Here is a 56,955-nt window from a genome sequence, read left to right as displayed (position 1 = left end):
GCCGCCGAGCACTTCACCAGTGCCGGGGCCATCTTCGTGGGAGATCAGACACCGGTCAGCCTCGGCGACTACATGGCCGGCAGCAACCATGTGCTCCCGACCGGCGGACAGGCGCGCTATGCGGCGGGCCTCGGTGCGTACACCTTCCTGCGCGCGCAGCAGATCATCGAGTACGACCACGCCGCGCTCGAACGGGTGCGAGCGGGAGTGATCGCACTGGCGAATGCCGAGGTGCTGCCGGCGCACGGCGATGCGGTCGAGGCGCGCTTCGTCGAGGCTCCCAGGTCACTCTGAACCGAGCGGGTACGCTGAGGGATCATGCATTGCCCTTTCTGCCGGCATCCGGACTCCCGCGTCATCGACTCGCGCACCAGCGACGACGGTCTGTCGATCCGTCGCAGACGGCAGTGTCCGGAGTGCGGCGGGCGCTTCTCGACCACCGAGACGGCAAGCCTGATGGTCATCAAGCGATCGGGCGTGCTCGAGTCGTTCAGCCGCGAGAAGGTCATCTCGGGCGTGCGCAAGGCATGCCAGGGCCGGCCCGTGACCGAGGCTGACCTCGCCGTGCTCGCACAGAAGGTCGAAGAGGTGATTCGCCAGACCGGCGTCTCGCAGCTCGACACGAACGAGATCGGGCTCGCGATTCTCGGACCGCTGCGCGAACTGGATGAAGTGGCCTTCCTGCGATTCGCCAGCGTCTACCAGGAGTTCGATTCCCTCGAGGACTTCGAGCGCGCCATCGGAGACCTGCGCGCCGATCACACCGCATCGGCGGAGAATCACCCGGACGCGGTCAAGGCGGATTCAGCCGACGGGTAATCTGACAGTGATGTATTCACTGCTCTTTCGCCACGTCCTCACGCGCTTCGATCCCGAATTCGCGCACCACGCCGCTATGGCGGTCATTCGCGTGCTCGGTCTGCGGCCGTTCTCATGGGCGACACGCGCCCTCACCGCCCCAGATGCCACACAGCAGGTGCACGCGCTGGGGCTGACCTTCCCGTCGGCGTTCGGCGTCGCCGCGGGCTTCGACAAGAACGCGATCGGCGTGCGCGGGCTCGACGCGCTCGGCTTCGGCCACGTCGAGATCGGCACGGTCACCGCGATCGCGCAGGACGGCAATGCGAAGCCGAGGCTGTTCCGTCTGGTGCCCGACCGTGCGGTCATCAACCGGATGGGCTTCAACAACGAAGGCGCACAGGCGGCAGCACGGCGGCTCAGGGCGCTGCGCCGCCGTGCACCGCGAGCGGTCATCGGCGTCAACATCGGCAAGAGTCGCGTGGTCGCAGTCGAAGATGCGAACGCCGACTATGTGGCATCCGCCACCGTGCTCGCGCCGCTCGCGGACTATCTCGCCGTGAATGTCTCGTCGCCCAACACACCCGGTCTGCGCGGCCTCCAGGCGGTGGAGACGCTGGCTCCGCTGCTGCGCGAGGTGAAAGACGCCGCTGGCGCTACGCCTCTGCTGGTGAAGATCGCCCCCGACCTGCCCGACGACGAGATCGCCGGCATCGCTCGCCTCGCGGTCGAGGAGGGTCTCGCAGGCATCATCGCGCACAACACGACGATCTCGCGGGACGGGCTGCAGACGGACTCTTCGGTGGTCGAATCTGCGGGTGCGGGCGGGCTTTCCGGCGCACCGCTCAAAGAGCGCTCGCTGGAGGTTCTGGCGGTTGTGAAAGCATCCGTCCCCGCTGACTTCTGCGTCATCGCTGTCGGCGGCGTCGAGACCGCAGAGGATGTGCAGAAACGACTGGATGCCGGTGCCACGCTCGTGCAGGGGTACACCGGATTCCTCTACCGCGGTCCGCTCTGGGCGCGGCAGATCAACCGCGGCCTGCGTCGGCGCTGATTCCGGCGCAGCACGGAAAGCTGGTAGGTGGCCGGCCTGAAGAGGGGCCACGCGCCGCCGAGGCTCAGGGCGGCGCGAAGCGACGGTCTGAGTGCGGCGGCGGGATCAGTCGGGGTACTGTCCGCGCTTGGCCTGCGGCTTCGGCAGACGCATGAACCGCATCTGCAGCGCGCGCATGGCCGCGTACCAGCCGAGGCCCTTCTCGCGACGGTCGGCACCGAACTTCGCGGCGGCCTTCTTCTTCACGCGGATGCTGAGGATCACCATGTCGGTGATCGCGATCAGCATGAACCCCCAGAGTGCAGCCATCGCCCAGAGCTGGATGTTCTGGATCGGCACGAGGTTCAACAGGATGACCAGCAGCATCGCGGCCATCAGCCACTCCGCGACGTGCCACCCCGCGTCGACGTAGTCGCGCACCCACCGGCGCTGAGGGCCCTTGTCGCGGGCGGGAAGGTACTTGTCCTCGCCCTTCTCCATGCCCACCCGCGCTCGCTCGCGGCGCACCTGCAGGTCGGCCTTCGCCGCCGCGCGGGCCTCCTTGGTGTTGGCGACCAGCGGGCGGCGATTCGCGGCTTCGCGCTCGGCGCGCGTCGGTGTCGCGCGTCCCTTGCCCACGGCGGGCGTCTCAGGGGCGTCGTCGTTGGCGGCAGGGGTGGGATTGGGCACGTTCAACCTCAGTTCACATTCGGATTCACCTTAAGATTACTCGCATGACTACAACAGCATCGCCGGATCCCTCCCCGTTCGAGCCCGCAGTCCTCGAAGCCGTTGCTCTCGGCATCCCTGCCGCCGTGTCTGACATCGGCACGCTGGTGCGCATCCCCGGCATCGCCTGGCCGGCTTTTGACCAGACGCAGTTGGAGCGCAGCGCGGATGCTGTCGCAGACCTGGCTCGTGGAACGGGAGTCTTCGACGAGGTGCGGGTGCTGCGCGCACACATCGACGACACCGAGGAACTCGGCCAGCCCGCAGTGCTCGCCACTCGTGCGGCACGCAACGGTCGGCCCACGATCCTGTTGTACGCGCACCACGACGTGCAGCCTCCAGGAGATGACGAGCTGTGGGAATCACCGCCGTTCGAGCCGACCGTGCGCGGCGGGCGGCTCTACGGCCGTGGCGCCGCCGACGACAAGGCGGGCATCATGGCGCACATCGCTGCGCTGCGCGCCGTCGGCGAGACGCTCGGCGACGAGTTCGACCTGGGTGTTTCACTGTTCATCGAGGGGGAGGAGGAGTACGGCTCCCGCTCTTTCGCGCGATTCCTCCGTGACAACGCTGACGCACTGCGAGCGGATGCCATCGTCGTCGCCGACTCCGGCAACCTCGATTCGCGCACGCCCGGACTGACTGTCTCACTGCGCGGCAACGCGCGCTTCACGCTGAAGGTGCGCACTCTCGCGCACGCATCGCACTCGGGAATGTTCGGCGGTGCAGTGCCGGACGCCATGATGGCGGCCGTCACCCTGCTGTCGACGCTGTGGGACGGGGATGGCGCCGTCGCCGTCGAGGGCATGAGCAGTCGCTCCGGCAGCGGGACGCCGGAGTACAGCGAGGCGACGCTGCGCGATGAGACCGGCCTGCTGGAGACGACGTCGCCGATCGGACGCGATGACATCCTCGGCCGCATCTGGAACAAGCCGTCGATCACGATCACGGGGATCGACGCGACCAGTGTCGCCGAAGCCTCCAACACGCTGCTTCCCGAGGTGAGCGTGGTCATCAGCGCCCGCGTCGCGCCCGGCCAGGATGCTCGCGAGGCGTATGAGGCCATCGAATCCCACCTGCGCGCGCACGCGCCCTTCGGTGCCGAGCTGACGTTCTCCGACGTCGACCTGGGCAACGGCTTCCTCGTCGATACGGCCGGATGGGCCGTGCAGCTGACGCGCAATGCGATGGCAGACGGGTACGGCGTGCCGTCTGTCGACCTCGGTGTCGGCGGTTCCATTCCGTTCATCGCGGATCTCGTGCGCGAGTTCCCCGCCGCCGAGATCCTGGTCACCGGGGTCGAGGACCCGCACTCGCGAGCGCACAGCCCGAATGAGTCGCTGCACTTGGAGACGTTCCGCAACGCGGTGCGCACAGAGGCACTGATGCTCGTCCGGATGAACGCCCGCGACACAGCATCCTGACAACCCGGGCGTCTCTGCGGAAACCAACCCGATAACCGCGAGCCGGGATAGAATCGACCGTGAGCAGCAGCCCGTGCTGCATGTTGCAAGGAGTGACAAATGAGCGACAACACCCTGACCGAAGAGGTCACCGTCCCGCACAACATCTCGCTGACGGACACAGCCGCCCAGAAGGTGAAGAGCCTTCTGGAGCAGGAAGGTCGCGATGATCTGCGACTTCGCGTCGCCGTTCAGCCCGGCGGATGCTCTGGGCTGATCTACCAGCTCTATTTCGATGAGCGATTCCTCGAAGGCGACGAGACCGTCGAGTTCGGCGGCGTCGAGGTCATTGTCGACAACATGAGCATTCCGTACCTCGACGGTGCGTCCATCGACTTCAAGGACACGATCTCGGAGCAGGGCTTCACGATTGACAATCCCAACGCCGGCGGCAGCTGCGCGTGCGGAGACAGTTTCCACTGAGACAGCGCCAACCTGCGTGGTTGGCATGAATCGGGTGTGAGGTTGCCCTAGACTTGAGTTTGCTCCTGTCCGAGATCTGAAAGGTGCATCGTGCCCTCGAAACACCGCCTTCGTTGGGCCGCTCTTCCCCTGGGAATCGCGGCAGCTGTGGTCCTGGCAGGATGTTCTCCCGCCGAACTTCACGGCTTCCTACCCGGCTTCGTGGAGGACGGCCCCGCAGCGACCAACCAGACCGACCGAGTTGCCGGTCTGTGGGTGACCTCGTGGGTGGTGCTGCTGCTCGTGGGACTCATCACCTGGGGTCTGATGGGCTGGGCACTGGTGGCCTACCGTCGCCGCAAGGGACAGACCGGACTCCCGGTGCAGCTCCGGTACAACATGCCGATCGAGATCCTCTACACGGTGATCCCGCTGATCCTCGTTCTCGGAATGTTCTTCTTCACCGCCCGTGACCAGGCGGAGATCGAGACGCAGTGGGAAGACCCCGACGTCTCCATCACCGCGATCGCCAAGCAGTGGGCCTGGGACTTCCAGTACGACGGTGAGAAGGAAGACAACTCCGACGCCGTCTGGACGATGGGCGTGCAGGCGCAGGCCGACGAGGAAGGCAACATCGTCGACCGCGAGACACTTCCGACGCTGCTGCTTCCCGTCGACAAGGAAGTCACCATCCACCTGCAATCGCGCGATGTCATCCACTCGTTCTGGATCATCGACTTCCTGTACAAGAAGGACATGTACATCGGCCGGGACAACACCTGGTCGTTCATCCCGACGCGAGTCGGCGAATACGACGGCAAGTGCGCGGAGCTCTGCGGCGAGTACCACTCGATGATGCTGTTCAACGTCAAGGTCGTCGAACAGGACGAGTACGACGCGTACCTCGACACCCTCCGCGAAGAAGGAAACACGGGCGACATCAATGACGCCTACGATCGACTCAGCAATCTCCCTGGCACCGGCGCGAGCACGGGTGCAGAGGAAGAGGAGTAAGCCATGACGACCACAGCTGAACCTCAGACGACGCCAGGCGCTGGCCGCAACACCATGCCGCCGCGTCAGGCAGCGCTGCTCACCTCCACCCGCGTGGAGCAGAAGGGCAACATCGTCGTCAAGTGGCTCACGTCCACTGACCACAAGACCATCGGATACATGTATCTGATCGCGTCGGTGATGTTCTTCCTCCTCGGCGGCGTGATGGCTCTCGTCATCCGTGCGGAACTGTTCGCACCCGGCATGCAGATCGTCCCGACCAAAGAGCAGTACAACCAGCTGTTCACGATGCACGGCACGATCATGCTGCTCATATTCGCGACGCCGCTGTTCGCCGGCTTCGCCAACGCGATCCTCCCGCTGCAGCTCGGTGCTCCCGATGTGGCCTTCCCACGTCTGAACGCCTTCGCCTTCTGGCTGTTCACGTTCGGCTCGATCATGGCCGTCGCAGGCTTCCTCACCCCGCAGGGTGCCGCCGCGTTCGGATGGTTCGCTTATCAGCCACTGGCCAACGCGACGTTCTCGCCCGGTGCGGGTGGAAACCTCTGGATGCTCGGTCTCGGCATGTCGGGCTTCGGTACGATCCTCGGTGCGGTGAACTTCATCACCACGGTCATCACGATGCGTGCCCCAGGCATGACGATGTGGCGCATGCCGATCTTCTCGTGGAACACGCTGATCACCAGCCTGCTGATCCTGATGGCGTTCCCCGTGCTCGCCGCCGCGATCCTGGCTGCCGCAGCCGACCGTGTTCTCGGAGCTCACGTATACGACGTGGCCAATGGTGGTGTGCTCCTCTGGCAGCACTTGTTCTGGTTCTTCGGCCACCCCGAGGTGTACATCATCGCGCTGCCGTTCTTCGGCATCGTGTCCGAGATCTTCCCGGTCTTCAGCCGCAAGCCGATCTTCGGATACAAGACGCTGGTCTATGCGACGATCGCGATCGCCTCGCTGTCGGTGGCCGTGTGGGCGCACCACATGTACGTCACCGGTGGTGTGCTGCTTCCGTTCTTCGCGCTGATGACCATGCTGATCGCCGTGCCCACGGGCGTGAAGATCTTCAACTGGATCGGCACGATGTGGCGAGGATCGATCACTTTCGAGACACCGATGGTGTTCTCGCTGGGCTTCCTCCTCTCCTTCGTGTTCGGTGGCCTCACCGGCGTGATCCTGGCATCGCCGCCGCTGGACTTCCACCTCAGTGACACGTACTTCCTCGTTGCGCACTTCCACTACGTGGTGTTCGGCACGGTCGTGTTCGCCATGTTCGCCGGCTTCTACTTCTGGTGGCCGAAGTGGACGGGACGGATGCTGAACGAGCGTCTTGGCTACATCCACTTCTGGATGCTGTTCATCGGCTTCCACATGACCTTCCTCGTGCAGCACTGGCTGGGTGTTGAGGGCATGCCGCGTCGTTACGCCGACTACTCGACGTACGACAACTGGGAGTGGGGCAACCAGGTCTCCACGATCGGTGCCATGCTGCTCGGCGCGTCGATGCTGCCGTTCTTCCTGAACGTGTGGATCACCGCTCGCAAGGCTCCGAAGGTGACCGTCAACGACCCGTGGGGCTACGGCGCATCGCTCGAGTGGGCGACCTCGTGCCCGCCGCCGCGTCACAACTTCACCTCGATCCCGCGGATCCGCAGTGAGCGCCCCGCTTTCGACATGAACCACCCCGAGGCAGCGGAGCAGCCTGTAGCGGCTCCCGCCGGCGCCGTAGACGGAGAGGCCAAGTAAGCCATGCGCAGTAACATCGTTGTGTGGTGGATCATCACCGCCTTCTTCACCACCGCTTCGGCTATCTACACCGTCTGGAGTCTGCTCGACCCCAACCACCTGGCTGTCGAGTGGGTCGGCACCATCGCGCTGCTCTTCGTCGGCTTCATGGGGGCGATGATCGCCATCTACCTGCGCCGGACCTATCAGGCGCAGGGCGGCGAGCTCCCCGAAGACGTCCTCACCGCTGACACCGACGACGGTGACCCTGAACTCGGCGAGTTCGCACCGTGGTCGTGGTGGCCGGTCGTGCTCGCTGGCTCCGCAGCAGTCTTCCTGCTCGGATTGGCTGTCGGACACTTCCTGCTCCCGATCGGTATCGCGATCTTCGTGGTCGCGATCGTCGGCTGGGTGTACGAGTTCTACCGCGGTCACTTCGCCCGCTGAATCCACTTGCTGTCAGAACGCCCCGGAGGTCATCCTCCGGGGCGTTCTGCGTGTCGTGGACGGCTTCGGCGGTATGAGCTTGCTGCCGCGTCCCAAACACCGGTAGTGCGTCGCACGAAGACTGATCTGCAGTCTTGTCCAGAGTCACAGCCGAGCAGGGGAGCGCAGTGGGCGCCCGTGAGATCCCGTGGCGTCTGGCAAAAGGTGGGCATGCTCAGCGCCTGACGTGAGCGGCTATTGGGATGGCTTCCACGGCACGACTGAGCCTTGCGATCCCGCGAGCCTGTACTCGCAACGTGATCCACCAGCGGCTCCCCGAACTACGCTGTCACTCACGTCGTTCTGGGCGCGCTCCCGGTGGGCTCGACATGTCGCACCGGGATCGAGGTGCGGGCATTGGCGGCGGCCTGCAACGCGGTCCTGTTGCTGCCTACTGCCGCTTTTCTCTTGCATCCTGGGTGGGTTGGTCGCCGCTTCTGTGTTGCTTGACGATTGAGCTCATCTCCCGCCGCAATGCGTCTGCCAGAACGAACCGAACCGGCCGACGCCGCACAGAGCGCGCAGGCGACACACAGCGCGCCGGACGATCACCTGGTCGGTCACGGGGTGAGGCGTCCGCCGACCACAGGTCGCTGGCGGAAGACAGTGCTGGCGGAAGCAGTGCTGGCGATCAAACCAGTGATGGCCCTGTCCGCAGGGGACAGGGCCATCAGTGCGAAGAGCGCGAATCTACTCGCTGTCTTCCGACTTCTTCTTGTTCGGCTTCTTGGCCGGATCCTTCGCGATGACCGAGCTCGGTGTGTTCGGCGTCTCGCCCACACTCGGATCCACCGGCGCGATGTCATCCTCGGAGGTCACGCCGGCGCGGGCGTGGGCCTCGATGATCTCTTGCGACTCGATCGCGGCATCCTGTGCGAGTGCGTGCTGCTGGTGAGCATCCGCCTCTTCGATCTGAGCCTGCGTCAGCGGCTGCAGACGGTCCTCGAAGAACCAGCGCGAGATCGACGAACGCAGGTTCTCGTGCCATGGGATGCGACCCTTCTCGTTCGGGCGCACGACGAGCGGCTCGTAGGTGGAGTAGTCGATGAGCTTCCAGCGGTCGTACGTGTCGACCGGCTGGTGCACCTCGACGAACTCGCCACCGGGAAGACACACAATGCGGCCGGACTCGTAACCGTGCAGCACGATCTCACGGTCCTTCTTCTGCAACGCGAGGCAGATGCGCTTCGTAATGAAGTAACCGAGCACCGGTCCGACGATCAGCAGCGCCTGAAGCGTGTGGATGACGCCTTCCATGGTCAGCATGAAGTGCGTGGCCATCAAGTCGGACGACGCCGCCGCCCACATCACGGCGTAGAAGATCACGCCTGCGGCACCGATCGCCGTGCGCGTGGCTGCGTTGCGCGGACGCTCGGCGATGTGGTGCTCGCGCTTGTCGCCCGTGATCCACGCCTCGATGAAGGGGTAGAGCGCGACGAGCACGATGAACAGACCCAGAACGGCGACCGGGATGAGGATCCCGAGTGACAGCGTGTGGTTGAACATCACGATGTCGAGGTGCGGCGGCGCCAGGCGCAGGGCACCGTCGGCGAAGCCGATGTACCAGTCAGGCTGCGTTCCCGCGGACACGGGGGAGGGGTCGTACGGTCCGTAGTTCCACACCGGGTTGATCTGGAAGAACGTGGCGATCAGCACGATCGTGCCGAACACGATGAACAGGAAGCCGCCCATCTTCGACATGTAGACCGGCATCATCGGGTATCCGACGACGTTGCTGTTGGTGCGTGCCGGACCGGCGAACTGCGTGTGCTTGTTGATGATCATCAGCATGAGGTGCAGGCCGACGAAAGCGATCACCAGCAGCGGGAGCAGCAGGATGTGTGCGGTGTAGAGGCGACCGACGATGTCGCTGCCGGGGAACTCGCCGCCGAAGAGCAGGAACGAGGTCCAGGTGCCGATCAGCGGAAGACCCTTGATCATGCCGTCGATGATGCGCAGACCGTTGCCCGAGAGCAGATCGTCCGGCAGCGAGTAGCCGGTGAAGCCCTCGGCCATCGCCAGGATGAACAGCACGAAGCCGATCACCCAGTTGAGCTCGCGCGGCTTGCGGAACGCACCTGTGAAGAAAACGCGGAGCATGTGGATGCCGATTCCGGCCACGAAGACGAGAGCCGCCCAGTGGTGGATCTGGCGGACCAGCAGGCCGCCGCGCAGATCGAAGGAGATCCGCAGGGTCGACTCGAGAGCCGCCGACATCTCGATGCCGCGCATCGGCTCGTATGCGCCGGTGTAGTGCGTCGGAACCATCGTCGCCTGGAAGAAGAACGTCAGGAACGTTCCCGAGACGAAGACGACGACGAAGCTCCACAGCGCGATCTCGCCGAGCATGAAGGACCAGTGGTCCGGGAAGATCTTGCGTCCCAGCTCCTTGACGAAGCCGGACAGGCTGGTGCGCTCGTCGATGTAATTCGCCGTGGCGCCGATGAAGCGTCCGCCGAGAGGCTTCTGCTTGGTGTCCTCGTTACGAGTTGCGGTACTCAATGGCGCTCCCAGAAGCTCGGGCCGACGGGTTCCTTGAAGTCGCTCTGCGCGATCAGGTAGCCCTCATCGTCGATGGCGATCGGCAGCTGCGGCAGTGGGCGCGCAGCCGGGCCGAAGATGACCTTGGCGTGTTCAGTCACATCGAACTGCGACTGGTGGCAGGGGCAGAGCAGGTGGTGCGTCTGCTGCTCGTAAAGGGCGACGGGGCAGCCGACGTGGGTGCAGACCTTCGAGTACGCGACGATGCCGTCGTAGGACCAGTCCTTGCGGTCGTCGGCTTCGACGAGCTGTTCCGGACGCAGACGCATCAGCAGAACGATCGCCTTCGCCTTCTCCTCGAGCAGGCCGCCAGCGTGACCGAGTTCGTTGAGGCCCTCGGGGATCACGTGCACGGCCGAGCCGAGTGTGACATCGGCGGCGCGGATGGGCGTGCCATCCGGGTCGCGGACGAGTCGTGTGCCGGTGTCCCACATCGTGTGCTGCAGCAGAGCGACCGGGTCGCCGGCGATCGGGTTGTCCGGAGTGGCGAACGGGGCGAGTCCGCGGAACAGCGTGACGCCGGGGACGATCGAGGCGACCACGGCGGCGATCAGCGAGTTGCGGATCATCGTGCGGCGGCCGAAACCGGATTCCTCGTTCGCTTCCGCGAACACCTCGACTGCGGCCTCGCGCGTCGCATCGCGACCGCGCGTCGGGTGCCGCTCCTCGATGAACTCCTTGTCGGACATCAAGGCCTTCGACCAGTGGATCGCGCCGAGTCCGAGCGCAAGCAGCGCCAAACCGATGCCGAGACCGATGAAGAGGTTGTTGTAGCGCACGTCGATGAGTGCGCCGCTCTCGATCGGGAACAGCATGTATGCCGCTACTGCCCAGATACTGCCTGCCAGTGACAGGTAGAACAGGGTGTAGACCGTGCGGACTGCTGCCTTCTCCGCCCGCGGATCCTTATCGGTCATCCGCTGGCGGTGCGGCGGCAGTCCCGGATTCTGCGCGGGATCGCTGACTGCGACGCCCAGCCCGGGGGAGGGCTGGTAGGCCCTGTCAAGAGCCTGCGTGTCGTCGTCGTTTGCCATGGTGCTCCTCGTACGTAACTCTTCGATGAAAGTGCGTCAGTTGGACTTCGCCGTGATCCACACGGTGAGGGCGACGAGCGCGCCGATTCCGAAGATCCAGATGAACAGGCCCTCAGACACCGGACCCAAAGATCCCAGTGTGAAGCCGCCGACCTGAACCTCCTGCTGCTGGAAGATGAGCGCGGCGATGATGTCGCGCTTGTCTTCGGTGCTGAGGTTCATGTCGCCGAAGACCGGCATGTTCTGCGGGCCGGTGACCATGGCTGCATAGATGTGCAGGGCACTGGTGGACGTCAGCGCGGGGGCGTACTTGCCCTCGGTGAGCGCACCACCGGCGGCTGCGACGTTGTGGCACATCGCGCAGTTGATGCGGAAGAGCTCCGCACCGTGCGAGATGCTGACCTCATCGGAGGCGTCTTCGGGGTTGGCTTCGCCGGCGGTGACCCAGTCCTGCGGGTACTCGGGTCCAGGAGCGACCGAGTGCACATACGCAGCCATCGCGTGGATCTGCTCCTCGGTGAACTGCGGCGACTTCTGCGGAGCCTGCGGACCCTGCATCTGCAGAGGCATGCGCCCGGTGGCGAGCTGGAACTCGACCGACAGTTCACCGACGCCGATAAGACTCGGCCCTTCCGGTGTGCCTTGCATGTCGAGGCCGTGGCAGGTGGCGCAGTTCGCGGTGAACAGCTTCTGTCCGTCGTCGACCGTCAGCTCGGCCTGAGCGCTCGTCTGCGTGTCACTGGTCGATGCGATCGCCGCTGTTGCTCCGGCGTACGCACCGCCGGTAAGCAGCAGGCCGGCGCCGATCAAGGCGGCAGCGGCGAGGGGGCTACGGCGTCCGCGTGAGCGGTGCTTCTTCTCTCGTGCCATTTCGAAAAATCGCTCCGCTCTTATTTCAGGAAGTAGATGACGAAGAACAGGGCCACCCAGACGACATCGACGAAGTGCCAGTAATACGACACGACGATCGAGGAGGTCGCCTCCTTGTGGCCGAAGTTCTTGACCGCGTATGCGCGGCCGATAACAAGGACGAAAGCGATGAGCCCGCCGGTGACGTGCAGTGCGTGGAAGCCCGTCGTGAGGTAGAAGGCCGATGCGTAGGAGTCAGCCGTGATGGGCAGGCCCTCGGTGACGAGCTGTGCGTACTCCCACACCTGGCCGCTCACGAAGATCGCGCCGAGGATGAAGGTGAGCCAGAACCACTCGACCATGCCCCAGCCGAACAGACGGCGGCGGCCCGCGGCATTAACCTGGCCGCGAGGGATGTGGTAAGGCTGCAGATCTTCTGCGGCGAAGACACCCATCTGGCAGGTGAACGAAGACGCGACGAGGATCGCGGTGTTCACTCCGGCGTAGACGACATTGAGCATGTCGGTGCGGTCGGCCCACAGGTCGGGGGATGTGCTGCGGAGGGTGAAGTAGATCGCGAAAAGTCCCGCGAAGAACATAACCTCGCTGCCGAGCCACACGATGGTGCCGACAGCGACCGGATTAGGGCGCTTGATGGTTCTTGCCGCCGGGGCATACGTCGCTGAGGTGGTCACCACACCATTATGGCCGATTCTGCGCGATGATTCTTGCACCTCGATGGCCCGTTTCGCTGTTCCAAGACTTAGGGCAACCTAAGAACTGCCTGCGAATCTGCCTCCATTTGCTGAGAATCTCGCAGGTGGGGGCTGAACTTCAGATACCTCGAGCTCTCGCAACCGCATGCTGATCCGTCATCTCGAATCGGCATCATTGTGCGCGCGATTAGGATCGGCATCATGTCTGACTCCCTCACGTGGACCACTTTGCTCACCGGCCTGTTGGATCGGCGCGACCTCAGCGTGTGGGAGTCCACCTGGGCGATGCGTCAGGTCATGCAGGGCAGGGTGACCGACGCTCAGCTGGCTGGCTTCCTGGTAGCGCTGCGGGCCAAGGGGGAGACGATCGATGAAGTGGTCGGATTCCGAGACGCCATCCTCGAGGCGGCTGTGCCGCTGCCGGTGTCGTCCGACGTGCTGGACATCGTCGGAACGGGCGGAGACCTCGTCGGCACGGTGAACATCTCCACGACCGCAGCGATCATCATCGGGGCCACCGGCATCCCCGTCGTCAAGCACGGCAACCGTGCCGCTAGCTCCTCTTCTGGCTCGTCGGACGTGCTCGCAGCGCTCGGCCTGGACATCTCGCTGGACCCGAATCGCGTGGCATCCGTTCTCGAGCAGACCGGCATCACCTTCGCATGGGCAGCCGCTTTTCACCCCGGTTTCCGGCACGCGGGTACAGCGCGCTCAGAACTCGCCGTGCCCACCGTGTTCAACGTGCTCGGGCCGCTGTGCAATCCCGCACGCGCCGAAGCCAACGCCGTCGGTGTCGCTCGTCTCGATCGCGTGCCGCTGATCACGGGCGTCTTCCGCACTCGCGGTGCGACCGCGCTGGTCTTCCGCGGCGACGATGGTCTCGACGAACTCACCACGACGGGGCACAGTCGCATCTGGGAAGTGGCACGAGGGGACATCCACGAGCACGACATCGACCCGCGCGACATCGGCATCCCCACCGCAGACATCTCCGACCTGCTCGGCGGTGCGCCCGAGCACAATGCCCGCATCCTTCGACGCACGCTCGCCGGCGACAAGGGGGCCGTGCGCGACATCGTGCTTCTGAACGCTGCCGCCGGCATCGTCGCCTACGAGCTGTCGCACGACGCGGCACTGACACAGGTATCGATCCTCGAGCGTCTGCGCGACGCCTACGAGCGCGCGGGCGCCGCAGTCGATGATGGCCGCGCCGAGAAGAAGCTCGACGACTGGATCCGCGCGACGCAGGAGCCGGTCGCGAGCTGACAGCGCGACGCGACAGAGCGGGTGATCATGGACGCCTCCGAAGCACTCCTCGAGATCGCGTCGCTGCTTGAGCGCGAACGCGCCTCTCGGTACCGAGCGAAGGCGTTTCGCCGGGCGGCCGCCATTCTCGCCGAACTGCCCGAGGAGGTGCGTCGGGACTCTGCTCGACTGCGCGAGCAGAAGGGGATCGGCGCCTCGACCTTCGAGGTGATCCAGCAGGCGCAGCACGGGCAGGTTCCGGACTACCTGACCGAGTTGCGCGCCGCGGTGACGCCGCAGCGGCAGTCGGCGCTGCGAGCGCGACTGCGTGGCGATCTGCACAGTCATACCGACTGGTCCGATGGGACGACGCCGATCGAGGCGATGGCGTCAGCAGCTCGGGCGCTCGGCCACAACTACCTCGCGATCACCGACCACTCCCCGCGGCTGCGCGTGGCACGCGGTTTGTCGGCAGAGCGTCTGCGGGAGCAGATTCCGCTGGTGCGCGCGCAGTCGGACGACACCCTGGCTGTGCTCGCCGGCATCGAGGTCGACATTCTGGAAGACGGACGCCTGGATCAGACCGAGGAGCTGCTGGCCGAGCTCGACATCGTCGTGGCATCCGTCCACTCGCTCCTGAAGATGGATGCGGCGCCGATGACCCGGCGGATGATCTCGGCGGTCTCGCATCCGCAGGTGAATGTGCTCGGACACTGCACCGGGCGACTCGTCCAGGGGGAGCGCGGCACCCGGCCGCCGTCGCAGTTCGACGCGCAGGCGGTGTTCGCCGCCTGCGCAGAATTCGGTGTGGCCGTCGAGATCAACTCCCGTCCCGAACGCCAGGACCCGCCGGATGCTCTGATCTCGCTCGCGCTGGCAGAGGGTTGTCTCTTCGCGATCGACTCTGATGCGCATGCGCCGGGGCAGCTGTCTCTGCTCGATTACGGCGCTGAGCGCGCAGAAGCCGTGGGCGTGCCCGCGGAGCGGATCGTCACGACCTGGGGCCTTGACCGGCTGAGGTCGTGGGCGAGCAGCTGACGCAGTGAGGAGAGTCAGCCCCGGGATGCGAGCGCAGCCACGGCGCGCGTCATCGCCGTGCCGAGGTTCCATTGCTCGGCGAGGTGGTCGGCAGCATCCGCCTCTACGGGGTCGAGGGCGCGCAGCGCCGTGCCGGGAGCTGCGACATCGAGCTGCGTCGCCACGCGCACCACGGTCTGTGCGACGTCGAGGTAGTCGGCGGCATCGGCGAAGCGGGCGGATGCTGTCGCGCTGAGCTGACCGGACGCTGCGGCTGACCGCACGCCCTCGAGGTCGCCGTGCGCCTGCAGCAGCGTCGCAGCGGTCTTCTCGCCGATGCCCTTCACGCCGGGCAGGCCGTCGGAGGCATCGCCGCGCAACGTCGCGAAATCGGCGTACTGCGAGGGGAGGATGCCGTATTTCGCGACGACCGTCGCTTCGGTCCAAACCTCGAGGTTGCTCATGCCTCGTGCCGTGTAGACCACACGCACGTCGCGCGGGTCGTCGATGAGCTGGAACAGGTCGCGGTCGCCGGTGACGATATCGACCGGCATGTCGGCATCCGTCGCGAGCGTGCCGATCACGTCATCCGCTTCATGCTCGGCCGCTCCGATGATCGGGATGCCGAGCGCTCCCAGTGCCTCGCGGATGAGCGGGATCTGCTGCTGCAGGGGATCCGGAACCTCTTCGACATCCGGCGCGGACTGCACGACTTCGAGGACGCGATGCGCCTTGTAACTCGGGATCAGGTCCACGCGCCACTGCGGCCGCCAGTCATCGTCCCAGCAGGCGATGACATGCGTCGGCTGGTACATCGTGATCAGCTTCGCGACGATGTCGAGCAGACCGCGAACCGCATTGACGGACGAGCCGTCCGGTGCCTTCACGCGATCGGGCACACCGAAGAAAGCGCGAAAATAGAGGCTGGCGGTATCGAGCAGCATCAGACGATCGGTCATCCGTTCAGCATAGAGAGCCGCTCGCGCAGAACGAGCGCACAGCCGGGCTCGAATCTGATAATCTGGAGTGTCACTCGTGGCGAGCATCTGCCTGCCCTCGTGTCATCGCAATCTCAAATCCAACTGCTTCGAGCCCTCCGGCGCGCCGGAACTCGTCGCCTGATTCTCCATTCACAAGGACAACCCACTACATGACTAGCGCAACGACCGCCCCGGCCACCAAGCAGGTCGCAATCAACGACATCGGCTCTGCTGAGGACTTCTTGGCCGCGGTCGAACTGACCATCAAATCCTTCAGCGATGGTGACCTCATCGAGGGCACGATCGTGAAGGTCGACCGCGACGAGGTCCTCCTCGACGTCGGCTTCAAGACCGAGGGCGTCATCCCCTCGCGTGAGCTCTCCATCAAGCACGATGTCGACCCGAACGAGGTCGTCGCCGTCGGTGATGTGGTTGAGGCACTCGTTCTCCAGAAGGAGGACAAGGAAGGCCGCCTGATCCTCTCCAAGAAGCGTGCGCAGTACGAGCGCGCCTGGGGAGACGTCGAGAAGATCAAGGAAGAGGATGGCGTCGTCACCGGCACCGTCATCGAGGTCGTCAAGGGCGGTCTCATCGTCGACATCGGCCTGCGCGGCTTCCTGCCCGCATCGCTCATCGAGCTGCGCCGCGTCCGCGACCTCACCCCGTACCTCGGTCAGGAGATCGAGGCCAAGATCCTCGAGCTCGACAAGAACCGCAACAACGTGGTGCTCAGCCGCCGCGCGCTGCTCGAGCAGACGCAGTCGGAGTCGCGCACCACGTTCCTGAACAACCTTCACAAGGGTCAGGTCCGCAAGGGTGTCGTGTCGTCGATCGTCAACTTCGGTGCGTTCGTCGACCTGGGTGGCGTGGACGGCCTCGTGCACGTCTCCGAGCTGTCCTGGAAGCACATCGAGCACGCCTCTGAGGTCGTCGAGGTCGGCCAGGAGGTCACCGTCGAGATCCTTGAGGTGGACCTGGACCGCGAGCGCGTCTCCCTGTCGCTCAAGGCGACCCAGGAAGACCCGTGGCAGGTCTTCGCCCGCACCCACGCGATCGGCCAGATCGCACCGGGCAAGGTCACCAAGCTCGTTCCGTTCGGTGCGTTCGTCCGCGTTGCGGATGGCATCGAGGGCCTCGTGCACATCTCCGAGCTCTCCAGCAAGCACGTCGAGCTGGCTGAGCAGGTCGTGTCGGTCGGCGAAGAGGTCTTCGTCAAGGTCATCGACATCGACCTGGAGCGTCGTCGCATCTCGCTGTCGCTCAAGCAGGCCAACGAGTCGGTCGACCCGCACGGCACCGAGTTCGACCCGGCCCTGTACGGCATGCTCGCCGAGTACGACGAGAACGGCGAGTACAAGTACCCGGAGGGCTTCGACGCCGAGACCGGTGCTTGGAAGGACGGCTTCGACACTCAGCGCGAGGCTTGGGAGCAGGAGTACGCCGCTGCCCAGGCTCGCTGGGAGGCTCACAAGGCTCAGGTCGTCAAGGCGGCCGAGGCTGAGGCAGCTGCTGGCGAGGACTTCGGTGGCGGACAGGCGTTCGCGACCGACGTCACCGGCGCCGGCACCCTTGCTGACGACGAGGCACTCGCGGCTCTGCGCGAGAAGCTCTCCGGCGGCAACGCGTAAGCACACGCATCACAGCACGGGCCGTCACCTTCGGGTGGCGGCCCGTTCTGTGTGCCTGGGGGATTTTTCCCGCATGCCAGGATGGGAGGATGCCACTCATCGCGCTCACCGGCGGCATCGCGTCGGGTAAATCCACGATCGCACGCCGCCTGTCGGAGCTCGGGGCGACGATCGTGGATGCCGATCAGATCGTCCGCGATGTGCAGGGAGCGGGGTCTGCGGTGCTCGCGCAGATCGCTGCGGCCTTCGGCGACGAGATGATCCGACCGGATGGTGTGCTCGACCGCGCAGCGCTCGGGGAGAAGGTGTTCGGCGACGAGGAGGCGCTCACCCGGCTCAACACCATCGTGCATCCCGCTGTCCGCGATGAATCGGCCCGACGGTTCGCCGCGGCATTCGAAGCCGACCCGGATGCTGTCGTCGTGTACGACGTCCCACTGCTCGTCGAGGCTCGAGTGGATGACCCGTGGGATCTGATCGTCGTCGCTGACGCCCCGGCGGAGGTGCGTGAGCAGCGCATGGTCGAATTGCGGGGGATGGATGCTGCGGCCGCCCGCGCCCGCATCGCGTCGCAGGTTCCGGATGCTGAGCGACGGGAGATCGCCGACATCATCATCGACACTTCCGGTGACCTCGCTCGCACCGTTGCGCAGGTCGACCGGCTGTGGGAGCGAATCCGCAGCGCGTGAGGCGGTAGCTCAGCCGGCTGCGGCGACCCGCTTGCGTGCGCTTCGCCGGCGTACCAGCACGATCGCGGTGACGATCAAGCCGATCAGGAGTGCGAGCGCAATCAGCGGGACGAGGATCGCGGCTGCGGCGAGAGCGAATGATGCGCCATCCTCCGCTGTGCTGAGCACGGGGGCCGCCAGACCTCCGGTCACCGCATTGGCCGCCACGCGGCCCGTCGCCTTCACGACGTGAACGACGAGCGCGATCACAATCCCGGTGACGATCGGAACCCAGGCGTTATCGGTGAAGAACGAGGCAGGATCGGTGACGGCAACCGTCTGGGCACTGGAACCAGCTCCGAAGGCGATTCCTCCGGCAGCGGGGCGGAGGATGCTCTGCACGATGTCGTTGATCGAATCGAGCGCGGGGATCTTGTCCGCCACGATCTCCAGGACCAGCAGTCCGCCCAGCACCCAGAGCGAGATGTCACCCGACAGCCAGGACCAGCCGGAGGGCAGCTCCATCGCCGGGATGAGCCGATCTGCGAGCCCGAGCAGGAACAGCGGCATCCATGCGTTCAAGCCGGCGGATGCCGCGAGACTGCTGCCGATGATGAACTCGATCACGGCTCCACTCTAGAGCGATGATGGCGCACGCGCCGCGATGTCGGTGGCCCGGCATACCCTGGAAGGATGCAACCCACGCGCAGCGTCCGACCCTTCGAGGTCGTCAGCGAGTACATGCCAGCCGGAGACCAGCCGCAGGCGATCGCCGAGCTCGCCGCACGCATCAATGCCGGCGAGACTGATGTCGTCCTTCTCGGTGCCACTGGCACAGGCAAGTCGGCGACCACCGCGTGGCTCGTCGAGCAGGTGCAGCGACCGACTCTGGTGCTCGCGCACAACAAGACGCTGGCCGCACAGCTCGCCAACGAGTTCCGCGAGCTGATGCCGAACAACGCCGTGGAGTACTTCGTCTCCTACTACGACTACTACCAGCCCGAGGCATATGTGCCCCAGACGGATACGTTCATCGAGAAGGACTCGTCGATCAACGCAGAGGTCGAGCGGCTGCGGCACTCCACCACCAACTCGCTGCTGAGCCGCCGCGATGTCATCGTGGTATCCACGGTCTCGTGCATCTACGGCCTCGGTGCCCCCGAAGAGTACCTGCGGGCGATGGTCGCCCTGCAGGTCGGCGAACGGTATGACCGCGACGCGCTGATCCGACAGTTCATCGCCATGCAGTACAACCGCAATGACGTCGACTTCTCCCGCGGCAACTTCCGGGTCCGCGGCGACACGATCGAGATCATCCCGGTATACGAAGAGCATGCCATTCGCATCGAGCTGTTCGGCGATGAGATCGAAGCGCTGTACTCGCTGCATCCGCTCACCGGCGAGGTCATCGAGAAGCTCGATGCAGTACCGATCTTCCCTGCCTCCCACTACGTCGCCGGTACCGATGTCATCCAGCGCTCCATCGGCACGATCGAGAAGGAGCTCGAAGAGCGTCTGGCGGAGTTCGAACGCCAGGGGAAGCTGCTCGAGGCGCAGCGACTGCGGATGCGCACGACGTTCGATCTCGAGATGCTGCAGCAACTCGGATTCTGCTCGGGCATCGAGAACTACTCCCGCCACATGGACGGCCGTGCTCCGGGCGAGCCGCCGCACACGCTGCTCGACTTCTTCCCCGATGACTTCCTGCTCGTGATCGACGAATCGCACGTGACCGTGCCGCAGATCGGGGCGATGTACGAGGGAGACGCCTCGCGCAAGCGCACGCTCGTCGAGCATGGCTTCCGGCTGCCGAGCGCGATGGACAACCGTCCGCTGCGCTGGGACGAGTTCAAGAACCGCATCGGACAGACCGTGTATCTCTCCGCCACGCCGGGCAAATACGAGATGGGCATCGCCGATGGTGTGGTCGAGCAGATCATCCGCCCCACCGGGCTGGTCGACCCGCAGATCATCGTCAAGCCGTCGAAGGGGCAGATCGACGACCTGCTCGAGCAGATTCGGGTGCGCGTCGCTCGCGATGAGCGCATTCTTGTGACGACGCTGACGAAGAAGATGGCAGAGGAGCTCACGGATTTCCTCGGCGAGCACGGGGTTCGAGTGCGCTACCTGCACTCCGACGTCGACACGCTGCGCCGAGTGGAACTGCTCAGCGAGCTGCGCGCCGGCGTGTACGACGTGCTCGTCGGGATCAACCTTCTCCGCGAGGGCCTCGACTTGCCCGAGGTGTCGCTGGTGGCGATCCTCGACGCTGACAAGGAAGGGTTCCTGCGATCAGGCACGTCTTTGATTCAGACGATCGGACGTGCAGCGCGGAACGTCTCCGGAGAAGTGCACATGTACGCGGACCGGATGACAGATTCGATGGCACGCGCGATCGACGAGACCGATCGACGGCGCGAGAAGCAGATCGCCTACAACACCGAGAACGGCATCGATCCGCAGCCGTTGCGCAAGCGCATCGCAGACATCACCGAGGTGCTCGCTCGTGAAGCGGCTGACACCGCCGACATGCGCGCCGGGCGCAACAAGTCCGGCCGAGGCAAGGCGCCGACGCCGAATCTGCGGCGCACGGGCATTGCGGCTGAGGGCGCCATCCAGCTCGAAGAGACCATCTCGGACCTCTCCGACCAGATGCTCGCCGCCGCGGCAGAGCTGAAATTCGAGCTGGCGGGAAGGCTGCGTGACGAGGTGCAGGATCTGAAGAAGGAGCTGCGGGCGATGGAGCGCGCCGGGCACGCCTGAGCCGGTGCGCTCTGGGCGGACGATGACGATGTCGGGCTGACCGCACAGTTATCCACATGCGCTCCTATCACCAGCGGAGACCCGCATAGGCTGAAGGCATGACGATGCGTGCTGACCACGAGGGTCGAGAAGCAGCATCCGTTCCCCGCGTTCAGCGGTATCTGCTCATCGCCGCGGTTCTCGTTCTCTTCGTCGTCGCGATGCTCGCGGCGTCTCTCGCCGGGCACCCCACCTTCACCCCGCCGGTCGCCGAGCGCGCCCCGGGTCCCGCACCGACACCGGTGGAGATCACCCCCGGCCCGGAATCGACGATGCCGCCGCCGCAGGATGGCATCCGCGGGTTCGTGGTGCTGATGCTCTTGCTGCTGCTCGTGCTGCTGGTCGTCTTGGTCGTCCTCTTCTTCATCGTGCGGGCGCTGATCGGGTACTGGAAGAACCGGCCGCTTCGGCAGCGTGAGGGCGTCGATACTGATGAGGGGGTGTCGATGGAGATCTTCACCGACTCGGCACCCGATGCCCCGACAATGCGACGCGGCATCGCCGCTGCGCGAACGCTCATCGACACGCAGGCAGACCCGGGTGACGCGATCGTGGCGGCGTGGGTCGGCCTCGAAGAGACCGCCGCTGATTCCGGCACCGCGCGCGGAAGGAGCGAGACCCCGGCGGAGTTCACGCTGCGCATTCTGCTGCGCAGGCCCGGGCTCGACGAACCGGCGCATCGCCTGCTGCGGCTGTACGAGGGAGTGCGATTCGGCGGACATTCTGCCGATGAAGCCGATCGCTCCGCCGCCGTCCGCGCACTCGTGGAGATCGAGGAGGGCTGGCGGTGAAGCGCAGGATCCTGTTCGCGCTCGGCGTCGGTCTGCTGACAGGCCTCGTGCTCGCGATGATCGGCGTGCAGATCGAATTCGCCTGTGGCTGGGGAGTGCTCGCTGTCGGGGCCGCGATCATCGCTCGATTGCCGGCATTCGACGACCCGCGCGCAGATGCGCCGGGAAGGCCCGAAGAGCAGACCTATGTCGGATCCGATGTGTCTCGGCTCGCCTGGGCGATCAACATGCATACCGACACGGTGAGCGAGGCAGTGACCCGACGTGTGCGCGCCACGCTGCGGCGGCGGCTTGCCAGACACGGTCTCGACCCTGACGTCGTTGCCGATGGCACGGCCATCGAAGAGCGATTGGGTGCGGGGCTCTGGGCGCGCCTGAATGGTCACCGCACGACGACGACAGATATCCGCGATGCGCTGGCGGCAGCCGAACGACTCGCACCCACTCTCAAGGAGGACGCAACATGAACTTCGAGGACATCGCTGACGCCGGCCGGCAGATTCGGGCGGCTGTTGCCACTGTCGTCGTCGGGATGGACGATCCGCTGGAGATCGCCTTGGCCACCATCCTCGCTGGCGGGCACGTGTTGTTCGAAGACGTGCCCGGGCTGGGCAAGACCCTGGCCGCGCGGAGCCTTGCCGCCGCCCTCGGACTGTCTTTCCGCCGCCTGCAGTGCACACCCGACATGCTTCCGGGCGATGTGACGGGATCGTATGTGTACGCCCCCGAGACCGGGGATTTCGTCTTCCGGCCGGGGCCGATCTTCACCGGTCTGCTCCTGGCAGATGAGATCAACCGCACCACGCCCAAAACGCAGTCCGCCATGCTGGAGGCGATGGCGGAGCGTCAGGTCACGGTCGAGGGCAACAGCTTCGCTCTGGAACCGCCATTCCACGTGATCGCGACGGCCAACCCGATCGAGTACGAAGGCACCTACGCGCTGCCGGAGGCGCAGCTCGACCGGTTCATGGTGCGACTGTCTGTCGGGTATCTGGATCAGCACGGAGAGACCGAGATCCTGCTGGGTCGACTGCGGCGGCAGCAGGAGGGCACCCACGTGGACCCGGTTCTGGCGCCCGGCGATCTCGTGGCGCTGCAGCAGGCCGTCGAACAGATCCATGTCGATCCAGACGTGGCCGCCTACTGCGTCGCGCTGGCTGCGGCGACCCGCACCGCTCAGCATGTCTCTGTCGGCGCGTCGCCACGTGGGTCGCAGTCGCTGATGCTGCTCGGCCGAGCACTGGCCGCACTCGATGGGCGCGACTACGTGCGCCCCGATGACATCAAGCGCGTGGCAGTGCCCGTGCTCGCGCATCGCCTGACGCTCACGCCGCAGGCGTGGGCGCAGGGCGTCGATCCGTCCGCGCTGATCACGAGCCTCGTCGCAACCGTCGCCGTTCCTCCGAGCATCGCCGCGCCACGAGTCTGACCGATGGCACCAGAGAGCGAACCGCAGCGTGCTTCGCACCGGCGGCTGAGTCCGTCGGTGCTGGTCGCGCTGATGGGCGCGGTCGGGATCCTGACCGTCGGGATGCTGGCATCCCGTCCGGACGTGATCGTCGTCGGCCTGCCGCTCGCGCTGTGGGCCGTCTACGCGATCAGTGCGCAGCCCCCGTCCGGCGTCATCGCCATCGAGATCGAGCGCGGGATGGAGCCGGCCGACGGCTGGCTGGCTGAGGAGATCGTCATCCGCTCCGATGCGGAGATGGTCGAAGCAGCCGTCATCCAGGCAGAGCGCACTCGTCGCCGAGTCTTCGTCTCCGGCGACACCCGATTGCGCGCGCGCAGCCGGGTGCTGCACTCCGGCCCGCTCATCAGCGTCGAGCTCGCCGTGCGACCGCTGGAAGCCGACTCCGCCGTGATCGGCGCGCCGCAGAGCCCGATCACGGCGATCCGGGCGGTGACACCGGTGATACAGCGCATCCCGAGGATGCCGATCGCTCCGCGACTGACCGGCCTGCACGGCGCGCATGAGGGAATGCGACCCGGTCAGGGCGGTGACTTCCGCGACATCCACCAGTTCGCACCCGGTGACGAGCTGCGGCGGGTCGATTGGAAAGCGACCGCCAGGGCCGCTCGACGGCCGGGTGAGCTGTTGATCCGACGCAACAATACTCTCAGCGATGCCTCTGCGGTCATCGTGATGGATACCGCCGACGACCTCGGAACGGTTGTCGCGACGTGGGGCACTCTCGATCTCGAGAGCAGCGGGGTGACCTCGCTCGATCATGCCCGCGGCGCAGCGCGCTCGATCGCCGCTGCCACGATCGCGCAGGGCGACCGCATCGCGTTCCATACGCTCATGCACGGCGGGCGCTCGGTGCGCAGCGGTGGTGGCACACGACATCTCGCGCGCGTGGTCGCAGAGATCTCGGCGTGCGGACGCGGCGGCGACGACGCGCGCTTCCGCCGCACGCCGCCGGTGCCGCACGGCTCGATCATCTACGTGCTGTCCACCTTCTTCGATGGTGCCGCGGCGGAGATCGCGCTGCGCTGGCGCGCCGTCGGGCATCGCGTGATAGCCGTCGATACTCTGCCGGAACTCGACACGCACCGCCTGGGCAAAGAGCGGCAGCTCGCACTGCGAGTGCTCCTGACAGAACGACAGGACATGCTGCACCAGCTGCGCGAATCCGGCGTCGAGACGCTTGGCTGGCGAGACGCGCCGGCGGGGCAGCTGGCAGCGCTCGCGAGAGTCGGCGCGCATTCGCCGAGGATGGGTGCCCAGCGATGATGCGCAACGATCGGCTGGCCATGGGCGCGAACGTGCCCGGGGTCGTGCTGCGTCTTCTCGCCGTCGCCGTCGCCGTCATCGGCGGGATGCTGGTCGGAGCGCCGCTCGGGTGGTTCGCGATCATCAGCGCAGCCGCTGTGTTCGGTGCGATCGTGCCCCAGCTCGGCGGAGTGTGGGCAGCTGCGGGCGCATTCGTCGTCGTGCTGCTCCTCGAGCCGTCGCACCCCCTGCGCACCGCGGTCGCCATCGCGGTGGTGCATCTGCTGCATGTCCTCGCCGCGCTGTCGCTGGTCGTGCCGCTGCGCGCTCGTGTGACGCTGCGCGCACTGATGCCCACTGCGATGCGCTTCGTCCTCGTGCAGGTGATCTGCCAGGGTGCCGCGTTCGCGATCAGTCTGCTGCCCGGCGGCCCTGTTGTGCCGATCGCCGTGATCTTCGGGGGCGGGGCGGGGCTGCTGCTGGCGCTCGTCGTCGCCCGGATGCTGCGCGGCAGCCGCGTGCGAGCTTTCTCCGACCGCGAAGTCACGGAGGTCCGCTGAGAGCGGACTCGGCCGCAGTGTCGGTGGCCCCTCTTAGACTTGGCGGGTGCCAATTGTTCCCGTTGCCTCATCCGGAAAACTCAGTGTTCGCGGTGCCCGCGTGCACAACCTCAAGAACGTCGATATCGAGATCCCCCGCGATTCTCTCGTCGTCTTCACCGGCCTTTCGGGCTCGGGCAAGTCGAGTCTCGCGTTCGACACGATCTTCGCTGAGGGGCAGCGCCGGTATGTCGAGTCACTGAGCGCCTATGCGCGCCAGTTCCTCGGGCAGGTCGACCGTCCCGATGTCGACTTCATCGAGGGGCTGAGCCCCGCGGTCTCGATCGATCAGAAATCGACCAACCGCAACCCGCGGTCGACGGTCGGCACCATCACCGAGATCCACGACTACATGCGCCTGCTGTGGGCGCGCATCGGCATTCCGCACTGTCCGGAATGCGGCGAGAAGATCCAGCGTCAGACCGTGCAGCAGATCGCCGATCAGCTGATGGAGCTGCCCGATCGCACCCGATACCAGATCGTCGCGCCCATCGTCTCGCAGAAGAAGGGCGAATTCGTCGATCTCTTCAAGGAGCTCGGCGCGAAGGGGTACTCGCGAGCGATCGTCGACGGCGACCTGATCCAGCTCGCTGAGCCGCCGACACTGAAGAAGAGCTACAAGCACGACATCGCGGTCGTCGTCGACCGGCTCGTGGCATCCTCCGACATCCTCGGGCGCGTCACCGATTCCGTGGAAACGGCGTTGGGGCTCGCTGGCGGCGTGGTGCAGGTGAACTTCGTCGACGAAGAGGGCGACGACGCCTGGCAGTCGTTCTCGGAGAAGCTCGCGTGTCCGAATGGGCACCCGATCGCGCTGACAGAGATCGAGCCGCGCACCTTCTCGTTCAATGCGCCCTTCGGCGCATGTCCTGCCTGCGCGGGGCTCGGCACCCGCATGTCGGTCGACGTCGACCTCATGCTCGGCGACGAAGATCTCTCCATCCGCGAGGGCGTCATCTTGCCCTGGACGACCCAGGGCAAGGGTCTGTTCCAGTACTACGAGCGGCTCCTCGAGGGGCTGTCGCGGGATCTCGATTTCTCGCTGGACACCCCCTGGAACCAGTTGCATTCCGATGTGCGTGAAGCAGTGCTGCGCGGAGAGAACTACAAAGTCACCGTCAAGTGGAAGAACCGCTATGGGCGGGAGATGCGATACGCCTCCGGCTTCGAAGGCGTCGTGCCGTACATCGAGCGGCAGTACCTGCAGGCAGAGTCCGACAACCAGCGCAGCCGCTGGGGCGAGTACCTGCGCGAAGTGCCGTGCCCGGTGTGCGACGGCGACCGCCTCAAGCCCGAGGTGCTGGCGGTCAAGGTGCACGGCCACTCCATCGCCGAGGTCTCGCGGCTCAGTCTCGAAGACGCGGGCGCGTTCATGCAGAACCTGTCGCTCACCGCGCGAGAGGCGAAGATCGCAGCCCAGGTGCTGCGGGAGATCCGCCTGCGACTCGAATTCCTGCTGCAGGTGGGGCTCTCGTATCTCAACCTCAGCCGCTCGGCAGGCTCGCTGTCCGGTGGCGAGGCGCAGCGCATCCGCCTCGCGACGCAGATCGGCTCTGGCCTCACGGGCGTGCTGTACGTACTTGACGAGCCGTCGATCGGCCTGCATCAGCGCGATAACCGACGTCTCATCGATACGCTGCTGAAGCTGCGCGACCTCGGCAACACGCTGATCGTCGTCGAGCACGACGAAGAGACCATCGAGGCAGCCGACTGGGTCGTCGACATCGGGCCAGGGGCCGGCGTCGGCGGGGGAGAGGTCGTGCATTCAGGGCCGTACTCGGCACTGCTGACCGAGATGGACTCGATGACGGGCGACTATCTTGCCGGGCGCCGTGAGATCGAGACGCCGAGAAAGCGTCGCAAGATCGATCGCAAGCGCATGCTGAGCGTCGTGGGCGCCCGCGCGAACAACCTGAAGAACGTCACCGCCGAGTTCCCACTCGGAGTGCTGACCGCTGTCACCGGGGTCAGCGGCTCGGGCAAGTCATCGCTGGTCAACGACATCCTCTACCAGGTGCTCGCCTCCCGCCTCAACGGCGCACGAACCGTGCCTGGCAAGCACACCCGCGTCACCGGACTCGACAACCTCGACAAGGTCGTGCACGTCGACCAGGCGCCCATCGGGCGAACCCCGCGATCGAACCCCGCCACCTACACCGGTGTCTTCGACCGCATCCGCACGCTGTTCAGCGAGACGCCCGAGGCGAAGGTGCGCGGCTACCTGCCCGGTCGCTTCAGCTTCAACGTCAAGGGTGGCCGCTGCGACGCCTGCTCCGGCGACGGCACGATCAAGATCGAGATGAACTTCCTGCCCGATGTCTACGTCGACTGCGAAGTGTGCCATGGCAAGCGCTATAACCGCGACACTCTTGCCGTGCACTACAAGGGCAAGAACATCGCCGAGGTGCTCGAGATGCCGATCTCGGAAGCGGCCGAGTTCTTCGAGCCGATCCAGGCGATCCACCGCTACATGAAGACGCTCGTCGATGTGGGGCTCGGCTATGTGCGCCTCGGACAGGCCGCGACGACGCTCTCCGGCGGTGAGGCGCAGCGCGTCAAGCTCGCAACCGAATTGCAGCGGCGCAGCAACGGTCGCAGCATCTACGTCCTCGACGAGCCGACGACCGGATTGCACTTCGAAGACGTCCGCAAACTGCTCGAGGTGCTGGGCGGACTCGTCGACAAGGGCAACACCGTCATCGTCATCGAACACAACCTCGACGTGATCAAATCGGCCGATTGGGTGATCGATCTCGGACCTGAGGGTGGTTCCGGCGGCGGGGAGATCCTTGCCGTCGGCACACCCGAGCAGATCGCGAAGGTCGAGGAGAGCCATACCGGCCAGTTCCTCGCAGAGACTCTTGGCATCGACCGCAGCATCTCGGCGCGAAGCGGCATCCGCAAGGCCGGATGATGGCCGACGTTCTGCCATACAAGCCGCGACCGGGCGAGATACCGACCGATCCAGGCGTGTACCGGTTCAGCGACGCCGATGGGCGGGTGCTGTACGTCGGCAAGGCGAAGAACCTTCGTCAGCGACTATCGAACTATTTCGCGCCGCTGCGCACCCTGCACGAGCGCACCAGACGGATGGTGACGACAGCGGCATCCGTGGAATGGACCGTCGTCGCGACCGACGTCGACTCGCTGCAGCTCGAGTACATGTGGATCAAGGAGTTCGACCCGCCATTCAACGTGCGGTACAAGGACGACAAGTCCTACCCGTTCATGGCGATCACACTCGCTGATGAGGCACCGCGGGTGATGGTGACGCGCAACCGCAAGATCCCCGGGGCGCGTTATTTCGGACCGTACCCGAAAGTGTGGGCGGTGCACGACACCATCGATCTGATGGTGAAGGCGTTCCCGATTCGCACCTGCAGCGATGCCAGTTATCGCCGAGCGATGCAGAGCGGTCGTCCGTGCTTTCCCGGTCAGATCGGCAAATGCGGCGGACCGTGCTCGATGACGGTCACGATCGCCGAGCATCGCGCCATGGTGGACGATTTCGTCGCGTTCATGGCCGGCGGGGACGAGCGCTTCAAGCGCGACCTGACCAAGCGGATGCTGGCAGCATCCGCAGGCATGGACTACGAAGCGGCCGCGAAGTACCGCGACAAGCTGTCCGCGATCGAGGCGGTGCTCGGCAAGAGCGCACTGGTGCTGTCGCCGGACGAGGACGCCGACCTGTTCGGCGTCGCCGAAGACGAGCTGTCGGCAGCAGTGCACCAATTCGTGATCCGCGGTGGGCGCGTGCGCGGCGTGCACTCGCTGGCCCTCGACAAGGAGCTCGACATCTCGGGCCCGGAACTCATCGTCCAGATTCTGCAGCGGGCGTACGGCGATTCCACGGACATCCCCCGACGCGTGCTTGTGCCGACCCTTCCCGACGATGCTCCGGAACTCGAGCTCTGGCTGCGGGGGAGTCGAGGACGCAAGGTCGAGATCGCCGTCGCCCAGCGCGGGCAGCGCGCCGAGCTCATGCGCACCGCCACTCTGAACGCGCAACAGTCGCTGCTGCGCCACAAGACCCGGCGCACCAGCGACTATGTGGCCCGCACACAGGCTCTCACCGACCTGCAGGAGGCGCTCGGCATGACCGAGGCGCCGCTGCGCATCGAATGCTTCGACATCTCGCACCTCGGCGGCACGAACGTCGTCGCATCCATGGTTGTGTTCGAGGACGGACTGCCGCGCAAAGACCAGTACCGCTCGTTCAACATCGCAGAGACCACCGATGACACCGACTCGATGTACCAGGTGCTCATGCGGCGACTCGCCCGCGTGGATTCGGTGATCGATGCGGAAGAAGGCGATGACGAGACCGGCGCACGCCGCAAGCCCCGCTTCGCGTACAAACCACAGCTCCTCATCGTCGATGGCGGGCAGCCGCAGGTCAATGCTGCTGCCCGCGCGCTTCGCGACAGCGGGCGCACCGACATCGCGCTGTGCGGCATCGCGAAGCGGCTCGAAGAGATCTGGCTGCCGGAGGATGACTTTCCCGTGATCCTCCCGCGCACGAGCGAGGCGCTCTATCTCGTGCAGCGGCTCCGCGACGAGGCGCACCGGTTCGCCATCACACACCAGCGACGCCGGCGCCGACGCGATATCAGCACTGTGCTGAGTGAGATCCCGGGTCTCGGTGATGCGCGCATCAAGGCCCTGCTCAAGCACTTCGGATCGGTGACAGCGCTGCGTGCCGCCGCGCCCGAGCAGATCCGCGAGGTGAGCGGCATCGGCCCCACGCTCGCGGATACCATCCACGCGCATCTCGCCGGCGGCCAGAGCGCCGGGAGTGGATAGGCTGGAAACGAGGGAAGGAAACCGACGATGGCAGATGCACAAGAAGGCCAATTCCTGATCGTGACAGGAATGTCCGGAGCAGGCCGCACGACGGCGGCCAATGCGCTCGAGGATCTCGGCTGGTACGTCGTAGACAATCTGCCTCCGCAGATCCTGCGACCGCTGCTGGAACTCACCGACATGGGGGCGGGAAACCTCCCCAAGATCGCGGCCGTAGTGGATGTGCGCGGCGGGAATCTCTTCGACGACTTTCCCGGCGTGGCGAGGTCGCTGCGCTCCCGCGGCGGCGTCAAGGTGCTCTTCCTCGATGCCTCCGACGACGTGCTCGTGCGCCGATTCGAAGCTGTTCGCCGGCCGCATCCGCTGCAGGGCGACGGAACGCTGCTCGACGGCATCCGCACCGAGCGATCGCGGCTGGCGCCGATCCGTGAAGCCGCAGACATGCTCATCGACACCTCGCCGTTGAACATCCACCAGCTGGCGATGCAGGTGTCGGAGATGTTCTCCGAAGAAGGGGCGGCGCGCCATCGGCTCACGCTGCTCAGCTTCGGATTCAAATACGGATTGCCCACCGATGTCGACCACGTTGCAGACATGCGATTCCTGCCGAACCCGTTCTGGCAGGAGCAGCTGCGCGAGCACACCGGACAGGATGCCGATGTGAGCGAGTACGTTCTCTCGAGACCCGGCGCGAGCGAGTTCCTCGATGCATACGCACACACGCTCGAACCGGTGCTGGCCGGATATCAGCGAGAGAACAAGACGCATTCGACTGTCGCCATCGGCTGCACGGGAGGAAAGCACCGCTCCGTCGCCATGGTGGAGGAGCTTGCGCGCCGACTGAGCGACACGCCCGGCGTCGCGGTCAATGTCCGCCACCGCGATCTCGGCCGGGAGTGATGACGTCGGCGAGGCGGTGAGCGTCCTCCCCGCCTTGTAAGCTGGTCGCTTGCGTCGCGATCCGACGCGAGCATCGTGAAGGAGTCCCGTGGCACTAACCACCGACGTCAAGGCTGAGCTGGTCAGCGTCCGCAATGCACCCCCCACAGTGCGCATCGCCGAAGTGGCGACGATACTGCGCTTCGCCGGCGGTCTGCACTCCATCGCCGGTCGCGTGGCCGTCGAAGCCGAGGTGGATGCCGAGACCCTCGCCCGCCGAGTCAGCCGTGATCTCTCTGAGATCTACGGCGTGCGTCCGGATATCGCCCAGGTCAAGTCCAGCAGCGCACAAGCCGGCGGCACCAATGACGGAGCACGCTGGGCCGTGCGAGTCATCGCGGCAGGGGAGACCCTCGCTCGCCAGACCGGACTTCTCGATGCGCGTCGTCGTCCTGTGCGCGGACTCCCGAATCGTCTCACCACGGGCTCGCCGGAAGAACTCGCCGGCATCTGGCGCGGTGCCTTCCTCGCGGCGGGTTCGCTCAGCGAGCCGGGCCGTTCGGCCATGCTCGAGGTCGCGTGCCCGTCTCCGGAGGCAGCGATGGCGCTCGTCGGAGCAGCCCATCGGCTCGGCGTGACAGCCAAGGCGCGCGAGGTGCGCGGTCTGCCGCGCGTCGTCGTGCGCGAGGGTGAAGCGATCCGCTCGATCCTGGGCATCATGGGTGCGCGGCGCACCGCGGTCACCTGGGAAGAGATGCGCCAGCGTCGCGAGGTGCGCGCCGGCGTGAACCGTCTGGTCAACTTCGACGACGCCAACCTGCGTCGTTCCGCGCAGGCCGCGGTCGCCGCCTGTGCGCGCGTCGAGCGTGCGCTCGAGATCCTCGGCGATGACGTGCCCGATCACCTGCGCACCGCCGGCAGCCTTCGCCTTGCTCACCGTGATGCCAGCCTCGACGAGCTCGGCCACCACGCCGACCCGCCCTTGACGAAGGATGCAGTAGCGGGCCGCATCCGCCGGCTGCTGGCGATGGCTGACAAGCGCGCCCAGCAGGACGGCATCCCCGGCACCGAGGCCGCCGTGCCTGCCGGCCTCGACGACTGATCTCACGGTCTCCGGCCTTCGCGCGCCGCACCCCGGTCTCGCAATCGCGGGAAGGATCCCCTGACACACGGCGTTGGCGTCAGTAGGATGTGAAACGTCTGCCCTGCGGCGCATTCGGCGCGGCAGGGGCTCGATAAGCGCCGCGGCGCGGCGCGGATTGGAAGATTCGAAATGGCGACTTACACGCTCCCCGACCTCCCCTATGACTTCGCGGCACTCGAGCCTCACATCAGCGGGAAGATCATGGAACTGCACCACGACAAGCACCACGCGGCCTACGTCGCCGGCGCGAACGCGGCTCTGGACGGTCTCGCCGAGGCTCGTGACAGCGGCAACCTCGCGAATGTGAACAAGCTCGAGAAGGACCTCGCGTTCAACCTGGGCGGCCACGTCAACCACTCCATCTTCTGGACCAACCTGTCGCCGGAGGGCGGCGGACAGCCCGACGGCGAGCTCAAGGCAGCGATCGACGAGTTCTTCGGCTCGTTCGAGAAGTTCCAGGCGCACTTCGCTGCGGCCGCAGCGGGCATCCAGGGCTCCGGCTGGGCCGTGCTCAGCTGGGACCCGATCGGTGCTCGTCTGATCGTGCAGCAGATGTTCGATCAGCACTCCAACACGGCGCAGGGCACGGTGCCGCTGTTCCAGCTCGACATGTGGGAGCACGCCTTCTACCTCGACTATTTGAACGTCAAGGCTGACTACATCAAGGCCGCGTGGAACATCGCCAACTGGCAGAACGTGGCGCAACGGTTCGAAATCGCGCGCGAGAAGACTGCGGGACTGCTGGTACTGTCGTAAAAGATGGGCGTCCTGATGGGCGTTTTGCCCGTCAGGACGCCGTTGTCCGCATATTCTGTGCAATCTGCGCATTTCCACGATTAAGAACTAGGAGATTTTCGTGTCTGTAAAGATCGGTATCAACGGCTTCGGTCGTATCGGACGAAACTTCCTTCGTGCGGCTCTCGCACAGAACGCGGACCTCGAGATCGTCGCGGTCAATGACCTCACCGACAATGCGGCTCTCGCCCACCTGCTCAAGTACGACTCCGTCGGCGGCCCGCTGGGCGTCGAGGTCTCGCACGAGGGCGATGTCATCACCGTCGGCGGCAAGGCCATCAAGGTCTTCGAAGAGCGCGATCCCGCAGCCCTGCCCTGGGGCGAGCTGGGCGTCGACATCGTCATCGAGTCGACCGGACGCTTCACCAAGGCGGCAGACGCGGGCAAGCACCTCGCGGGCGGTGCGAAGAAGGTCATCATCTCCGCTCCCGGTGCAGATGTCGACGGAACCTTCGTCGTCGGTGTGAACGAAGACACCTACGACGCTGCGAACCACAACATCATCTCCAACGCGTCGTGCACGACGAACTGCCTCGCGCCGCTCGCGAAGGTGCTCAACGACAAGTTCGGCATCGAGCGCGGCTTCATGATGACCGCACACGCGTACACCGCAGACCAGAACCTGCAGGACGGTCCGCACAGCGACCTGCGTCGTGCTCGTGCGGCAGCGATCAACATCGTTCCCGCGTCGACTGGAGCGGCCAAGGCCATCGGCCTGGTGCTGCCGGAGCTCAACGGCAAGCTGAGCGGCTCTTCGTACCGCGTTCCGGTTCCCACCGGCTCGATCGTCGACCTGACCGTGATCGCCGAGCGCGATGACCTCACCGTCGAAGAGATCAACGCCGCGTACCGCGAGGCAGCGTCCGACGGACGCCTGCAGGGCATCCTGGAGTACACCGAGGACGAGATCGTCTCCAGTGACATCCAGCTCAACCCGCACTCGTCGATCTTCGACTCCGGCCTCACCAACGTCAGCGGCAACCTCGTCAAGGTGTCCAGCTGGTACGACAACGAGTGGGGCTACTCGAACCGCTTGGTCGACCTGACCGAGTACGTCGCCGAGCGTCTCTGATCAGATGACGCTGCGCACCCTCGAATCCCTCGGGTCGCTTGCCGGCAAGCGCGTCATCGTCCGTTGTGATCTGAACGTCCCCCTGCGGGATGGAGTCATCACGGACGATGGCCGCGTTCGCGCCTCGCTGCCGACGCTGAACGCTCTCATCAACGCGGGCGCGCGCGTCATCGTGTGCTCGCATCTAGGCCGTCCCGACGGCGCGCCCGACCCGCAGTACAGCCTGGAGCCGGTCGCGCAGCGTCTGTCGGAGCTGCTCGGCGCGCCGGTCGCGTTCGCCCGCGACACCGTCGGGCCCTCGGCCCGAGAGGCGGTCGCAGCGCTGGATGACGGCGGCATCGTCGTGCTCGAGAACCTTCGCTTCAACCCGGGGGAGACCGCGAAGGACGACCAGACCCGCCGCGCATTCGCGGCCGATCTCGCTGAACTCGGCGACGCGATGGTGTCGGACGGATTCGGGGTCGTGCACCGAAAGCAAGCCAGCGTCTACGATCTGGCAGAGATCCTGCCGTCTGCTGCCGGACTGCTGATCGCCACCGAGCTCGATGTGCTCGATCGCCTCACCGAGAATCCGGAACGGCCCTACACAGTCGTGCTGGGCGGCTCGAAGGTCAGCGACAAGCTGGGCGTCATCTCGCACCTGCTGCCCCGCGTCGACCGCATCCTCGTCGGCGGCGGCATGCTCTTCACCTTCCTCGCTGCCCAGGGCCACGACGTGGCATCCAGCCTGCTCGAGAAGGACCAGCTCGACACGGTGCGCGGCTACATCGCCGAGGCCGAGGAGCGCGGCGTCGAGCTCGTGCTCCCCACCGACGTCATCGTGGCGTCCTCCTTCGCTGCGGACGCTGCGCACGAGACGGTCGCAGCGGATGCCATCGAGCAGAGCACGTTCGGCGCTGCCGGCATCGGGCTCGATATCGGGCCGGACACGGCGGCGGCATTCGCTGACGCCGTGCGCACCTCGAAGACCGTGTTCTGGAACGGGCCGATGGGCGTGTTCGAGTTCCCGGCCTTCGCCGAAGGCACCAAGATGGTTGCGGAGGCGCTCACCGATGTCGAGGGCCTCAGCGTCGTCGGCGGCGGAGACTCGGCGGCCGCCGTGCGCCAGCTCGGTTTTACCGACGACCGATTCGGACATATCTCGACGGGCGGAGGCGCAAGCCTCGAATTCCTCGAGGGCAAGAAGCTACCTGGACTGGAGGTCCTCGGATGGCAGTGAACACCCGCACTCCGTTCATCGCAGGCAACTGGAAGATGAACCTCGATCACCTGCAGGCGGTCGCGACCGTGCAGAAGCTGCACTGGACGCTGAAGGACGCCGGCCACGAAGGCGATGGCGTGGAGGTGGGCGTGTTCCCGCCGTTCACCGACATCCGCAGCGTGCAGACGCTGATCGACGCCGACAAGATCCCGTTCGCGCTGGGTTCGCAGGACGTCTCGGCACACGACTCCGGTGCCTTCACCGGAGAGGTCTCGGGAGCATTCCTGTCGAAGCTCGGCGTCACCTACGCGATCATCGGGCATTCCGAACGCCGTGAATACCACAGCGAGAGCGACGAACTCGTGAACGCGAAGGTCAAGGCGGCGCTGAAGCACGGTCTGGTTCCGGTCATCTGCGTGGGCGAGACCGCGGAGGACCTCGAGAAGTTCGGTGCCAGCGCCGTTCCCGTCGGTCAGCTCGAGAAGGCGCTTGACGGCGTGTCGGCATCCGCGGACATCGTCATCGCCTACGAACCGGTCTGGGCGATCGGATCCGGGCAGGCGGCGACGCCGACTCAGGCACAGGAAGTCTGCGCGGTTCTGCGCGCCGTCGTCGGACGCGTTCTCGACGAGGATGCCGCGGCCCGCACCCGTGTCCTGTATGGCGGATCGGTCAAGTCGAGCAACATCGCCAGCTACATGCGCGAACCCGATATCGACGGCGCGCTGGTCGGCGGGGCGAGTCTCGTGGTCGACGAATTCGCGGCGATCGTGCGCTTCCAGAAGCACGTCGGCGTGTGAAGTGGCGGGGCGCGATCGCGCCCCGTCCTATAATTGACCGCTAGGCGGGCCATTCGGCCCCGGCGAAAGGCTTTTCTTCGTGCTGGTTCTCGAGTTCGTGATGCAGGTGGTGCTGGGTATCAGCAGCGTTCTGCTGACACTCCTCATCCTTCTTCACAAGGGCCGCGGTGGCGGCCTCTCCGATATGTTCGGCGGCGGCATGTCCGCGGCGGTCGGATCATCGGGCCTTGCCGAGCGGAACCTCAACCGGTTCACGGTCGTGCTTGCGCTCGTCTGGTTCGTCGCGATCGTCGCGCTGGGACTCATCACGAAGTTCCAGGTGATCTGATGGCCACCGGGGGAAACGCCATCCGCGGCACGCGGGTCGGGTCAGGCCCGATGGGCGAGCAGGATCACGGCTACCACGCCGACCGCATCGCGGTGTCGTATTGGGACGGACTCGGCAACGAGACGGTGCGATATTTCGCCGCGGGTCTTCCCGACGGGGAGATCCCGGAGACGATCGACCACCCGCACTCGGGTCTTCCCGCCGGACGCGATCAGCAGAACCCGCCGGCCCTTGCCAAGCCTGAGCCGTACAAGACGCACCTGGCCTATGTGAAAGAGCGCCGCACCGACGAGGAAGCCACCCAGCTGCTCGAAGATGCGCTCATGCAGTTGCGCGAACGCCGCGGAATCCGCTGAACCAAAGCTGAATCGAAGCCGTCGCAACCTCGGGTTGCGGCGGCTTCGTGCGTTAAGACGGAAGCGACTGGGGTCGCAGGCGGCCAGTGCGGCAGCCGAAGGCGGTCACCGCCAGGGCTGCACACGATCGGAAATTGGAGGGGCTGACGAGAATCGAACTCGCATCATCTGTTTGGAAGACAGAGGCTTTACCACTAAGCTACAGCCCCGCAAACGCTCGCAATCGGAGCGCCTCATAAAGCATAGCGGACGGCGGAGGTGTTCTTGTCCGTTAGACTCGTTGAGGCCGTTCCCCGTGCGCGGGTGCACGGGGCGTAGCTCAGCTTGGTAGAGCGCCCGCTTTGGGAGCGGGAGGTCGCAGGTTCAAATCCTGTCGCCCCGACCACGGCCTTCAAACTTCACGACCGCGCCGTTCGCGCGGAAATCACAAGGAGACACAACAGCATGGCCAACAGCACCGTCGAGAAGCTCTCCCCGACCCGGGTCAAGCTCACCATCACGGTCACCCCTGAGGATCTCAAGCCCAGCATCGAGCACGCCTACGAGCACATCGGTCAGGACGTTCAGGTTCCCGGCTTCCGCAAGGGCAAGGTCCCCGCGCCGATCATCGACCAGCGCGTCGGTCGCGGTGCGATCATCGAGCACGCTGTCAACGAGGGGCTCGACGGCTTCTTCCGCCAGGCCGCCGCTGAGCACAGCATCCGCATCGTCGGCCGTCCGTCCGCTGACATCACCCAGTGGCCGAACGAGAAGGACTTCTCCGGCGACCTGCTCGTCGACATCGAGGTCGATGTGCGTCCCGAGATCGAGCTGCCGTCCTTCGACGACATCACGCTCACGGTCGACGCTGTCGAAGCCGATGACGCCGCACTCGATGCAGAGCTCGACGAGCTGCGCGCCCGTTTCGGCACGCTGATCCCCGTCGACCGTCCGGCTGCGAAGGGCGACTTCGTCGACCTCGACCTGGTCGCCAGTATCGATGACGCCGAGATCGACCGCGCCGATGGCGTGTCCTACGAGATCGGCTCGGGCGAACTGCTCGAGGGCATCGATGAGGCCATCGACTCGCTGACCGCCGGCGAAGAAACCACCTTCCGCTCGAAGCTCGTCGGTGGCGACCACGCCGGCGAAGAGGCCGAGGTCTCCGTCACCGTCAAGGCCGTCAAGGAGCGCGAGCTGCCCGAGGCGGACGACGAGTTCGCACAGATGGCATCCGAGTTCGACACCCTCGCCGAGCTGCGCGACAGCCTGGCTGAGCGGGTCGTGCAGCAGGGGGTGTTCACCCAGGGCGCGGCCGCGCGCGACCAGCTCATCGAGACGCTGCTCGAGAAGGTCGAGATCCCGGTCCCGCCGAAGCTCATCGAAGACGAGGTGCACAACCACCTTGAGGGCGAGAACCGCCTGGAGGACGACGAGCACCGCGCCGAGGTCACCGAGGCGAGCGAGAAGCAGTTCCGCACGCAGGTACTGCTCGACACGATCGCCGAGAGCGCGAACGTGCAGGTTTCGCAGGAAGAGCTCAGCCAGTACCTGGTCCAGTCCGCTGCCCAGTACGGCATGGCACCGCAGGAGTTCGTCGAGGCGCTGCAGAGCTCCGGACAGCTGCCGTCGCTGGTCGGCGAGGTCGCACGCAACAAGGCCCTGGCCGCGACGCTGGGCAAGGTCAAGATCGTCGACAGCAAGGGCGCCGCGGTTGACCTGTCGGAGTTCATCGGCGACGCCGAGGACGAGGCCGTCGAGGACGAGAGCGTCGAGGTCTCCGAGGAGGCTCCCGTCGAGGAGAAGCCCGCCAAAAAGGCTGCTGCCAAGAAGGCGCCGGCCAAGAAGACCGCCGCGAAGAAGGACGACGCCGAAAAGGCGGAGTGATCCTCACGCGTTGACAAGAGGGGCGGATGCTGCGGCATCCGCCCCTCTTGTCTCACCCGGATGCTGATATGCCGACGGCGAACACGGGAGAAGCGGCCCGCGGCCGCCGGTAGATTCGAATCACCGAAACACGGAAACAGGAGCTGACATGGCTGAACCCCTGATCGCGACGAGCGTCTTCGACAGGCTGCTGAGAGATCGCATCATCTGGCTGGGCTCTGAGGTGCGCGATGACAACGCGAATGAGATCTGCGCGAAGATCCTCCTTCTCGCCGCCGAGGATGCCGAAAAGGACATTTACCTCTACATCAACTCGCCCGGTGGCTCGATCACCGCGGGCATGGCCATCTACGACACCATGCAGTTCGTGCCGAATGACATCGTCACCGTCGGCATCGGCATGGCGGCCTCGATGGGCCAGCTGCTGCTGACCAGCGGCACCAAGGGCAAGCGCTACATCACCCCGAACGCGCGCGTGCTGCTGCACCAGCCGCACGGCGGCTTCGGCGGCACCTCGAGCGACATCCAGACGCAGGCGCAGCTCATCCTCTCGATGAAGCGTCGCCTCGCCGAGATCACCGCAGGCCAGACCGGCAAGACGGTGGAGCAGATCAACGAAGACGGCGACCGCGACCGCTGGTTCACAGCGGACGAGGCGCTCGAGTACGGGTTCGTCGACCACATCCGCGAGCACGCCACTGACGTGCACGGCGGCGGCGGCACCGGCGTGGACAAGTAAGGCAGGAAGAGAACACATGCACACTCCCACGTTCCGGGCTGCCGGAAACCTGCCCTCCAGCCGCTATGTCCTCCCGCAGTTCGAGGAGCGCACGGCCTACGGCTTCAAGCGTCAGGACCCGTACAACAAGCTCTTCGAAGATCGCGTGATCTTCCTCGGCGTCCAGGTCGATGACGCATCCGCTGATGATGTGATGGCTCAGCTTCTCGTGCTCGAGAGCCAAGACGCCGAGCGCGACATCACGATGTACATCAACTCGCCCGGTGGATCCTTCACCGCGATGACGGCGATCTACGACACCATGCAGTATGTGGCGCCGCATATCCAGACCGTCGTGCTCGGGCAGGCGGCATCGGCGGCATCCGTCCTGCTGGCCGCCGGTGCGCCGGGCAAGCGTCTTGCACTGCCGAACGCGCGCGTTCTGATTCACCAGCCTGCGATGGGCGAGGCCGGCCAGGGCCAGGCCTCTGACATCGAGATCCAGGCTGCAGAGATCCTGCGCATGCGCACCTGGCTCGAAGAGACGATGGCTCACCACACCGGCAAGCCCGTCGACCAGATCCACCGCGACATCGACCGCGACAAGATCCTGTCGGCTGCTGAGGCTCATGAGTACGGCATCGTCGACCAGGTGCTCTCCTCGCGCAAGCGCGGCTGACTCCCTGCAGCATTCTGAAGAGCGGTCCGGTTCTCCCGGGCCGCTCTTCTGCGTTGTGCGCGTGAGCACTCATGCCCACGAATGCGCAGCGGAACAGCATCCGCTGCTCATGTGAGCACAACGATGCGCGGACGTCGGCGACGTTCTATTCTGGATGCAGGAAGGAGGATGCCATGGAAGACGATCTGCTCATGGTCCGCGTCGCTGAACTCTCGTACGACGAGAACCGCACGCAGGACGAGATCGGCGCGCTTCTGGGCATCTCCCGCTGGAAGGTCGGTCGCCTCCTCGTGCAGGCGCGTGAGCGCGGCATCGTGCGCATCGAGATCATCCATCCGCGCGCCCGTCGTCTCGGACTCGAGCGCGCGCTCACCGAGCGCTTCGGGCTCGCCGACGCTGTCGTCGTGCCGAACACGGAAGATGCCGATGCGCTGCTCGATCGCGTCGCCCGCGCCGCCGCCGATCTGCTGACGGCGCTGCGTCCGGTGTCGCGTGTGCTCGCGGTCAGTTGGGGTCGTACGCTCACGGCTGTCGCAGATGCGCTGAGCGAGGGCTGGGCGAACGGAGTGACTGTCGTGCAGGCTAATGGGGGAGTGAGCCTGAATCGTCGCTCCGGTGGCGCCGCATCCGTCGCTGTCACCATGGCCCAGCGCGGCTCCGGGCAGGCGGTGCTGCTGCCAAGCCCGGCGATCCTCGAGCGCATCGAGACCAAGCAGGCGATCGAATCCGACCGCACGGTCGCGGCGATCCTCGATCAGGCTGCCCACGCCAATACTTTTCTGTTCACCGCGGGGCCGTGCGATCCGGCATCCGCTCATGTCGAGAACGGCTATCTCAACCCCGACGACATCGACGAGCTCTCTCGACGGGGCGCGGTCGGGGATGTGCTCGGTCGCTACATCGACGTCGACGGCAACATCGTCGATCCCCAGCTCGACGCCCGCACTGTCGGCGTCGCTCTCAGCGAGGTGCGGTCCGCACCCCGATCGATCTTCGTCACCGCAGGCGCCGCGAAGCACGCGATCGCGCGTACAGTCGTCAGCAACGGCCTCTGCAGCGTCGTGGTGACCGATGAATCCACTGCCCTTGAACTCCTGGAGGAGATGTGACCACCACAGAACTCAGCCGCCGCACGGCGGTCGACGTACTCGGCGGTGAACCCGACGATGCGACCCTGCGCCGCTTCCTGCACGGGCTCCCCGGTGTCGATGCCGTCGGTCTGGAACAGCGCGCAGCGGCTCTCGGCACGCGCTCGATCAAGACGACGTCCAAGTCGTGGGCGCTCGACAAGATCATCTCGCTCATCGACCTGACGACCCTCGAAGGCGCAGATACTGCCGGCAAGGTGCGCTCACTGGTAGCGAAGGCCAAGACTCCCGACGCCAGTGACCCGGCGACGCCACTGGTCGCCGCCGTCTGCGTATACGGCGACATGGTCGGCCACGCCGTCGAGGCACTCGGCGCACTGCACGGCGACCCCGACGATGGGCGGATTGCGGTTGCGGCCGTGGCCACCGCCTTTCCCTCCGGTCGCGCATCGCTGGACATCAAACTCGCTGACACGGCGGATGCCGTCGCCGCCGGCGCAGATGAGATCGACATGGTCATCGACCGGGGTGCCTTCCTCGAAGGGCGCTACGGTCTGGTGTTCGATCAGATCGCACAGGTGAAGGAAGCGTGCCGCCGCGCGGATGGCACTTCTGCGTCGCTGAAGGTCATCATGGAGACAGGCGAGCTGAACACCTACGACAACATCAAGCGGGCGTCGTGGCTGTCGATCCTCGCCGGTGGGGACTTCATCAAGACCTCGACCGGCAAGGTGCAGCCCGCCGCCACGCTTCCCACGACTCTGCTGATGCTCGAGACTGTCCGGGATTGGCATCGCGCCACCGGCGAGAAGATCGGGGTGAAGCCGGCTGGCGGCATTCGCACCTCGAAGGATGCGGTGAAGTACATCGTCACCGTCGCCGAGACGGCGGGCGAGGAATGGCTGCAGCCGCACCTGTTCCGATTCGGCGCATCGAGCCTGCTCAACGACGTGCTGCTGCAGCGCCAGAAGCTCACGACCGGTCACTACTCCGGTCCCGACTACGTCACGATCGACTAGGACCTGATATGTCATTCCTGGAATATGCTCCGGCACCGGAGTCGAAAGCCATTCTCAACCTTCGCGACAGCTACGGGCTGTTCATCGACGGCGAATTCGTCGACGGTGGGGGCAAGAGCTTCCACACCATCTCACCCGCTGACGAGAGCCCGATCGCCGAGATCGCCGGCGCCTCTGATGAAGACGTCGACCGTGCTGTCGCCGCGGCACGCCGCGCCCACGACAAGGTCTGGTCGAAGATGAGCGGCCGCGACCGCGGCAAGTACCTCTTCCGCATCGCCCGTCTGGTTCAGGAGCGGGCGCGGGAACTGGCTGTGGCCGAGAGCCTCGACAACGGCAAGCCGATCAAGGAGAGCCGCGACGTCGACGTGCCGCTCGTCGCCTCCTGGTTCTTCTACTACGCCGGCTGGGCCGACAAGCTCGACTATGCCGGCCTCGGCGCCAATCCGCGCTCTCTCGGCGTGGCCGCGCAGATCATTCCGTGGAACTTTCCGCTGCTGATGCTCGCGTGGAAGATCGCGCCCGCCCTGGCCGCGGGCAATACGGTCGTGCTGAAGCCGGCCGAGACCACGCCGCTGACTGCGCTGATCTTCGCCGAGATCCTGCAGCAGGCAGACCTGCCCGCGGGTGTCGTGAACATCATCACCGGCGCAGGGTCCACGGGGGCGACCCTGGTGCGCCACCCCGACGTCGACAAGGTGGCCTTCACCGGTTCTACCGGCGTCGGCCGCGACATCGCAAAGGCCATCGCCGGCACCGACAAGAAGGTCACGCTGGAGCTCGGCGGCAAGGCCGCGAACATCGTCTTCGATGACGCGCCGATCGACCAGGCGGTCGAAGGCATCGTGAACGGCATCTTCTTCAACCAGGGCCACGTGTGCTGCGCAGGCAGCCGTCTGCTGGTGCAGGAATCCATCCACGATGACGTCATCGATCGCCTCAAGCAGCGGCTTTCCACGCTGCGGCTCGGCGATCCGCTCGACAAGAACACCGATATCGGCGCGATCAACTCCGCGGCGCAGCTGGCTCGCATCCGCGAGCTGACTGCCGTCGGTGAGGCAGAGGGCGCCGAGCGCTGGACCGCAGATTGCGCGATCCCGGAGAAGGGCTTCTGGTTCGCGCCGACGATCTTCACCGGGGTCGAGGCCTCGCACCGCATCGCCCGCGACGAGGTATTCGGCCCGGTGCTGTCGGTGCTGACCTTCCGCACCCCCGCCGAGGCGATCGCCAAGGCGAACAACACCCCGTACGGACTCTCCGCAGGCATCTGGAGCGACAAGGGATCCCGCATCCTCGCCGTGGCAGACAAGCTGCGTGCGGGTGTCGTGTGGGCGAACACCTTCAACCGTTTCGACCCGTCGAGCCCGTTCGGCGGCTATAAGGAATCCGGCTACGGCCGTGAGGGCGGCCGTCACGGCCTGACCGCATACCTCAAGGGAGCATCGGCATGAGCAAGCGTTTGACGGTTCCGAAGACCTACAAGCTCGCGATCGGCGGCGCCTTTCCGCGCAGCGAGTCGGGGCGCACCTACGAGGTGCTCTCCGCGAAGGGCGCGTTCCTCGCGAACGCCGCCAAGGCCTCGCGGAAGGATGGCAGGGATGCTGTCGTCGCTGCGCGCGCAGCGGTGAAGGGCTGGTCGGGCGCGACCGCATACAACCGCGGGCAGGTGCTCTACCGTGTCGCCGAGATCCTCGAGGGCCGTCGTGCGCAGTTCATCGAGGAGATCGTCGATCAAGAAGGCGTGAGCGCCGCCGTTGCCGGAGCGCAGGTGGATGCTGCCGTCGATCTGTGGGTCTGGTACGCGGGCTGGTGCGACAAGTACGCTCAGGTCGCGGGCAACGCCAACCCGGTGTCGGGTCCGTACTTCAACATCTCCGTGCCCGAGCCGACCGGAGTAGTCGCCACCATCGCGCCGCAGGACTCCGCGCTGCTCGGGCTCGTCTCGGTCATCGCCCCGGCACTGGTCACCGGCAACACCGTGGTGGTGATCGCCAGTGAACAGCATCCGCTCTCTGCGATCAGCTTCGCTGAGGTGCTCGCCACCAGCGACGTGCCAGGGGGAGTGGTGAACGTGCTCACCGGCTCGCCGGCGGAGATCGCACCGTGGCTGGCGTCGCACGCCGATGTCAATGCCCTCGATCTGGCGGGCGCGCGCGACCTCGACTGGGTCGAGCTCGAGATCGCGGCGGCCGACACGCTCAAGCGCGTGCTGCGCCCAGGCGGCATTGAGCCGAGCCTCGATCGCATCACCGCATTCACCGAGACGAAGACGGTGTGGCACACCAAGAGCCTGGTCTGATCGGTCGCTCTGCTCAGCCGAGGCCCGAGTCCGCTGCGAGCGGACTCGGGCCTTGCGCGTTCGCGCGCCAATCCGCGCCGGTGTCGGATGCAGCGGTTAGGCTCGGATGACGATCTCTTGATCCCCTGAGGAGGACGCGCATGGCACGCATCGGTGAAAGCGCTGACCTGTTCAAGTGCTCATTCTGCGGGAAGAGCCAGAAGCAGGTGCAGCAGCTCATCGCCGGTCCCGGCGTTTACATCTGCGACGAGTGCGTCGAGTTGTGCAACGAGATCATCGAAGAGCGCATGGCAGAGGCGGGCACCGGCCCGATCGCCGATTTCGATCTGCCTAAACCGCGCGAGATCTTCGCGTTCCTCGAGGAGTACGTCGTCGGACAGGACCCCGCCAAGAAGGCGCTGTCCGTCGCGGTGTACAACCACTACAAGCGCGTGCGCGCACGCGGTGCACTGCAGCCGGCCGAGCAGAAGGCCGACGAGATCGAGATCGCCAAGAGCAATATCCTGCTGATCGGCCCCACCGGCTGCGGCAAGACCTATCTCGCTCAGACTCTGGCCAAGCGGCTCAACGTGCCTTTCGCCGTGGCCGACGCCACCGCACTCACCGAGGCGGGCTATGTCGGCGAAGACGTCGAGAACATTCTGCTCAAGCTCATTCAGGCGGCCGACTACGACGTCAAGCGCGCCGAGACCGGCATCATCTACATCGATGAGATCGACAAGATCGCTCGCAAGGCCGAGAACCCGTCGATCACTCGCGATGTCTCGGGCGAGGGCGTGCAGCAGGCACTGCTGAAGATTCTCGAGGGCACGATCGCATCGGTGCCGCCGCAGGGCGGTCGTAAACACCCGCACCAGGAGTTCCTGCAGATCGACACCACCAACGTGCTGTTCATCGTGGCCGGTGCGTTCGCAGGCCTGGAAGAGATCGTGTCGTCGCGTGTCGGCAAACACGGCGTCGGGTTCGGTGCCCCGCTGCATGACAAGAACAACGATCTCGACCTGTTCAGCGAAGTGCTGCCGGACGATCTGCACAAGTTCGGCCTGATCCCCGAGTTCATCGGGCGCCTGCCCGTGGTGGCCTCGGTGACGCCGCTTGATCAGAATGCGCTGATCGACATTCTCACCGGTCCGCGCAATGCGCTGGTCAAGCAGTATCAGCGCATGTTCGAGATCGACGGCGTGCAGCTCGAGTTCGACGAAGACGCGCTGCGGTCGATCGCCGACCTCGCGGTCGAGCGCAAGACGGGTGCGCGCGGACTGCGCGCGATTCTCGAAGAGGTGCTCGGACCGATCATGTTCGAGATTCCCTCGACCGAAGACGTCGCCAAGGTCGTCGTGACCAGGGCCGCTGTCGAAGACGGCGCCGCGCCGACTCTCGTGATGGAGCGCAAGCGCAAGAGCGCGTGAGGATCAGCGGTGTCCGGCGATAGCCCCGAGGCCGTGGTGCCTGCTCCGTGGCAAGTAGTCAGCAGCGAGAAGATCATCGCCGATCGGTGGATCGATTTGCGTGCCGATGCCTGCGTCGACGCTCATGGGCGCACAATCGCGCCGTACTATGTCCTGAATCAGGCCGATTGGGTCACGGTGCTCGCACTCGATGAGGCCGGTGATGCGATCGTGGTGGAGGAGTACCATCACGGCGCTGGCATCGTGGCGCGCGGACTCGTCGGAGGCGGCATCGACCCGGGCGAGGAGCCGTCCCACGCGGCCGTCCGCGAACTGCGTGAGGAGACCGGCTACGAGGCGGCAGAGCTGATCGATCTGGGATCGACGTGGGCGAACTGGGGAAACCAGAACAACCGCTCGCACCACTTTCTCGCCCTCGGATGCGTGCGAGCGGGGGTGCAGTCGCTCGACGACGGCGAGATCATCACGGTGCGCACCGAGCCTCTCGATGAGCTCGGCACGCTCCTCGATCAGAGCTACCACCTGCTCACGTGGCTCAAGGCGATGCACTGGCTCAGCGCTCATCGCGACCGCTGAGCCGCCACGAAGGTCAGGGCTCCAGGCCGCGGCGCTTCAGCAGCGGAGCGATCTCGGCATCCCGACCACGGAAGTCGCGATACGCCTGCAACGGGTCCTTCGCGCCGCCCACGCCGAGCAGGCGCGACCGGAATCGATCGCCGTTCGCGCGTGTGAGTCCGCCGTTCTCGCGGAACCATTCCACGGTGTCGGCGTCGAGCACCTCGCTCCAGATGTACGAGTAGTATCCCGCGCTGTAGCCCCCGGAGAACACGTGTGCGAAGTACGTCGATGAATACCGGGTCGGGACCACGGGGTTCAGGAGCCCGATATCGGTGAGGGCGGCGGCCTCGAACGCAGCCACTTCTCCGAGCTCGTCGCCGTCGCCGATGCGGTGCAGCGCCTGATCCAGCCAGGCCGCCGCGAGGTATTCACTGGTCGCGTGGCCCTGATCGAAAGTCTCGGTGGCGCGCAAGCGCTCGATGACGGCTTCGTCCAGCGGCTCACCTGTTTCGAAGTGGCGCGCGTAGTTGCTCAGCACCTCGCTCCACAGGATCCACATCTCGTTCACCTGGCTGGGGAACTCGACGAAGTCGCGGAACACGTTGGTGCCTGAGAAGTGCGGGTACGTCACACGGGCGAAGAGTCCGTGCAGCGCGTGCCCGAATTCGTGGAAGAGCGTGGTGACCTCGTCCAGCGTGAGCAGGGTCGCCTCCCCGTCTCCGGGCTGCGACACGTTGAGGTTGTTCGCGACCACGGGGAGCGTGCCGCGCAGGGCGGACTCGCTGACGATGGGATTCATCCAGGCACCGCCGCGCTTGGAGTCGCGGGTGTAGAGGTCGAGCACGTACAGGCCGACAGCCGTGCCGTCTTCATCGTGCACCTCGAAGGTGCGTACGCCGGGATGATACGAGGAGAGATCGCTGCGCTCGGTGAAGCGGATGCCGTACAACCGGGTAGCGGCGAAGAAGACGCCGTCCTGCAGCACCCGCTCAGCCTCGAAGTAGGGCCGCAGAGCCGCAGTGTCGATGTCGTAACGGGCCGTGCGCACCTTCTCGGTGTAGAACGCCCAGTCATGGGCCTCCAAGGCGAACGGCTCCGCCTCGCTGTTGTCGATGATCTCCTGCAGGGCCGCTTGCTCGCGTGCGGCGTTGCGCGCGGCGGGGGCGGCGAGCTCGCGGAGCATCCGCTCCACAGCGTCAGGAGAGCCGGCGGTCTCGTCCGCCGTCACGTACGCGGCGTGCGACGGGTAGCCGAGCAGGGCCGCACGCTCAGCCCGCAGCTGCACGATCTCGGTCAGTACGCTCCGATTGTCATGCTCGTTGCCGCGGGAAGCGCGTTCGAGCGAGGCGGCCATGATTCGCCGGCGGCTCTCGCGCACAGTCAGCGATGCGAGATACGGGTGTCCGCTGAACAGCGGAAGGGTGACGAGGTAGCGGCCGTCGAAGCCACGATCCGCGGCCGCGCGAGCCGTCGCGCTGAGCTCACCGGACGAGAGTCCGTCAAGTTCCTCAGCCGTGTCGAACAGCACCGCCAGCTCGTTGGTGTCGCCGAGCAGATTCTTCTCGAACGTGGTGTTCAGCGTGGACAGTCGCTGGTTGAGGTCAGTCAATCGTGCCTTCGCCGTCTCATCGAGCGCCGCACCAGCATGCGTCATCTCGCGGAAGTGCCGTTCGACGAGGTAGCGCTGCTCGGCATCCAGCTCCAGCGAATCGAGCCGCTCATGCACCTGCGCCACCCGCCAGTACAGCGCACCGTCGAGGCGGATCGCATCTCCGTGAGCGGCCATCAGCGGGGCCAGCTGCTCGTCGACGGACTGGATCTCAGCTGTCGCGTCGGCGGAGCTCACCGTGTAGAACGTGTGCGCCACCCGGTCGAGCAGCTCGCCGCTGCGCTCCAGAGCCTCGATGGTGTTCTCGAATGTGGGCGTCGACCGGACGACGGTCAGGGCTCTGATCTCGGTGAGATGCTCACTGAACGCCTGGTGGAACGCCGGCAGGTAGTGCTCCGGACGGATCGCGGCATAGTCGGGGAGCCCGTAGGGGAGAGGAGAAGGAGTGAGCAGCGGGTTCGTGGCCTCGGTCATCCTTCGAGCCTATGCGTGCGGGGTGTGCGACGCGATCTGCAGCCCTCGCGGGTTTCATACACCCCAGTAGCGGCGGCGGATCCGCGCCCAGTCGTTGCCCGGCAGATGCGGATACAGCAGCGAGGCGGCGAGGCAGTACTTGCTGACGGAATGCGGACGGATGCCGGTGCGCAGCAGCATCCGATCCAGCGCGCCTGCGCCATCGGGCGACTTCGTCTCGACGAGCAGCTCCTCCGGGCCGGGAATCCGCTGCATCTCCGACACGCTGTCGAGGTCCTGGTCGATGGTGATGCGGTGGTGGCTGTCGGTGAGAGTCGTACGGCGGTAGTCGGTCTCCAGTACCGGCTGCAGGCTCTCGGCATCCGGCCCGATCAGCTCGGTGACGTACTCGCGCCCGTCGGTGTCCAGGTGGCCGAGACGGGCCGGATCATGCGCCCGCCGCTGCTTCACCGTCATGCCGCGCAGCCCCTTCGACTTCACCTCGAGTCGACAATCGCGAGAGTCGCAGTACAGCCGGGTGCGCACCTTGAAGCGATTGCGGCGCCGCTGCACGTGCTGCCGGAAGAAAGTGAAGTCCGGTGTATCCAGATACACCGTGCGGTAGCGGAAGGTGCGCACATCGTCGATCTCGAGCACACGCAGGTCTTCCTCGGACAGCAATCTCGCAAGCAGATCCCGCGGGACGAAATACTTTCGATCCACCCGGCTCATCAGCGCAGCCGATGCATCCAGCTCGGCGAGTGAGATGGGCGGCAGGCTGCCGATGAATCGCTCCAGAGTGGTCATGCGGAGACCCGCTGTCGGGTTGCGGCTGCATCTGGTCGGCTCTCCTGCATCGGTGCGGATGCCGGGATCTCGGCTGCGGCTTCGGACGCGACCGACCGGCCGGTCGTCTTCGCCGCCTGATAGCGGACGTCGACGAGGGTGGTCTCGCGCACGAGATCGAGCTCCAGCACCTCGAACCGAACGAAAACCGCATCGAAGGTGGTGCGCAGCACCTGCGCGAGCTCGCTCTCATCGAGGTAAGCGCGATCGAGGGTGATGGTGCGGCGGCGTGATCTGCTGGCCGTCCAGTGTCCGTCCACGACGAACATCGCCAGCACGATCAATGCCGACAGGGCGGGTGCGGTCCACTCCGGGGTCGGGCGCAGGCCGGCGATCAGACCCAGTACGAGCGAGACGAAGTAGTACGCGATCTCCTGCTGGGTGATCTGATCGGAGCGGAGCCGGATGATCGAGAGGATGCCGAACAGGCCGATGCCGAGGCCGATGCCGACCTCCACCGAGCTGAGCGCGATCGTCACCGCCAGTACGCCGATGTTCAGCGCGACGTAGGACAGCAGCAGATCGCGGCGACGGTGACGCCGGAAGTAGAGCACGTACGCCAGAACGGTGATGGCCGAAAGGTCGGTGATGATGGCGATGGCCAGAGACATGGATCCTCCTGAGATCTGCGATGTCCTCTACGATTCCGGGCCCGGCCGTCGTCTTGATGAGGCGCAGATGAGAGAGTTCACATGTTGGTGCGAAGACGATAGCCCGCGCCGCGCACGGTCTCGAACCGGTCCGTGCCGAGCTTGTTGCGCAGGTAGCGGATGTAGACGTCGACGACGTTCGACCCGGGGTCGAAGTCGAACTCCCACACACGGCTCAGCAGCTGCTGTCTGGTGAGCACTTCGTCCGGGTGGCGCAGGAAGGTCTCCAGCAGCGCGAATTCGCGAGTAGTCAGCTCGATGTCGGTGTCGGCACCACCCACCCGGGCGCGGCGGGTGCGCAGGTCGAGGGTCAGGTCGCCGGCTCTCAGCATCGTCGATTCGGTCGCCGACGGCGTGGTCAGACGCAGCCGGATGCGCGCGAGCAGCTCATCGAACGCGAACGGCTTGTGCATGTAGTCATCCGCACCACCGGACAAGCCTGCGACGGTGTCTTCCACGGCATCCCTCGCCGTGAGGATGATGATCGGCATCTCGATCCGTTCGCCGCGCAAGCGACGCAGCACGCTGAATCCATCGAGCCCGGGCAGTCCGATATCGAGAATCATCAGATCGAATTCTCCCGACCGGGCGAAAGCGACGGCATCGTTCCCGTTGACGACGGTCTCTGAACGGAATCCGTTCGTGCGCAGGCCCTTCACGATGAAGGAGGCGATGCGCTCTTCATCCTCGGCGAGAAGAATGCGATTCATAGGTGCTCCTTGGCCGACTGAATCGGCGGGGCCGACAGCGGGGACGGATTCGGCAGGTCGAGGGTGAAGACGGAGCCCTGCCCGGGCGTCGATTCGAGGCGTACGGTGCCGCCGTGCGCTTGCGCGATACGAGCGACGATGGCCAGGCCCAGCCCGCTCCCCGGCCGTCGTCTGCCGGCGGTTCCGCGTGCGAATCGCTCGAAGATATGCGACTGCTCGGAGTGGGGCACGCCGGTGCCGCCATCGCGCACCCACAGCTGCAGGCGGTTGGCGTCGAGGTGCCCGCCGATCGCTATCGGGTCGCGGTCGGCGGTGTGGGCGACGGCATTGGCGATGAGCTGCAGCAGCGCCTGCGTCAACCGCTGCCCGTCGGCATGCACGATGCCCTCGGGGATCTCTTCGATGGACCATGTGCGGTCGGCGAGCGCGGTGGCCTTCGCCAGAGTCTCGACGACGAGATCGGCGACGTCGACGGCATCCCACAGCAGAAAGTCCGGCCGGTCTGCGCGGGCGAGCAGAATCAGATCGTCGACGAGACGCGACATGCGGCGCAGCTCGTCATCGACCAGGCGCAGGGTCTGCTCGCGCTCGATCGGATCCTCGTCGATGAGTTCGAGGTGTCCGCGGATGACGGTGATCGGCGTGCGCAGCTCATGGCCGGCGTCATCCAGGAAGCGCCGCTGGCCGTCGAACGCCGACTGCACGCGGTCGAGCATTCCGTTGAAAGTCACTGCGAGCTGAGCGACGTCGTCCGTGCCCACCACATCGATGCGACGGTTCAGGTCGCTGCCATCGATTCCTGCGGCGGTCTCCTGCACCTCGCGGATCGGCGTCAGCGCACGACCGGCGACGAACCACCCCGCCGCTCCGGCGAGGGCGAGTGCGAACACCGCCGCGATCGACATGGTGATGATCGTCGACCAGACTTCGTGCTCATCCGGCGCGAGGAATTCGACGATGACGAGTGCGCCCAAGGCCGCATCACCGGACACTTCGACCGGGATCGCCGCATACATGGCAGAGCCGGCAGCAGTCTCCACGCGGTGGGAAACCGGGGAGCGCAGTGCGGTCAGATCGGAGATGAACGCGGGATCGGCGTCAAGCCGCGCGGGTGGATCATCGGCGCTGCGACGATCAGCCCGACCATCGATCACGCTGAAGTACGTCTCGTCCTGTTCGGGCACGTTGTGAGAGAGATAGGCAGTGAGGAGCTGCTGGGCGCCGGTGAACGACTGACCGGTCGCGGGGTTCACGCCGGTCGCGAACGCCCGCAGCTTCGCTGCTTCGTGCTCGAGTTCGGTGACGGCGGAAGCTTCGACGCGCGAGAGCAGCACACGTCCGGTGGAGAGTACGATCGCGCACAGTGCGAGGGCCACGACGAGAAGAGTCCAGGCGAGGATGCGCGTGCGCACCGTCACGCCGCGGCGCCGCTCAGTCATCGTCGTCATCGTCATCTTCGTCATCGTCGTCGTCATCGTCGTCATCGTCGTCATCCCCTGCGGGTGGCGGCGGCACCGGCGTGACTGTGGTCGCTTCGTCGGGCGCAGGGATGGGAGTCTCTACTGCCGGCGGGGGAGTGTCAGGGGCAGAGCTCGGAGTCTCGTGGGGGGTGACCACGACGGACGGGCCGAGCTGGGGGTCAGGCGGCGCGAGCATGGCATCCGCGGCCCACCAGCCGCCGATCAGCAGCACCGCACCGACCGGCACGGCGACGAATCCCCAGCGTGTCATGGCACCAGTCTCGCCGAGATCAGTCGCGGATGCGCGCGGATGAGAGACTTCTCATCGCCGTTCGCGGCGAGACTCAGTCGATCCGAAATCTGATGCAGAGGAATTGATGCAAAGATAATCTTGCAAAGAAACACTTGCAAAGATATATTTGCAGTATGGAGAACGACAACCCGGGCAGAACGCTCGATGCGGGAGCGCTGAAAGCGCTCGCGCACCCGATCCGTGTGCGAATCTACGACGTTCTCAGCGAGCAGGGGCCGCAGACGGCGAGCACCCTGGCAGTCATCATCGGTGAGACCTCTGGTTCGACGAGCTACCATCTCCGAGCCCTGGCCGCGCATGACCTCATCAAGGAGGTCCGCGGGCGTGGCACCGCGCGCGAGCGCTGGTGGGAGCGGCCGAGAGGGCGGATCAACCTCCCGGGGCCGGACGAGACGCAGTCTCCCGCGAATCGCGCGGCCGCACAGATCGTGACCGCAGAGTTCTTCCGCCTTCGTCATCAGACGCTGATGAACTACCTCAACCGCCCGGCGAACGAGCAGTCCGAGGAATGGCGTGACGCGGGGTTGGTTCTGACCACCATCCTCGATCTGACCGTCACGCAGATGCAGGAGCTCCAGGAGGAGCTCAGCGCCGTCGTGGAAGCCGCGATCGAGCGCTACCGCGGGCAGGAGGGACAGCCGGGCGTGCGCCGGGTCTCCCTGCGTGCAGAGATCTTCGACCTGCCCACGCCCTCGACCGGGCGCGCGGCTTCCGAACAGGAACCCCAATGACCAGTGCAACGCTTCATCTTGTCGGACCCACGCGCCTCGAACGCGGCTTGAAGAGCCTTGCCGAGGCACTCACCCGCTATGTCGATGCCCGCATCGCCAGTCGCGCCGAGCGGCGCGAGATAGCCCTCGACATGCTGCGCGAGCAGCAGACGCGTCGAAGCGACCCGCAGGCTCTTGAGATCGCCTTGGCGAGTCTGGGATCACGGCCGCGCTGAGCCGAGATTGGCTGGGGCCGGGCGTCAGTCCTGGAAGGGACGCGCGATAACTTCGCCGGATGCGGTGAGCAGAACCTCCCACCCGGCATCCAACTCGGCGATCGGGCGGCCTTCGAGCCACGTGAGGGTCCAGTAGCCGGTGAGGCCACGGGCTTCGACGTCGGAGATCGCCGAACGCAGTGCGTCCGGAACGGATGCCGGGGGCTGTGCGCCTGTCGCCCAGCGAGTGCCGAGCTGCATCAGCTCTCCACCGCCTCGAGCACGATCTCGGTCACGGCGAATTCCTCGGCCTCGATCAGCTGAAGATCCTTGATGCGGCCGACAGCGCGCAGATCATCGACAGCCGCGCGCAGCGCCTCGATCTTCGCGGCGGGCGCGGCGATGGTCGCACTCGAAACGGGGGTCTTCTGCGAGGCTTTCGCCTCGGTCTTCGCCCGGCGGATGCCGATCAGCGCCTCGCTGGCGATGGTGAGCACGCCTGCGTCGCCCTCGAGCTCGAGGGGCGTTGGCCATTCGGAGGTGTGGATCGAGCCCTCCTCGAACCATGACCAGGCCTCCTCGGTGGCGAAGGAGACGATCGGCGCGAGCAGGCGCAGCAGCGTCGACAGGGCGAGTCGCAGGGCGAGAGCCGCAGACGGCTGCCCGACGTCGGTCTGGTCGTAGGCGCGCTCCTTGACGAGCTCGAGGTAGTCGTCGCAGAACGTCCAGAAGAACGCCTCGGTGATCTCCAGCGCCTTCGCCTGGTCGTAGTTGTCGAAGGCCTTCGTCGCTTCGCGCACGACCTCGTCGAGCGTGGTGAGCATCGATGCGTCCAGCGCGTGCGTAACCTGCGCGCCCTCCGGCACGGGGAACGACAGCACGAACTTCGCGGCGTTCAGGATCTTGATGGCGAGACGGCGGCCGATCTTCACCTGGGTCGGATTCTGCGGGTCGAAGGCGGCGTCCATGCCCAGCCGGCTGGATGCCGACCAGTAGCGCACCGCATCGGAGCCGTGCTTGTCGAGGATGTCGGCGGGGGTGACGACATTGCCCTTCGACTTCGACATCTTCTTCCGGTCGGGATCCACGATGAAGCCCGAGATCGCCGCATTGCGCCATGGCGAGCGGTCGTCTTCGAGCGTGGAGCGCAGCATCGTCGAGAACAGCCAGGTGCGGATGATGTCCTGCCCCTGCGGTCGCAGGTCGAACGGGGCGACGACATTCCACAGCTCCTCGTCGCGCTGCCAGCCGCCGGCCAGCTGCGGGGTCAGCGACGAGGTCGCCCAGGTGTCGAAGATATCCTTCTCGGCGTCGAAGCCGCCGGGCACGCCGCGCTGGTCCTCGGTGTAGCCGGCGGGGGCGTCGGACGTGGGGTCGATGGGAAGCGCATCGAGTGACGGCACGAGAACGCGGTCGTAGTCGCGTTCGCCATCGGCATCCAATCCGTACCAGAGCGGAATCGGCACGCCGAAGAACCGCTGGCGCGAGACCAGCCAGTCGCCGGTCAGGCCGCCCACCCAGTTCTCGTACCGCACCCGCATGAAGTCGGGGTGCCAGGCGAGCTCCTGCCCGTGCGCGAGCAGGCGATCGCGCAGATCCTGATCGCGCGCGCCGTTGCGGATGTACCACTGGCGGGTCGAGACGATCTCGAGCGGCCGGTCGCCCTTCTCGAAGAATTTCACGGCGTGGCTGAACGGCTTGCCCACCGCCGTCATGTCGCCCGTCTCCTGCAGCTTCTCGACCAGGTTCTTGCGCGCGGTGAACACGGTCTTGCTCGCCATGTTCTCGGTGTACCAATCGGCGGCGCCATCGGCGAGCACGGATGCGGGGGCATCCGGCAGGAAGCGGCCGTCGAGGCCGATCGTGGTCATGTTGGGCAGGGAATCGCCGGAGGTGGTGCGCAGCTCGCGCCACCAGACGATGTCGGTCACGTCGCCGAAGGTGCAGACCATCGCGGCGCCGGTGCCCTTGTCGGGCTGTGCGAGGTGGTGGCCGTGCACTTCGATGTCCACGCCGAAGAACGGTGTGCGCACCTTCTTGCCGATCAGGTGCTTGTGCGGTCCCTCGGGGTGGGTGACGATCGCGATGCACGCCGGCAGCAGCTCGGGGCGCGTCGTGTCGACGGCGATGGTTCCTGATCCGTCGGCGAAGGGGAATTCGATGGTGTGGTACGACGCCTGCTGCTCGCGGTCTTCGAGCTCGGCCTGCGCGATGGCCGAGCGGAAATCGACGTCCCACAGGGTCGGGGCGAGCGACTGATAGGCCTCGCCGCGCTCCAGTCCGCGCAGGAAGGCGAGCTGGCTCTGCCGCATCGTGTCGTTCGAGATCGTGCGGTAGGTCTGGGTCCAGTCGACGCTGAGTCCCAGCTGGCGGAAGAGCGCCTCGAACTGCTTCTCGTCTTCGATGGTGAGCGCTTCGCACAGCTCGATGAAGTTGCGGCGGCTGATCGGCTGCTGGTCGGCGGCGCGAGAGGACTTGTTGTCTCCGCCCTCGAACGGGGGAGTGAAGTCGGGGTCGTAGGGGAGTGATGGGTCGCAGCGGACGCCGTAGTAGTTCTGCACGCGGCGTTCGGTGGGCAGACCGTTGTCGTCCCAGCCCATCGGGTAGAAGACGTTGCGACCGCGCATGCGCTCATAGCGCGCCTTGACGTCGGTGTGCGTGTAGGAGAACACGTGGCCGATGTGCAGGCTGCCGGATGCCGTCGGCGGCGGAGTGTCGATCGAGTAGACGCCATCGCGGCCGGATGCTGCAGCGCGCGCCCGGTCGAAGAGATAGGTCCCCTGATCCGACCAGCGCTCACCCCACTTCGCTTCGAGACCTTCGAGCACGGGCTTGTCGGGAATGCTGGACATGAAGACTCCTCGGCGATGTGTGCGGCACTGTGTGAGCGTGCCTGAGTGTGGGTGCCGGCTCAGTCTATCGGCCGTTGCGGTATCGGGCTGAAGGGCAGCATCCGCTCACCGACCCGGTCGACTTAATCCTGCAGTGAGATTCCGACCGAGGTGGCGAAGACCGGGGCGAGCAGTTCGACCTGCCGCACCGTCATGGTCGTGCCGCGCAGTGACGCGACGTCGAGGAACGACAGAGCATCGAGGCCGCGCAGGTCGACGTCCTGCGCTCGCATGCCGCGAGGGTCGAGCTCATCGCAGCGGGTGGCGCTGAATGCCATCCGCGACAGGGTCGACGCGGGCAGATCGAGCGCAGTGATCTGGCACTCGGCGATGCGCACATTCACCGCCTTCGCCCCGGCGAGAGTCAGATAGTCGATGCGCACACCGCTCAACTCCAGTTCGTCGATGCGGGCGTCGGTGAGGTTCAGCGTGCCGATGCGTCCTCCGGAGATGCGCACTCGCCGCAGGTTCGCATCGCGCGCCTGCAGATCGGCGATGCGGACATCGGCCAGCTCGACATCCATCAGCGTCGCACCGCGCAGGTCCGCATCCGTCGCCGTGCCCTCGACGCGGCACTGCTCGATGGTCGCGTGCGCGAGATCGGTGGATTCTCTCAGGGTGACCGTCGCCGCGATCAGGTCGGCTCCGCGGGAGGGCATCGCCGGCGTCAAGACCTCAGGCAGGTCGGGAGCGGAGACGAGAGGCGGACGGAGGGCTCGGGGTCGGGATGCCATCTCTCGAGCTTATGACCGGCTCGTATGCGCGAGCCGGACGTAGGGATCGACACCATGCCCGATGACCTCTAGGTGTTCTTCCCACGGAGGTTGTGAGCAGCGTGGCGTGATGGGATAGGCGAG

General features: G+C 65.8%; 54 protein-coding genes, 2 tRNA genes and 1 pseudogene (1 of these 57 only partly in view). 40 read left to right on the top strand and 17 right to left on the bottom strand.

The window, feature by feature from the left end:
- The 3 genes in view from hisD to FM104_RS02245 are tightly spaced (at most 24 nt apart) and all read left to right on the top strand, a layout consistent with a single transcriptional unit that may run on beyond the window.
- A protein-coding gene (hisD, locus tag FM104_RS02255; protein ID WP_087129837.1) for a histidinol dehydrogenase crosses the window boundary here: on the top strand, positions 1–294 show its 3' portion. The gene continues 1,026 nt to the left of window position 1, outside the view; the window shows 294 of its 1,320 coding nt (coding positions 1,027–1,320); its start codon lies off the left edge, out of view; its stop codon occupies positions 292–294.
- 24 nt (positions 295–318) lie between these two features.
- Positions 319–819, top strand: coding sequence for a transcriptional regulator NrdR (gene nrdR, locus FM104_RS02250; protein ID WP_087129836.1), 501 nt, complete (start codon positions 319–321; stop codon positions 817–819).
- Between the two features lie 10 nt (positions 820–829).
- Positions 830–1,852, top strand: a complete 1,023-nt coding sequence (locus tag FM104_RS02245; protein WP_087129835.1) for a quinone-dependent dihydroorotate dehydrogenase — start codon at positions 830–832, stop codon at positions 1,850–1,852.
- Between the two features lie 105 nt (positions 1,853–1,957).
- Here FM104_RS02245 and FM104_RS02240 read toward each other — a convergent pair whose 3' ends face one another.
- On the bottom strand, positions 1,958–2,521 hold the full coding sequence (locus FM104_RS02240; protein ID WP_087129890.1) for a DUF3043 domain-containing protein: 564 nt from the start codon (positions 2,519–2,521) through the stop codon (positions 1,958–1,960).
- Between the two features lie 44 nt (positions 2,522–2,565).
- On the opposite strand from FM104_RS02240, the gene FM104_RS02235 reads away from it, so the two are divergent.
- The 5 genes from FM104_RS02235 to FM104_RS02215 all read left to right on the top strand — a co-directional run bounded on the left by FM104_RS02235 (position 2,566) and on the right by FM104_RS02215 (position 7,605).
- Entirely contained in the window at positions 2,566–3,984 is a 1,419-nt protein-coding gene (locus FM104_RS02235) for a dipeptidase (protein WP_087129834.1), read from the top strand.
- Between the two features lie 99 nt (positions 3,985–4,083).
- Complete coding sequence (gene erpA / locus FM104_RS02230; protein ID WP_087129833.1) at positions 4,084–4,446, top strand: iron-sulfur cluster insertion protein ErpA; 363 nt, start codon at positions 4,084–4,086, stop codon at positions 4,444–4,446.
- A gap of 90 nt (positions 4,447–4,536) precedes the next feature.
- Positions 4,537–5,439, top strand: coding sequence for an aa3-type cytochrome oxidase subunit II (gene ctaC / locus FM104_RS02225; RefSeq protein WP_087129832.1), 903 nt, complete (start codon positions 4,537–4,539; stop codon positions 5,437–5,439).
- A 3-nt stretch (positions 5,440–5,442) separates the two neighbouring features.
- On the top strand, positions 5,443–7,179 hold the full coding sequence (gene ctaD / locus FM104_RS02220; RefSeq protein ID WP_179206636.1) for an aa3-type cytochrome oxidase subunit I: 1,737 nt from the start codon (positions 5,443–5,445) through the stop codon (positions 7,177–7,179).
- A gap of 3 nt (positions 7,180–7,182) precedes the next feature.
- Positions 7,183–7,605: a cytochrome c oxidase subunit 4 gene (locus tag FM104_RS02215; protein ID WP_087129831.1), complete on the top strand. Its 423-nt coding sequence runs from the start codon at positions 7,183–7,185 to the stop codon at positions 7,603–7,605.
- Between the two features lie 729 nt (positions 7,606–8,334).
- On the opposite strand, the gene qcrB is transcribed toward FM104_RS02215, so the two are convergent.
- Genes qcrB through ctaE form a run of 4 tightly spaced genes read right to left on the bottom strand, consistent with a single transcriptional unit; the run spans position 8,335 to position 12,766 of the window.
- The gene (gene qcrB, locus FM104_RS02210; RefSeq protein ID WP_087129830.1) at positions 8,335–10,146 is read right to left on the bottom strand and encodes a cytochrome bc1 complex cytochrome b subunit; all 1,812 of its coding nucleotides are present in this window, start codon (positions 10,144–10,146) and stop codon (positions 8,335–8,337) included.
- Positions 10,143–11,219, bottom strand: a complete 1,077-nt coding sequence (gene qcrA, locus FM104_RS02205) for a cytochrome bc1 complex Rieske iron-sulfur subunit (RefSeq protein ID WP_087129829.1) — start codon at positions 11,217–11,219, stop codon at positions 10,143–10,145. Before qcrA ends, qcrB begins: the two co-directional genes overlap by 4 nt.
- A gap of 36 nt (positions 11,220–11,255) precedes the next feature.
- Entirely contained in the window at positions 11,256–12,089 is an 834-nt protein-coding gene (qcrC, locus tag FM104_RS02200; protein ID WP_087129828.1) for a cytochrome bc1 complex diheme cytochrome c subunit, read from the bottom strand.
- A gap of 20 nt (positions 12,090–12,109) precedes the next feature.
- Positions 12,110–12,766 carry an aa3-type cytochrome oxidase subunit III gene (gene ctaE, locus FM104_RS02195; protein ID WP_087129827.1) on the bottom strand — a complete coding sequence of 219 codons (657 nt, stop codon included), beginning with the start codon at positions 12,764–12,766 and terminating at the stop codon, positions 12,110–12,112.
- Between the two features lie 219 nt (positions 12,767–12,985).
- On the opposite strand from ctaE, the gene trpD reads away from it, so the two are divergent.
- Together trpD and FM104_RS02185 are read left to right on the top strand one after the other, a co-directional pair.
- Positions 12,986–14,050: an anthranilate phosphoribosyltransferase gene (gene trpD, locus FM104_RS02190; RefSeq protein WP_087129826.1), complete on the top strand. Its 1,065-nt coding sequence runs from the start codon at positions 12,986–12,988 to the stop codon at positions 14,048–14,050.
- 27 nt (positions 14,051–14,077) lie between these two features.
- Positions 14,078–15,067: a PHP domain-containing protein gene (locus FM104_RS02185; protein WP_179206635.1), complete on the top strand. Its 990-nt coding sequence runs from the start codon at positions 14,078–14,080 to the stop codon at positions 15,065–15,067.
- A gap of 14 nt (positions 15,068–15,081) precedes the next feature.
- Here the strand turns inward: FM104_RS02185 and FM104_RS02180 are convergent, their stop codons facing one another.
- Positions 15,082–16,005 carry a 5'-3' exonuclease gene (locus tag FM104_RS02180; RefSeq protein ID WP_087129824.1) on the bottom strand — a complete coding sequence of 308 codons (924 nt, stop codon included), beginning with the start codon at positions 16,003–16,005 and terminating at the stop codon, positions 15,082–15,084.
- Positions 16,006–16,196: 191 nt separating this feature from the next.
- Here FM104_RS02180 and rpsA point away from each other — a divergent pair, with 191 nt between their 5' ends.
- A complete protein-coding gene (gene rpsA, locus FM104_RS02175) occupies positions 16,197–17,654 on the top strand; it encodes a 30S ribosomal protein S1 (protein ID WP_087129823.1) in 1,458 nt (485 codons plus the stop codon).
- Positions 17,655–17,743: 89 nt separating this feature from the next.
- A complete protein-coding gene (coaE, locus tag FM104_RS02170; protein WP_087129822.1) occupies positions 17,744–18,343 on the top strand; it encodes a dephospho-CoA kinase in 600 nt (199 codons plus the stop codon).
- 9 nt (positions 18,344–18,352) lie between these two features.
- Here the strand turns inward: coaE and FM104_RS02165 are convergent, their stop codons facing one another.
- Positions 18,353–18,949 carry a DUF4126 domain-containing protein gene (locus FM104_RS02165; RefSeq protein WP_087129821.1) on the bottom strand — a complete coding sequence of 199 codons (597 nt, stop codon included), beginning with the start codon at positions 18,947–18,949 and terminating at the stop codon, positions 18,353–18,355.
- A gap of 66 nt (positions 18,950–19,015) precedes the next feature.
- Between FM104_RS02165 and uvrB the strand changes: the two genes are divergently transcribed.
- From uvrB to FM104_RS02085, 16 genes are all read left to right on the top strand, one after another.
- On the top strand, positions 19,016–21,085 hold the full coding sequence (gene uvrB / locus FM104_RS02160) for an excinuclease ABC subunit UvrB (protein ID WP_087129820.1): 2,070 nt from the start codon (positions 19,016–19,018) through the stop codon (positions 21,083–21,085).
- A 98-nt stretch (positions 21,086–21,183) separates the two neighbouring features.
- Positions 21,184–21,915, top strand: coding sequence for a DUF4129 domain-containing protein (locus FM104_RS02155; RefSeq protein ID WP_087129819.1), 732 nt, complete (start codon positions 21,184–21,186; stop codon positions 21,913–21,915).
- Positions 21,912–22,382 carry a hypothetical protein gene (locus FM104_RS02150; RefSeq protein WP_087129818.1) on the top strand — a complete coding sequence of 157 codons (471 nt, stop codon included), beginning with the start codon at positions 21,912–21,914 and terminating at the stop codon, positions 22,380–22,382. Before FM104_RS02155 ends, FM104_RS02150 begins: the two co-directional genes overlap by 4 nt.
- Entirely contained in the window at positions 22,379–23,344 is a 966-nt protein-coding gene (locus FM104_RS02145) for an AAA family ATPase (RefSeq protein WP_087129817.1), read from the top strand. The genes FM104_RS02150 and FM104_RS02145 overlap by 4 nt, the downstream gene beginning before the upstream one ends.
- 3 nt (positions 23,345–23,347) lie before the next feature.
- Positions 23,348–24,649, top strand: coding sequence for a DUF58 domain-containing protein (locus FM104_RS02140; protein WP_256971474.1), 1,302 nt, complete (start codon positions 23,348–23,350; stop codon positions 24,647–24,649).
- Positions 24,646–25,188 carry a hypothetical protein gene (locus FM104_RS02135; RefSeq protein WP_087129816.1) on the top strand — a complete coding sequence of 181 codons (543 nt, stop codon included), beginning with the start codon at positions 24,646–24,648 and terminating at the stop codon, positions 25,186–25,188. The genes FM104_RS02140 and FM104_RS02135 overlap by 4 nt, the downstream gene beginning before the upstream one ends.
- A gap of 46 nt (positions 25,189–25,234) precedes the next feature.
- Positions 25,235–28,141 (top strand): excinuclease ABC subunit UvrA, encoded by a 2,907-nt coding sequence (gene uvrA / locus FM104_RS02130; protein ID WP_087129815.1) that lies wholly within the window; start codon positions 25,235–25,237, stop codon positions 28,139–28,141.
- Positions 28,141–30,030: an excinuclease ABC subunit UvrC gene (gene uvrC / locus FM104_RS02125; RefSeq protein ID WP_087129814.1), complete on the top strand. Its 1,890-nt coding sequence runs from the start codon at positions 28,141–28,143 to the stop codon at positions 30,028–30,030. Before uvrA ends, uvrC begins: the two co-directional genes overlap by 1 nt.
- A 27-nt stretch (positions 30,031–30,057) precedes the next feature.
- Positions 30,058–30,930 carry an RNase adapter RapZ gene (gene rapZ, locus FM104_RS02120; protein WP_087129813.1) on the top strand — a complete coding sequence of 291 codons (873 nt, stop codon included), beginning with the start codon at positions 30,058–30,060 and terminating at the stop codon, positions 30,928–30,930.
- A gap of 88 nt (positions 30,931–31,018) precedes the next feature.
- Complete coding sequence (gene whiA / locus FM104_RS02115) at positions 31,019–32,011, top strand: DNA-binding protein WhiA (protein ID WP_087129812.1); 993 nt, start codon at positions 31,019–31,021, stop codon at positions 32,009–32,011.
- A 171-nt stretch (positions 32,012–32,182) separates the two neighbouring features.
- The gene (locus FM104_RS02110) at positions 32,183–32,809 is read left to right on the top strand and encodes a superoxide dismutase (RefSeq protein ID WP_087129811.1); all 627 of its coding nucleotides are present in this window, start codon (positions 32,183–32,185) and stop codon (positions 32,807–32,809) included.
- Positions 32,810–32,909: 100 nt separating this feature from the next.
- Entirely contained in the window at positions 32,910–33,920 is a 1,011-nt protein-coding gene (gap, locus tag FM104_RS02105) for a type I glyceraldehyde-3-phosphate dehydrogenase (RefSeq protein ID WP_087129810.1), read from the top strand.
- A 4-nt stretch (positions 33,921–33,924) separates the two neighbouring features.
- A complete protein-coding gene (locus FM104_RS02100; RefSeq protein WP_087129809.1) occupies positions 33,925–35,139 on the top strand; it encodes a phosphoglycerate kinase in 1,215 nt (404 codons plus the stop codon).
- Complete coding sequence (gene tpiA / locus FM104_RS02095; RefSeq protein ID WP_087129808.1) at positions 35,130–35,921, top strand: triose-phosphate isomerase; 792 nt, start codon at positions 35,130–35,132, stop codon at positions 35,919–35,921. The genes FM104_RS02100 and tpiA overlap by 10 nt, the downstream gene beginning before the upstream one ends.
- A 79-nt stretch (positions 35,922–36,000) precedes the next feature.
- Positions 36,001–36,249 (top strand): preprotein translocase subunit SecG, encoded by a 249-nt coding sequence (gene secG, locus FM104_RS02090; protein WP_087129807.1) that lies wholly within the window; start codon positions 36,001–36,003, stop codon positions 36,247–36,249.
- Complete coding sequence (locus FM104_RS02085) at positions 36,249–36,605, top strand: RNA polymerase-binding protein RbpA (RefSeq protein ID WP_087129806.1); 357 nt, start codon at positions 36,249–36,251, stop codon at positions 36,603–36,605. Before secG ends, FM104_RS02085 begins: the two co-directional genes overlap by 1 nt.
- Positions 36,606–36,740: 135 nt before the next feature.
- Here FM104_RS02085 and FM104_RS02080 read toward each other — a convergent pair.
- A tRNA-Gly gene (locus FM104_RS02080) sits at positions 36,741–36,814 on the bottom strand.
- A 99-nt stretch (positions 36,815–36,913) separates the two neighbouring features.
- On the opposite strand from FM104_RS02080, the gene FM104_RS02075 reads away from it, so the two are divergent.
- From FM104_RS02075 to FM104_RS02030, 10 genes and pseudogenes are all read left to right on the top strand, one after another.
- Positions 36,914–36,990 (top strand) — tRNA-Pro (locus FM104_RS02075).
- A 59-nt stretch (positions 36,991–37,049) separates the two neighbouring features.
- Positions 37,050–38,471, top strand: a complete 1,422-nt coding sequence (gene tig, locus FM104_RS02070; RefSeq protein ID WP_087129805.1) for a trigger factor — start codon at positions 37,050–37,052, stop codon at positions 38,469–38,471.
- Positions 38,472–38,607: 136 nt separating this feature from the next.
- Positions 38,608–39,210 (top strand): annotated as a pseudogene (locus FM104_RS02065) (ATP-dependent Clp protease proteolytic subunit); the annotation flags it as partial.
- A 16-nt stretch (positions 39,211–39,226) separates the two neighbouring features.
- Complete coding sequence (locus FM104_RS02060) at positions 39,227–39,868, top strand: ATP-dependent Clp protease proteolytic subunit (RefSeq protein ID WP_087129803.1); 642 nt, start codon at positions 39,227–39,229, stop codon at positions 39,866–39,868.
- A gap of 173 nt (positions 39,869–40,041) precedes the next feature.
- Positions 40,042–40,977, top strand: a complete 936-nt coding sequence (locus FM104_RS02055; RefSeq protein WP_087129802.1) for a sugar-binding transcriptional regulator — start codon at positions 40,042–40,044, stop codon at positions 40,975–40,977.
- Entirely contained in the window at positions 40,974–41,975 is a 1,002-nt protein-coding gene (gene deoC, locus FM104_RS02050; RefSeq protein WP_087129801.1) for a deoxyribose-phosphate aldolase, read from the top strand. The genes FM104_RS02055 and deoC overlap by 4 nt, the downstream gene beginning before the upstream one ends.
- Before the next feature lie 8 nt (positions 41,976–41,983).
- Positions 41,984–43,426: an aldehyde dehydrogenase family protein gene (locus FM104_RS02045; RefSeq protein ID WP_087129800.1), complete on the top strand. Its 1,443-nt coding sequence runs from the start codon at positions 41,984–41,986 to the stop codon at positions 43,424–43,426.
- Positions 43,423–44,274, top strand: a complete 852-nt coding sequence (locus FM104_RS02040) for an aldehyde dehydrogenase family protein (RefSeq protein WP_087129799.1) — start codon at positions 43,423–43,425, stop codon at positions 44,272–44,274. The genes FM104_RS02045 and FM104_RS02040 overlap by 4 nt, the downstream gene beginning before the upstream one ends.
- Positions 44,275–44,414: 140 nt before the next feature.
- Positions 44,415–45,683, top strand: coding sequence for an ATP-dependent Clp protease ATP-binding subunit ClpX (gene clpX / locus FM104_RS02035; RefSeq protein ID WP_087129798.1), 1,269 nt, complete (start codon positions 44,415–44,417; stop codon positions 45,681–45,683).
- Positions 45,684–45,692: 9 nt separating this feature from the next.
- Entirely contained in the window at positions 45,693–46,259 is a 567-nt protein-coding gene (locus tag FM104_RS02030; protein ID WP_087129797.1) for an NUDIX hydrolase, read from the top strand.
- A 13-nt stretch (positions 46,260–46,272) separates the two neighbouring features.
- Here FM104_RS02030 and FM104_RS02025 read toward each other — a convergent pair whose 3' ends face one another.
- The 6 genes from FM104_RS02025 to FM104_RS02000 all read right to left on the bottom strand — a co-directional run bounded on the left by FM104_RS02025 (position 46,273) and on the right by FM104_RS02000 (position 52,240).
- Positions 46,273–48,324, bottom strand: coding sequence for a M3 family metallopeptidase (locus FM104_RS02025; RefSeq protein ID WP_087129796.1), 2,052 nt, complete (start codon positions 48,322–48,324; stop codon positions 46,273–46,275).
- 54 nt (positions 48,325–48,378) lie between these two features.
- Entirely contained in the window at positions 48,379–49,110 is a 732-nt protein-coding gene (locus tag FM104_RS02020) for a polyphosphate polymerase domain-containing protein (RefSeq protein WP_087129795.1), read from the bottom strand.
- Positions 49,107–49,760: a DUF4956 domain-containing protein gene (locus FM104_RS02015; protein WP_087129794.1), complete on the bottom strand. Its 654-nt coding sequence runs from the start codon at positions 49,758–49,760 to the stop codon at positions 49,107–49,109. The genes FM104_RS02020 and FM104_RS02015 overlap by 4 nt, the downstream gene beginning before the upstream one ends.
- Before the next feature lie 77 nt (positions 49,761–49,837).
- On the bottom strand, positions 49,838–50,509 hold the full coding sequence (locus FM104_RS02010) for a response regulator transcription factor (protein WP_087129793.1): 672 nt from the start codon (positions 50,507–50,509) through the stop codon (positions 49,838–49,840).
- Positions 50,506–51,993, bottom strand: coding sequence for a sensor histidine kinase (locus FM104_RS02005; protein WP_218778540.1), 1,488 nt, complete (start codon positions 51,991–51,993; stop codon positions 50,506–50,508). Before FM104_RS02005 ends, FM104_RS02010 begins: the two co-directional genes overlap by 4 nt.
- Positions 51,941–52,240, bottom strand: a complete 300-nt coding sequence (locus tag FM104_RS02000; protein WP_087129792.1) for a hypothetical protein — start codon at positions 52,238–52,240, stop codon at positions 51,941–51,943. Before FM104_RS02000 ends, FM104_RS02005 begins: the two co-directional genes overlap by 53 nt.
- 155 nt (positions 52,241–52,395) lie before the next feature.
- Here FM104_RS02000 and FM104_RS01995 point away from each other — a divergent pair, with 155 nt between their 5' ends.
- Both FM104_RS01995 and FM104_RS01990 read left to right on the top strand, forming a co-directional pair.
- Positions 52,396–53,013 carry a winged helix-turn-helix domain-containing protein gene (locus FM104_RS01995; RefSeq protein WP_087129791.1) on the top strand — a complete coding sequence of 206 codons (618 nt, stop codon included), beginning with the start codon at positions 52,396–52,398 and terminating at the stop codon, positions 53,011–53,013.
- The gene (locus FM104_RS01990) at positions 53,010–53,228 is read left to right on the top strand and encodes a hypothetical protein (protein WP_087129790.1); all 219 of its coding nucleotides are present in this window, start codon (positions 53,010–53,012) and stop codon (positions 53,226–53,228) included. The genes FM104_RS01995 and FM104_RS01990 overlap by 4 nt, the downstream gene beginning before the upstream one ends.
- A 24-nt stretch (positions 53,229–53,252) precedes the next feature.
- Here the strand turns inward: FM104_RS01990 and FM104_RS01985 are convergent, their stop codons facing one another.
- The 3 genes from FM104_RS01985 to FM104_RS01975 form a co-directional block, all read right to left on the bottom strand.
- Positions 53,253–53,468 (bottom strand): hypothetical protein, encoded by a 216-nt coding sequence (locus tag FM104_RS01985; RefSeq protein WP_087129789.1) that lies wholly within the window; start codon positions 53,466–53,468, stop codon positions 53,253–53,255.
- Positions 53,468–56,059 (bottom strand): valine--tRNA ligase, encoded by a 2,592-nt coding sequence (gene valS, locus FM104_RS01980; protein WP_087129788.1) that lies wholly within the window; start codon positions 56,057–56,059, stop codon positions 53,468–53,470. The genes FM104_RS01985 and valS overlap by 1 nt, the downstream gene beginning before the upstream one ends.
- Before the next feature lie 122 nt (positions 56,060–56,181).
- On the bottom strand, positions 56,182–56,832 hold the full coding sequence (locus FM104_RS01975; protein WP_087129787.1) for a pentapeptide repeat-containing protein: 651 nt from the start codon (positions 56,830–56,832) through the stop codon (positions 56,182–56,184).
- Positions 56,833–56,955 lie beyond the last annotated feature (123 nt).

Source organism: Microbacterium esteraromaticum (genome assembly GCF_900163815.1).
GTDB lineage: Bacteria > Actinomycetota > Actinomycetes > Actinomycetales > Microbacteriaceae > Microbacterium > Microbacterium esteraromaticum_B.
Note: the sequence above shows the minus strand (reverse complement) of the source record. Positions and strands in the feature narration are given on the sequence as shown.

Excerpts from the sequence above, each read along its gene's own strand:
- FM104_RS02135 (WP_087129816.1), top strand. The coding sequence starts at position 24,646 with ATGATGCGCAACGATCGGCTGGCCATGGGCGCGAACGTGCCCGGGGTC.
- FM104_RS02100 (WP_087129809.1), top strand. The coding sequence starts at position 33,925 with ATGACGCTGCGCACCCTCGAATCCCTCGGGTCGCTTGCCGGCAAGCGC.
- uvrB (WP_087129820.1), top strand. The coding sequence starts at position 19,016 with ATGCAACCCACGCGCAGCGTCCGACCCTTCGAGGTCGTCAGCGAGTAC.
- qcrA (WP_087129829.1), bottom strand. The coding sequence starts at position 11,219 with ATGGCAAACGACGACGACACGCAGGCTCTTGACAGGGCCTACCAGCCC.
- FM104_RS02245 (WP_087129835.1), top strand. The coding sequence starts at position 830 with ATGTATTCACTGCTCTTTCGCCACGTCCTCACGCGCTTCGATCCCGAA.
- FM104_RS02145 (WP_087129817.1), top strand. The coding sequence starts at position 22,379 with ATGAACTTCGAGGACATCGCTGACGCCGGCCGGCAGATTCGGGCGGCT.
- FM104_RS02155 (WP_087129819.1), top strand. The coding sequence starts at position 21,184 with ATGACGATGCGTGCTGACCACGAGGGTCGAGAAGCAGCATCCGTTCCC.
- FM104_RS02215 (WP_087129831.1), top strand. The coding sequence starts at position 7,183 with ATGCGCAGTAACATCGTTGTGTGGTGGATCATCACCGCCTTCTTCACC.
- FM104_RS02000 (WP_087129792.1), bottom strand. The coding sequence starts at position 52,240 with ATGACACGCTGGGGATTCGTCGCCGTGCCGGTCGGTGCGGTGCTGCTG.
- valS (WP_087129788.1), bottom strand. The coding sequence starts at position 56,059 with ATGTCCAGCATTCCCGACAAGCCCGTGCTCGAAGGTCTCGAAGCGAAG.
- tpiA (WP_087129808.1), top strand. The coding sequence starts at position 35,130 with ATGGCAGTGAACACCCGCACTCCGTTCATCGCAGGCAACTGGAAGATG.
- qcrC (WP_087129828.1), bottom strand. The coding sequence starts at position 12,089 with ATGGCACGAGAGAAGAAGCACCGCTCACGCGGACGCCGTAGCCCCCTC.
- FM104_RS02040 (WP_087129799.1), top strand. The coding sequence starts at position 43,423 with ATGAGCAAGCGTTTGACGGTTCCGAAGACCTACAAGCTCGCGATCGGC.
- FM104_RS01975 (WP_087129787.1), bottom strand. The coding sequence starts at position 56,832 with ATGGCATCCCGACCCCGAGCCCTCCGTCCGCCTCTCGTCTCCGCTCCC.
- FM104_RS02055 (WP_087129802.1), top strand. The coding sequence starts at position 40,042 with ATGGAAGACGATCTGCTCATGGTCCGCGTCGCTGAACTCTCGTACGAC.
- nrdR (WP_087129836.1), top strand. The coding sequence starts at position 319 with ATGCATTGCCCTTTCTGCCGGCATCCGGACTCCCGCGTCATCGACTCG.
- ctaD (WP_179206636.1), top strand. The coding sequence starts at position 5,443 with ATGACGACCACAGCTGAACCTCAGACGACGCCAGGCGCTGGCCGCAAC.
- FM104_RS01990 (WP_087129790.1), top strand. The coding sequence starts at position 53,010 with ATGACCAGTGCAACGCTTCATCTTGTCGGACCCACGCGCCTCGAACGC.
- erpA (WP_087129833.1), top strand. The coding sequence starts at position 4,084 with ATGAGCGACAACACCCTGACCGAAGAGGTCACCGTCCCGCACAACATC.
- uvrC (WP_087129814.1), top strand. The coding sequence starts at position 28,141 with ATGGCCGACGTTCTGCCATACAAGCCGCGACCGGGCGAGATACCGACC.
- FM104_RS02005 (WP_218778540.1), bottom strand. The coding sequence starts at position 51,993 with ATGACGACGATGACGACGACGATGACGAAGATGACGATGACGACGATG.
- FM104_RS02180 (WP_087129824.1), bottom strand. The coding sequence starts at position 16,005 with ATGACCGATCGTCTGATGCTGCTCGATACCGCCAGCCTCTATTTTCGC.
- FM104_RS02045 (WP_087129800.1), top strand. The coding sequence starts at position 41,984 with ATGTCATTCCTGGAATATGCTCCGGCACCGGAGTCGAAAGCCATTCTC.
- FM104_RS02085 (WP_087129806.1), top strand. The coding sequence starts at position 36,249 with ATGGCCACCGGGGGAAACGCCATCCGCGGCACGCGGGTCGGGTCAGGC.
- FM104_RS02140 (WP_256971474.1), top strand. The coding sequence starts at position 23,348 with ATGGCACCAGAGAGCGAACCGCAGCGTGCTTCGCACCGGCGGCTGAGT.
- trpD (WP_087129826.1), top strand. The coding sequence starts at position 12,986 with ATGTCTGACTCCCTCACGTGGACCACTTTGCTCACCGGCCTGTTGGAT.
- tig (WP_087129805.1), top strand. The coding sequence starts at position 37,050 with ATGGCCAACAGCACCGTCGAGAAGCTCTCCCCGACCCGGGTCAAGCTC.
- FM104_RS02185 (WP_179206635.1), top strand. The coding sequence starts at position 14,078 with ATGGACGCCTCCGAAGCACTCCTCGAGATCGCGTCGCTGCTTGAGCGC.
- FM104_RS01985 (WP_087129789.1), bottom strand. The coding sequence starts at position 53,468 with ATGCAGCTCGGCACTCGCTGGGCGACAGGCGCACAGCCCCCGGCATCC.
- FM104_RS02010 (WP_087129793.1), bottom strand. The coding sequence starts at position 50,509 with ATGAATCGCATTCTTCTCGCCGAGGATGAAGAGCGCATCGCCTCCTTC.
- rapZ (WP_087129813.1), top strand. The coding sequence starts at position 30,058 with ATGGCAGATGCACAAGAAGGCCAATTCCTGATCGTGACAGGAATGTCC.
- FM104_RS02015 (WP_087129794.1), bottom strand. The coding sequence starts at position 49,760 with ATGTCTCTGGCCATCGCCATCATCACCGACCTTTCGGCCATCACCGTT.
- FM104_RS02025 (WP_087129796.1), bottom strand. The coding sequence starts at position 48,324 with ATGACCGAGGCCACGAACCCGCTGCTCACTCCTTCTCCTCTCCCCTAC.
- coaE (WP_087129822.1), top strand. The coding sequence starts at position 17,744 with ATGCCACTCATCGCGCTCACCGGCGGCATCGCGTCGGGTAAATCCACG.
- rpsA (WP_087129823.1), top strand. The coding sequence starts at position 16,197 with ATGACTAGCGCAACGACCGCCCCGGCCACCAAGCAGGTCGCAATCAAC.
- FM104_RS02060 (WP_087129803.1), top strand. The coding sequence starts at position 39,227 with ATGCACACTCCCACGTTCCGGGCTGCCGGAAACCTGCCCTCCAGCCGC.
- FM104_RS02020 (WP_087129795.1), bottom strand. The coding sequence starts at position 49,110 with ATGACCACTCTGGAGCGATTCATCGGCAGCCTGCCGCCCATCTCACTC.
- FM104_RS02110 (WP_087129811.1), top strand. The coding sequence starts at position 32,183 with ATGGCGACTTACACGCTCCCCGACCTCCCCTATGACTTCGCGGCACTC.
- FM104_RS02235 (WP_087129834.1), top strand. The coding sequence starts at position 2,566 with ATGACTACAACAGCATCGCCGGATCCCTCCCCGTTCGAGCCCGCAGTC.
- clpX (WP_087129798.1), top strand. The coding sequence starts at position 44,415 with ATGGCACGCATCGGTGAAAGCGCTGACCTGTTCAAGTGCTCATTCTGC.
- FM104_RS01995 (WP_087129791.1), top strand. The coding sequence starts at position 52,396 with ATGGAGAACGACAACCCGGGCAGAACGCTCGATGCGGGAGCGCTGAAA.